The following is a 57,671-nucleotide window of genomic DNA, read 5'->3' on the forward strand; positions in this document are numbered from 1 at the left end:
TGGGCGCGGTAACGGCGCAGCTGAACAACCAGTCGGCCGTGGCCGGCGGGCTGGGTGCCGGCGGCGGCGAACTGGCGGCGCGCTACATCGCCGGGCAGCTGTTCCCGGGTAAAACCGCAGAGCAGCTGAGCGAAAGCGAGAAACAGCAGGTCAGCGCGCTGAGCCAGCTGGCCGCAGGACTTGCAGGCGGCCTGGCAACGGGCGATACTGGCGGTGCTGTGACGGCCGCCCAGGCGGGTAAGAATGCTGTTGAGAATAACTCGCTGGCCGGGGACAAAGCGCGGGAGTCAGTTAAACAAAGCGCAGAATGGTGGAAAACTCAGGTCAGGAATAAGCTTGGGGAGAATATTGCGTCCCAGCTCGTCAATGGCTTGATTAATGCCAGCAGTGAAACCAGTGACTTCGTGATGCTCGGTGGTGATACCGCATTCGATTTGACAGCAGCACTGGCGACCTGTGCAACCGGAGGCAGTTACTGCGGTCAGGCCCAAAGTGATTTAGCGAAAAAAGATGCAGGAGCGGCAGCCACACTGACTGCCATCATGAATGGCGATGCGTGGGAGGGGATTAAATCCACAACCATCAAAGCGGCCAATGGCGATCAGAAGGCACTGGAGAGTTTCGCGGGAGTATTATCAGGCGCTTTAGTTTCAGCGAAGGTTCTTCCTTCTGGAGGATCATCGGCAAACGTTGTTGGTAAGTCTGAATCAGCAGCAAATGCAGGTAAGGCGACCAGTGGCGCGGAAAATGCTGCGACTTATCCGAAGCTGAAAGATGATCTGGTTCAGCAAAATCTGAATAATATTGCGAAGCAGGATCCAAGACTGGCCGCAGTAGTTCAGGGTGACAATGGCAAACTGAATTATGGTGTGGGTTCCAGTACTAAAGCAGAAGCCGACCGATTAGGTAAAATCTGGGTAGGCGATGGTGCCAGGCTTACAAGTGATGCTAGTGGATTGATGAGTGCAGACAAAACTCGTGTGTACCGATTCCCAGCGTCAAAAGATAATAGTTCACATGCGACAACCGGTACCCAAGCTAATTTTGAAACATATAAAATAAATCCTGTAACAGGGGATAAAACGAAAATTGGTAACGGTCATCTGGATATAAATTAGGACATAAACATGAACGCTATTTTAAAAAATATTTCAAATGATGATTATGAGCTGAATAAATTTCACCCGGAAGATGAAAGCTCTTTCTCGATTCGGTTACTGCTGCGCATAGGAGCTGAAAATAGCCTTGGTGCCGATAACTTCGATCTTCATGTCTGCACCCCCGAATGGCTCTGTAAGCATCAGTGGTTGCCGGAATTGATGCGTCACACGCTTTTGGTACGTAAATATGATTTAGATGAGATCACCAAAACCATCACCGATTATATCGACCAGTGCGAAGGCAGTGACTGGATGGAGATAGCACAGAAGCTTTCCCGCGTTTTTGCTTGGGAATTTGAAGACTATCAGCCATAAACGACAAATCCCGCCCTCAATCGGCGGGATTTTTTAAACTCATAGCAGGGCACTTTAAATTTTTATTTTCTGATTTTATTAAAAAATAAAAAAGGAAACCCGACAGTTAATCTCTTAACCGTCTGAGTCTCCTGACTGTCAGCCTGCACCATCGCAGGCTTACGGAGGGCACTAGACAAAATTTAGATTATGTGTAGCTTGTTGTTCAAAACTGCGCATAATCCCCAAGAGTTATGTTGAATAACTGCAGGCTATCTATCCAGTGTGTTCTTCGCCGGGCGGTAGCATGTCTGGATGAAAAGGTGTACCGGGGCAAAAGTTGCCGGGCCTGAAGTACAGCAGGGAAAAACGGTTGTAACTTACGGAAGGCGCAGGGAAAAACCAGGTGCATCGCAGCAAGCTGCGTCGGAAAGAGTTGTTGTAGAGAATAATCATCTGAGCCCTGGTACGGGGATGAGCAGCTACGGTGCTGCGGTGCAATCGTGGGGTCAGTATGCGGTGAATAATAATCTGACACCTGAGCAGACTCAGGCCGGATTAAATAAGCTGGCGAAAGGAGATATGCCTGAAGGTGCAAACATCCCGAAAGCGATTATTGATGCTTATACCGATGGGGTACTGGCAGCGGGCGCGCTGTATCTCGGCCCGGCAGCGACAGCAGCGAAGGTGACCATGGGAGCATTAATAGCGGGGATAGCTAACGGGACTTATCAGTGGTTTGATCTGAGCCAGCCGGGAAATGAAAATAAAGCGTATGACTATCTGGGAACAGGAGCGGCAGCAGTGATGGGCGGTCTGGCACCGGGGCGTGGCGTGTGGCAGAACGTCGGGATAGCGTCAGGTGGCGCGATGTTTACGGATGGAGCGAATGCCGGGGCTGTTGGTGGCGCTGCTGTCGGTGGTGTAATAGGTGGTGGAATTGGTAAGTACGCACCAGATTTACTTGATCCTGTTTTCGGATCCTCTGCTGGTTTTTGGTCTGATATTGGTAGTTCTTACGTATCTGAAGCTACAAGCAGTGCCGTTAAAGATGCTATCAATAAAAGGGAGCCGAGTAAGTGAAGAAAAAACCAACAGTGGCACTTCTGCTATTAAGTATCTTATATGGCTCAGCTATGTTCTTTATTCTGGGAATAGTATTGAGGTTAATTATTAACTTTATTTATTTAAAGTATATTTCCCTAGAAGAGCAGGATATTTTTAAAATAGGATCGATGAGTTTGATTGCTGGCACTGCAGGTGGAATTGGTTCTTGGATTTTCGCCAAAATAGACGAGCGTAAAGCTCGCAAATCACCGCCATCCGGTCATGAGTAATCACCGAATCCCAGCCCTTACCGGCTGGGATTATTGTTGAGAATAACTATCTGAGTGAGAAAGAGTCACGCCAGCTGGATAAGGAACTCTCTGCCTGTAAATCCTCGGGGAGTGATTGCAAGCCGGTGATTGAGAAATATCTCGAAATCAGTAATAAAAACAGCAAAGAGCTGTCAGAAGCCTGTACCGGTGGCGGTGTTACCTGCGTGACCTGGGAAGAACTAGTCCAGGCGGATACCAACGTAGCGCTGGATGAAAATAAACATCAGATAAGGCTGAGTGATAAGTTGAAAGATCCGGACGCCGCTGCGTTAGTGAAATATCTTAACGGCTCGGATCTTAAATTCCTGAAGGATAATATCACCACCGGTGATCGGGTTATGGATGTGGTAATGACCCCAACTTCCTGGCCGGTAGCGATAATGGGGGGGAAGGCAATTATTACTAATGCCGTGAATAACACCAAAGAACAGCTTATTGCGGTGGGGGTTGGTGCTGGTATAGGAGCTGGTATTCAATATGGTACAACTGGAAAAGTAAGCCTTTCAGACCTGATAGGCTCTGGTGTGATTGGGGCGATTACCGCAGGTAAAGGATACAATCCAACGATGGCATGGAATGCTGCAGGTGGCTATTATCAGGCTGAAATTAGCGATGATAATCCGTTTACAGGGGCGTTACTGAGTAAGGCAGGGGCTTCAGCGGGTTATGCAGTAGGTAACGTTATCAAAGTGCCATTTGATAAAAAACTAAATCCAATATCAAAGCAGTACGAGTGGATTCCAACAGGCGTCTGGACAATAACTAAACCAGCACAACAACATCCATTACCATCAATAGTAGGTAATATCGGTGATTCTGCCGTATCTGGTATGGTTCAAGATAAGCTGAAAGATAGCGGAGGAAAATGATGAAAGATAGTACTAAATCATTACTTAACCTTTTGTATTTATGCTTTTCTTTAAGCATGGCTTTGTTTATTTTGACAATATCTGGACGATTATTAGGTGCTTGGTTATCTTGGGATATGAATAATAATTTTCCGTTCTCATTAAATGATTTTCTTGTCTGTCTAAAACTAACCTGGATGGGGCCACCTGCCGGTTTTATTTTTTGGTATTTTTATTATCGCTGAGTTTTTGATGAATCCCGCCCTCATCAGGCGGGATCTTCCCTATTTCAGCTCCCGTGCATGATACCCGCTGTTGCGCGTAAACTTCGGCACGTCACAGGTATTGTGTAACGCTCCCGGGAATTCCTTCAGCCACTGCGCCACCTTCCTGCGGTTAATCGGCACAACGCTTAAGCCCTCGATGCAGCCCCACAGCTCGCGGGTGTCCTGGGTGGTAATCACAATGCAGTCGGGCATCACCCGGATCTTAATCGGCATCCCCTGTATAAATCCCGCCTGTTCCAGCCACTCACCGCGTAAAAACAGCCCGTGATGCATAGCGCTGCTGTGAAACTCACAGCGGTGGGTCGGTTGCGGAACTTCAGTTGTGCGTGGTTCTGACTTACAATCTCGCTTAGCCATGATAACTACCTTGTATAGTTGCTGTGGTCAGCGGGCTGTCGGTGCTTGAACACCTTCAGTCCGCGCTTAGTGACTCTTTGTTGTTCTGTCTCTCTGCCTGCCCTGCTCTGTTAACTACTGTACAAATATACTCCTGAATTTCTGCAAGATCGCTGAAAATGCTGAAAATAACTGCGGCGCGCCTTCCATTTTTTGATGAAAATTTAATGTATTAAGCGTGATTCATTTTTGCAAAAAAGACCGCTTTCATACTGATGAATACGCAGTAAACTTCAAGCTGGATAACAGAAGCTACCCGCAGGACAGCGACCGCAATAATGCGAAACAGTAAATAGTTTGGAATAGACGTCGAAAAATCCACCTATAGCCAGGCACAGCGATTGCTCGCTGAGCACCAGTGGTACGGCGGATAATAATCTTCTGACCAACATGGCAGGCAGCATGCTATCTGAGGATATTTAACGTTGACACACCTCCCTGCCATGATTACTATGCGCCCCGTTCACACGATTCCTCTGTAGTTCAGTCGGTAGAACGGCGGACTGTTAATCCGTATGTCACTGGTTCGAGTCCAGTCAGAGGAGCCAAATTTGAAAAGCCCGCTCAGGATACCTGAGCGGGTTTTTTGTTTTCAGCAGGAGTTGTTTATAACGCAAAGCCAAAATGTTCGGGCGTTTCGAGGTAACAGACATTTGCTTGCATGACTTTGCGAGCATGAGCGCAAAGCGCTTAAAAATAAGCGTCGCCATCACCCTAACCCCCGCGCACCGTCCCTCTCCAGATAAAATCAGCATGATAGAGCCGCGTTTCGCCGGGCATCTCCAGCCCCGGGGGGGGAGGTAACTCCCCTTCCTTCTGCTCTTCGGCAATCAGCCACTGCACCGCGTCACGGGCGAACTGCTCGACCGGCTGTGCGAAGGTGGTGAGATGATAGGAGGACCAGGCAGCCTGCGGAATATCGTCGTAGCCCGCCACGCAGAGATCCTCGGGGATGCGCAGGGAAAAGCGGTGGCGCGCCTCATCCATAAAGCCGCAGGCCAGCAGATCGGTGACGCAGAACACCGCATCCGGGCGCTCGCGCCGGGTCAACAGGCGATGTGCGAGGATCTGCCCACTCTCATAGGAGGTGGTGCCGAAGCGCTCAACGCTGACGCTCAGCCCGGCCGCTTGCGCCGCCTGTAAATATCCGCGCTCGCGCGCCATCAGGCTGGGGGTGCCCGCCAGCGAGTTGGCAAAGGCCAGCTTGTTACAGCCCGCCCGGGCAAACGCCATCACCACCCGGCTGGCGGCCTCTTCATTATCCAGATTGATACTGAGCGATCCGGGCAGCGCGTCGTTGCGGTTGATCAGCACCAGCCGCTGGCCGTGCTTGTGGCACAGGCGGGCAATGGCGCTTTCCGGCATTCCGGAGAGGACAAAAGAAGCATCGGCGCGGTAATTAATCGCCTGCTGCAGCGCCTGGGAGACGCTGTCATCCGAACGATCGGTGTTGATCAGCATGGCGATTTTGCCCGCTTCCTGCAGGTGCTGCGTCACCAGCCGCACCAGGCTGGCGCGGTATGGCGTGGCCAGTTCGGAGACAATCAGGCAGACAATGCCGCTGCGGTTGCGCACCAGCCCGCGCGCCAGATGATTGACGTGATAACCCAGCGTTTCCGCCGCCGCCATCACCCGCTTGCGCGTTGCCGCCGACACGCTGGCCCCCGGCGTAAAGGTGCGCGACACCGCCGAACGGGATACCCCGGCCAGCTCCGCCACGTCCTGCGCACTGACTACCGACTTCTCAACCGCCATATCTTTTCCGCCTGATAACTGTACGCCAGAGAGTCTGTCGCACTTTGCAAGGCTGTGCAAATAAATTTGTTAGACAATTGTTTCATTTTTGTGACACAGCCATGGAGTTGCGTATCAGCGCGATTGACAGCGCAATTATTAATCATTATTCCTTTGCACACACGTGCAAAAACCGCGTGAATAAAAACCTGGCGACAACGTATCGCTACCCTACACAACCAAGGAGAACACCATGCATCGCGTCACTCTGATGGCCGCTATTGCTGCCGCTACCACGCTCTCTGCCCTGCCCGCCTGTGCCGCCGGAAAGCTGAATATGATCTGCTCCGCGGATGTCGTGGTTTGTGAGCAAATGACCAACCTGTTTGAAAAACAGCACCCGGATATCAAGGTCAGCATGGTGCGCCTCTCCGCTGGCGAAGCCTATGCCCGCATTCGCACTGAAGCCCGCAACCCGCGTACCGATATCTGGTGGGCAGGCACCGGCGACCCGCACATGCAGGCGGCGGATGAGGGCTTAACCCAGGTGTACAAATCTCCGCTGCTTGACCAGCAGCAGGACTGGGCACGCAAGCAGGCCGAAAGCGCCGGATATCGCACCATCGGCGTGTATGCCGGAGCGCTTGGCTGGGGCTACAACACGAAACTGGTCGCGGATAAGAAATTAAAAGCCCCGGCCTGCTGGGCCGATCTGCTCGACCCGTCGTACAAGGGCGAAATCCAGATGGCAAACCCGAACTCGTCCGGCACCGCCTATAACACCCTCGCCACCCTGGTGCAGATCATGGGCGAAGAGAAAGCCTTCGACTACCTGAAAAAGCTTAACGCCAATATCTCCCAGTACACCAAATCCGGCTCGGCCCCGGTGAAAGCCGCGGCGCGTGGCGAAACCACCATCGGCATCGTGTTTATGCATGACGCGGTGGCGATGCAGGTCGATGGCTTCCCGATCAAGGCCGTGGCACCGTGCGAAGGCACCGGCTATGAGATTGGCTCGATGTCGATTGTGAAAGGCGCCCGCAACCTCGCCAGTGCCAAAGTGTGGTACGACTGGGCGCTGAGCGCGGAAGCGCAGTCGCATATGAAAGATGCCAAATCCTTCCAGCTGCCATCGAATAAAAACGCCGCCATCTCCGAATATGCGCCGCGCTTTGAGAACATCAAGCTGATCGATTACGACTTCAAAACCTACGGCGACTCGGCAAAACGCAAAGCGCTGCTCAGCCGCTGGGATAAAGAGATCGGCGCCAGCGCCCAATAACTGTCGAGGTGAAGATGAATGCTCAAAACCGCCGCCTCGACGGGGCTTTACTGCTGGGCGCCCTGGCAATTCTGCTGCTGCCCTGGTACAGCCTCGAAGCCGGATTCTTCGACTTCGGCTGGCTGACCACGCTGTGGCAGGAGGGCGAAAGCGCGCCGGCGCTGTGGCAAATCGCGCTATTCGGCCGCCCGTGGCTGGCCGTGGCTGTGTTGATGCTGGTGCTGTGCGCGCTGGGCCGCCTGCTGCACATCGGTACGCTGCGCTCGGGCGTGCTGCTGGGGGCCAGCGCGGCCGGCGTGCTGTTCCTGCTGTTTGAGGGTCACGCCATCGGCTACAGCGGCTGGAACTGGCAGTGGAGCGAGCAGCTATTCGGCGCGCTGAGCGACGGCCAGCCGGCGTTTGGCGCCGGGGCGATCCTGCTGCTGACCACTTTCCTGCTGCTGTTCTCCTTTGCGCTGGCCGAGCGCGGCGTGCTGAAGGGCGATGCCTTTGTCGTTGCGGCCATTGTGCTGCTGGTGGCGCTGGTCACTACCTTCGTGCTCTACCCGGTGCTGAGCATGTTTGTCGCCTCGGTACAGGATACAGACGGCTCGTTTAAACCCGACGGCATGATCGCTAATATTCAGGATCCGGCGATCTGGAGTCTGGGCTGCTTGAGCGGCGGCAGCTGCGGCACCGCATGGCGCACGCTGTGGCTGGCGCTAATGACCGCCAGCGGATCCACGCTGCTGGGGCTGGCGTTTGCGCTGGCCGCGACGCGCACGCCGCTGCCGTTCAAAAAGGGGCTGCGCCTGCTGACCGTGCTGCCGATCATCACGCCGCCGTTTGTGATTGGCCTGGCGCTGATGCTGCTGTTTGGCCGCGCCGGAGTGGTTACCGAGCTGCTCTCCTCGCTGTTCGGCATTGAACCCGGCCGCTGGCTGTATGGCCTGACCGGGATCTGGATTGCGCAGGTGCTCTCGTTTACGCCTATCGCCTTCCTGGTGCTGATCGGCGTGGTCGAGGGCGTCAGCCCGTCGCTGGAGGAAGCGTCGCAGACCCTGCGCGCCAACCGCTGGCGCACCTTCCGCTCGGTGTCGCTACCGCTGATGGCACCGGGGCTGGCAAACGCATTTCTCATCAGCTTTATCGAGAGCATGGCGGACTTCGGCAACCCAATGGTGCTGGGCGGCAGTCACGGCGTGCTGTCGACGGAGATCTTCTTCTCGGTGGTCGGCGCGCAGAATGACCCGAGCCGCGCGGCGGTGCTGGCGATTATCCTGCTGTGCTTCACCCTCAGCGCCTTTATCCTGCAGCGCCTGTGGCTGGCGGGGAAAAACTTCGCCACCGTCACCGGCAAAGGCGATTCCGGCCAGCACTGCGGGCTGCCGCGCGCGCTGCGCTACGGGGTTTATGCGCTGGTGATCCCGTGGGGCCTGTTCACGCTGGCTATCTACGGCATGATTTTAATTGGCGGCTTTGTGCAGTCGTGGGGTCTGGACAGCAGCCTGACGCTGGCGCACTACGCCCGTGCCTTCGGCTTCCACTGGAATGAAGGGCAGATTGTCTGGACCGGCGTGGCGTGGAACTCGTTCTGGACCACGATGGAAATCTCGCTGATCGCCGCCCCGCTCACGGCAATAGTTGGCCTGCTGACCGCGTGGCTGATCGTGCGGCAGAAGTTTGCCGGGCGCCAGACCTTCGAGTTTATGCTGATGCTGAGCTTTGCCATTCCCGGCACGGTGATCGGGGTCAGCTACATCATGGCCTACAATCTGCCGCCGCTGGAGATCACCGGCACGGCACTGATCCTCGTCGCCTGCTTTGTGTTCCGCAATATGCCGGTTGGCGTGCGCGGCGGAATTGCCGCCATGAGCCAGCTGGACCGCAGCCTGGATGAAGCTTCACTGACGCTCGGTGCCAGCAGCTTCCGCACCCTGCGCAAGGTGATCCTGCCGCTGCTGAAGCCGGCGATCAGCGCCGCGCTGGTGTATGCCTTCGTGCGCGCTATCACCTCGATCAGCGCGGTGATCTTCCTCGTCAGCGCCCAGTACAACATGGCCACCTCCTATATTGTCGGGCTGGTGGAAAATGGGGAATACGGCGTGGCTATCGCTTACTCCTCGGTGCTTATCGTGGTGATGCTGGCGGTGATCCTCACCTTCCAGCTGCTGGTCGGTGAACGCCGCCTGCGCCGCACTAATCGCGTGGCCACGGCGCCTGTCGCCGTGGTTCCAGCCACTTTATCTCAGGAGAGTGCCGTATGACCGCCATCAAAACCGGTTCCGTGGTGTTTGAAAACGTCAGTAAACAGTTTGCCGGCTTTACCGCCCTGCCCGACCTGTCGCTCACCGTCGAGCCGGGCACGCTGGTGACGCTGCTCGGCCCCAGCGGCTGCGGCAAAACCACTACCCTGCGCCTGCTGGCCGGGCTGGAGCACCCGACGTCCGGGCGCATCCTGATCGGCGGCAAGGATGTCACCCATCTGCCCGCCAACGAGCGCGATGTGGCGATGGTATTTCAGTCCTATGCGCTGTTCCCGCATATGAACGCGCTGGATAACGTGATGTACGGCCTCAGCGCCAGCGGCTTGAGTCGTAAGGAGGCGCAGGACCGGGCGCGTGAGGGGCTAAAGCTGGTCGGGCTGGAGACCATGGGCCAGCGCCTGCCTGCCGAACTCTCGGGCGGGCAGCAGCAGCGTATTGCCGTGGCGCGCGCGCTGGTACTGGAACCGCAGGTGCTGCTGCTTGACGAGCCGTTATCTAACCTGGATGAACGCCTGCGCCGCCGCGTGCGCACTGAGATCCTCGATCTGCAGCAGCGCCTCGGCTTTACCGCCGTGTACGTCACGCACGATCAGGAGGAAGCGCTGGCGGTCTCCGATAAGATAATTGTCATGAAAGAGGGGCATATTGCCCAGCAGGGCGCACCGCAGGCGCTGTACCACTCCCCTGCCTCGGTGTTTATCGCCGATTTTATGGGCGAGGCAAATATCCTGCCCTGCGCCGTAGAGCGGGTGGAAGGCGGCGAAGCGCTGATCGTTCTCGGCAGTCGCACTTACCGCGTGCCCGGCATGCAGGCGCGACCAGGGGCAGCACAGCTGTCGGTGCGGCCAAAGTTTATTACGCTGCACGCCGACCAGCCCGGTGCGCTGAACGGGGAAGTGACCCACAGCACCTGGCTGGGCGATCACATCGAATATGAAGTGCAGACCGAGCTTGGCGCGCTGTTTGTTATCGATGTGCAGATGGAGCGCCAGCTGGCGCCCGCCACAGCGGTATCCGTAGATTTTAAACCTCAGGGGCTGGCGCTGATTGCGCAGTAATCCCGCTTTGATAAGGAATGACCATGAGTGACGAGATTTTGCAGCGCCTGGCGCTGGCCGAGCAGGTCGCGCGCCAGGCCGGGGTAAAAGCGCTGGACTATTTTAACCGCCGCGACAGCCTGGTGATAGAAACCAAGCGGGACGCGCAGGACGTGGTGTCAATAGCCGACCGCGAGGTGGAGCTGCTGATCCGCGAGCAGACCGCAGAGCAGTTCCCGCAGGACGGGTTTCTCGGCGAGGAGTATGGCCTGCTGCCCGGCAGCTCCGGCTACAGCTGGGTGGTTGACCCGATTGACGGCACCAGCCCTTTTGTTAACGGCATGCCGAACTGGTGCGTATCGGTGGCGGTGATCTATCAGGGTGAGCCGGTAATCGGCGTGATTATGGCCCCGTGCCAGCAGGAGTGCTTTGTCTCGGCACGCGGCCAGGGCGCGGCCCTGAACGGCAGGCCGCTGAAGGTCGACCCGGCGCGCACCATGCAGAATCACGTTACCGGCTTTGGCGCTAACAGCTACGTTACGCCGCAGCGCGTCGGCGAGATTGTCGCTGCCATTACCGCCGTCGGTGGCAACTTCTTCCGCAACGGTTCCGGCGCGATGATGCTGGCCTATGTCGCCGCCGGGCGCCTGGTGGGCTATTACGAACCTTATATGCATGCCTGGGACTGCCTGGCGGGCTACTGCCTGGTGAGCGAGGCAGGCGGCTGGGTACATCCGTTTAACACCGACGGTGAAAACCTGCTGTGCGGCGGCCCGGTGCTGGCGGTAGCCCCCGGCGCCAAAGAGGATTTACTGCGCATCGCCCAGCTGTAATCATCACGCGGGCGGGCCGAAAAGAGGGTCCGCCCCTGCATCAAACTCTCTGCGTAATGCACTTCGCGTAAAAGAAATGCCACCGTTCTCCACTATATTGATCTGCGTCCGTACACTAAGCAGCATTAAATAAAACAATTGTCTCACTCTGCTTCTTTTTCAACGTGAATGTTAATAAGGACGTGATCATGTCTGACGTATTAAGACGCACCAAAATTGTTGCCACCCTGGGGCCGGCAACCGACCGCGATAACAACTTAGAAAAAATCATCAAGGCCGGGGCGAATGTGGTCCGGCTCAACTTCTCCCACGGCGCCGCCGCCGACCATATTGCCCGGGCGCAGCGCGTGCGCGACGTGGCGCAGCGTCTTGGTCGCCAGGTGGCGATCCTCGGCGATTTGCAGGGGCCGAAAATCCGCGTATCGACTTTCAAAGAGGGCAAGGCGCTGCTGACGGCCGGCGAGCCGTTTATTCTGGATGCCTGGCTGGAAAAGGGGCTGGGTGACAATCAGCGCGTAGGCATTGATTACAAAGCGCTGCCGGAGGATGTGCTGCCGGGCGATATTCTGCTGCTCGACGATGGCCGCATCCAGCTGCGCGTAGTGAGCATTGCCGGGGCCGCCATCCACACCGTTGTCACTGTGGGCGGCGTGCTGTCAAATAATAAAGGCGTCAACAAGCTCGGCGGCGGACTGTCTGCGGAGGCGCTAACCGAAAAAGATAAGGCGGATATTGTGACCGCCGCTGCGATGAACGTCGACTATCTTGCTGTCTCCTTCCCGCGCAACGGTGAAGACCTGCGCTACGCGCGCAGGCTGGCGCAGGAAGCGGGCTGCCGCGCGCTGATTGTGGCAAAGGTTGAGCGCGCAGAAGTGGTAGCCACGCCGGAGAGCATGGACGACATGATCCTCGCCTCCGATGTGATCATGGTGGCGCGTGGCGATCTCGGCGTAGAGATTGGCGATGCTGCGCTGGTGGCGGTGCAAAAGCGCCTGATTGCCCGCTCGCGCCAGCTCAACCGCGTGGTGATCACCGCCACGCAGATGATGGAGTCGATGATCACCAATCCGCTGCCGACCCGCGCCGAAGTGATGGACGTGGCAAATGCGGTACTTGACGGCACCGATGCGGTGATGCTCTCTGCCGAAACCGCCGCCGGCAGCTTCCCGGCCGAAGCGGTCGCCGCCATGCACGGCGTCTGCCTGGGGGCGGAACGTGTGCCGAGCGTCACGGTGTCGAAGCATCGCCTTGAGGTGCAGTTCGATAACATTGAAGAGATGACGGCGATGTCGGCAATGTATGCCGCCAACCATCTGACCGGGGTAAAAGCGGTGATCGCCATGACCGAATCCGGGCGCACCGCGCGCATGATGTCGCGCATTACCTCACGCCTGCCGATTTTCGCCCTCTCCCGCCATCAGTCCACGCTTAACCTCACCACGCTGTACCGCGGGGTGACGCCGGTGCTGTTTAACGGCCATGCGGAGGGCGTGCAGTCGGCGCAGGATGCCATCGCGGTGCTGCGGGAAGCGGGTTATCTCAGTTCGGGGGATCTGGTGGTGCTGTCGCAGGGGGACAGCGTGGGGCTGATTGGCAGCGCGAATACCTGCCGGATTTGTATCGTCGATTAGCGCAAAATCAGGGTCGACCGGAAAAGCGGGTCTTCAATACGAATGGCGCAAATCCGCGGCACGGGTCGACCGGAAAAGAGGGTCTTCAATACGAATGCTGCGAATCCGCGGCACGGGTCGACCGGAAAAGAGGGTCGACCCCTACGGGTTTTTGGTAGTGGCTGACCCTCTTTTTCGGTCAGCCAGCCACATCCCGCTTATTTCAGACGGTACGCCACCACGGCATCACCCTCTTTGGTGCCCAGCGAACCGTGACCACCGGCCGCAATCACCACGTACTGCTTGTTGTCGCTGCCCATATAGGTAGAAGGCGTTGCCTGACCGCCCGCTGGCAGCTCGGTCTGCCACAGCAGTTCGCCGCTGTTGACGTCGTAAGCGCGGAAGAAGTTATCCGCCGTTGCGCCATGGAACACCACATCACCGGCCGTGGTTAACGGCCCACCGTGTGCCACCATCCCCATCGGGAAACCGATTGGGAAACGGCCCGGCAGGAACGAGGTTTTAAGATTTTTAGTGGTACCTACGCGGCGCATCCACTCGGTTTTACCGGTAGACAGGTCAACGCCCACCATACGGCCCCAAGGTGGCGCGATGCACGGGATCCCCAGGCTGGAGGAGAGCTGCTGAATATGAATGGCATAATCGCCGTCAAAGTTCTCATTCCAGTACGGCGTGCCGTCCTTGGTGAAAAGGCGCTGTTTAGCATTTTCCGCGTTACGTTTGATCAGGTTGTACTTATAGGCCAGGCGTACCGGCGAAGCGATCAGGATCTGGCGCTCAGGGTCAACCGCCACCGAGCCCCAGTTAAACACCCCGATATTGCCCGGGAAGACAATCGAACCGCCTTCGGTCGCTGGCGTCCACGGGTTGCCGTCGTAGCGCAGGGATTTAAAGTCGATGCGGCAGGCCATCTGGTCGAACGGCGTGATGCCCCACATTGATTTTTCGCTCAGCGGCTGCGGAATAAAGTTCAGCGCGGAGACCGGCTGCGTTGGCGAATACTTCTCGCCAGCAATACCTTTAGTAGAAACGTCTTTCTGATTGATCGGATACACCGCCTCACCGGTCAGACGATTAAGCACAAACAGGTTGCCGGTTTTGGTCGGCAGGATCACCACCGGCTGTTTCTTGCCCTGGTAATCAATATCCAGCAGCGACGGCTGTGATGGATTATCGCGGTCCCAAAGATCATGCTTCGACGACTGGAAGCGCCATTTAAAGGCACCGGTTTTCAGATCCAGCGCCACCAGCGTGTCGCGGAACTTCTCGGTGTTGCTGTCGGCATTACGCTCAATCCCCACTTCATCCGGGGAGGCATTACCAAATGGAACGTACACCAGGCCATTTTTCAGGTCAGCGCTCAGCGTGGCCCAGGCTACCGGCGTATCCTGCGGATAGGTGGCGTCAGCCGCAATCGGCTGAGTGTTTTCCGGGTTAGCCGGATCAAAGTTCCACACCAGGCGACCGGAAGTGGCATCGTAAGCGCGGATCACGCCAGACGGATTACCGCTGTTGAAGCCGTTATCCATCACCGATCCCCCGACAATCACCAGATTGCCGGCTACCAGCGGTGCCGCAGTCTGCATCAGCGCGTGCGGGCGCACGGTACCCATGTTGGCATGCAGATCGACCACGCCGTTGTTGCCGAAGTCGGCACACAGTTTACCGGTATCGGCATCCAGCGCGATCAGTTTGGCATCGTTGCTGGCGTTAAAGATACGCTTGCGGCAGATAGCTGGGCTGGCCGCGCCAGTGTCTGCCTGGGCCTGCTGGCCGCCGTCGTAATAGCTCACGCCGCGACAGGTCTGGTGCTGTTGCAGATAAGAAGCCTCTTTCTTCGGCTGATATTTCCATTTCAGCGCCCCGGTTTCCGGGTTCAGCGCGTGAATTTCATTGTGCGGCGTACAGAAATAGACGCTGTTGTTAACCTTCAGCGGGGTCGCTTCAAAGGTGTATTCGGAAGCATCATCGCTGGCGCGCAGATCGCCGGTATGATAGGTCCAGGCCACCTGCAGATTGCTGACGTTATCGCGGGTAATCTGCTTGAGGTCGGAGAAGCGCAGGCCATTGCTGGTGCCGCCGTAGGCTGACCAGTCACTGCCTGCCACCTCGTTACTGCTGCCCTGACGCTGGGTGGTGATGGTGCCCGCTTTCGGATACGGGTCATAGAACATCATCCCTACTACCAGCGCGATAATCAGCACCATGGTGGTACCGAGGAACGGATGGAAGCGGCGTTTTTCAGCTTTATACAGCGGGCGTACCACCCACGGCATCACCAGCCACAGGCCGATCACACCAATGATATTCCCCCGTGGGATCCACTGCCATTTGTCGAAGCCGACTTCATAAATTGACCACGCGACTACCAGCCACATCAGCACGGCATAGATGGAAAGCGAAATTTTTTTGTTCATAAACAGTGTGATAGCGGTAGCCAACAGGCCAACCCCGATAATCACATAGAATGGCGACCCTCCCAGCATCAGGAGTTGGGCGCCCATGTACAGCATAGCGATTGCAATGACCGCGATGACAATACCGGTGAGTTTGTTAAGCATTAGTATCCCTTAGTGTTAATCAACGTAATTATTTTCTGACAAATAATTACATGCACTATACATTAAATTAACTAAAAAAATCTGATAAAAACCCAAACGGATTTTAGATCGCAGGAATAACCACCGCCGTCAGAACAAAAAAAACCCCGCACTAAGCGGGGCGTGTTCAGCATTGAAGCCAGCGGTTAACGCACGATCAAGCCGAGCAGGATCCCGACCGCGCCGAAGTCGGAGTCGCTGAAGGTGGTGTTCGCCAGGCCAATGCTGCCCAGTACCGGCAGCAGGAACACCGGAATAAAGGTGATCAGCAGGCCGTTGGTGAACGCACCAAGGATGGCGCCGCGGCGCCCGCCCGTTGCATTACCGAATACTCCGGCGGCCGCGCCGACGAAGAAGTGCGGCACCACGCCTGGAATAATCACCGTCATGTTCAGCGCATACAGCAGGAACATGCCCAGCACCCCGGCCACAAAGCTGCTGAGGAAGCCAACCAGTACCGCGTTCGGCGCATACGGGAACACCACCGGGCAGTCGAGCGCCGGTTTGGCGTTCGGCACCAGCTTGTCGGAAATCCCTTTAAACGCCGGAACGATCTCCGCAATCACCATGCGTACGCCCTGCAGCACGATATAAACCCCGGCGGCAAAGGTGATCGACTGCATTAGCGAGAACATAAACCAGTTTTTGCCACCCGCGTTCATCTCTTTCACCGTTGACGGACCGGCCACCAGGCAGGTGAAGATAAAGATGAAGAACATGGTAAAGGCAATCGCCACCGGCGTGTCGCGCAGGAACAGCAGGCTTTTCGGCACTTCCATATCTTCGGTCGACTTCTCTTTATTGCCGAACTTGCTGCCGATCCAGGCAGAGAGCAGCTGAGAGATCGCCGAGAAGTGACCGAACGCCACATCATCCGAACCGGTTACCTTTTTCATGTACGGGTGGATGATGGCCGGGAAGAACACCATCGACACGCCGACCACCAGCGAACCGACGGCGATCAGGGTGGCCCCCTTCATGCCCGCCGTAGCCAGAATCACCGCCACCATCATCGACATAAACAACGTATGGTGGCCGGTGAGGAAGATGTATTTCCACGGCGTAAAGCGCGCAATCGCAATGTTAATTACCATGGCGAAGAACATAATCATCGCCATTTCCGTGCCGAAGCTCTTCTGCGCCACCGCCACGATCGCTTCGTTATTCGGCACCACGCCCGGGATCCCGAAGGCATGATGGAAGATAGCGGCGAAGTCGCCGAGCGAGGAGACAATCAGCCCGGCGCCCGCACCGAGGATCAGGAAGCCCATCACGGTTTTCACCGTGCCTTTGATCACTTCGGTCGCCGGCTTTTTCTGCGCCACCAGACCGATCAGTGCAATCAGCCCCACCAGGATGGAGGGCTCAGACAGCACGTCGCTCATTAAAAAACGGAAAAATTCCATTTCTGGCTCCCTGTTATAATGCGCCGAGTTCGGTCAGCGCCGCTGCGATACGCTCTTTCATCGCCACTTTGTCCACCATGTTTTTCAGGGAGACAATTTTGCCGCCAACCTGCTGAGCGATTAATTGCTCGGCAATATCGGAGGTGCCGACGAAGATATCGCTCTGGGTGCCTTTGGCCGAGCCAAGGTCGACATGGTCAACGTCAGCGTTGACACCCAGATCTTTCACAATGCTTTTGATGCTCATTTCCATCATCAGGCTGGTGCCCAGGCCGTTGCCACATACCACGGTGATTTTCATTTTGTGTCCTCTGGTGTTTATCAATAACGCGAAATAATGGATAAAATCTCTTCAACCGTCGTCGCAGCCATCAGTGACGCGGTATCTTCAGGGGTATCAAACAGCTGTGCCAGCGCGGTAATAATACCGATATGGCTGTTGCTGTCGGTCGCGGCCAGCACAATCAGCAGGTGCACCGGGTCGTTACCATCTGAGTCAAAGTTGACCCCCTGCTGCACCACGGTCAGGCTGACTCCCATTTTGTGGGCGCCGTCTTCCGGGCGTGCATGAGGCATAGCGATACCGGGGCCAACCACGTAATATGGGCCGATGGCTTCGTGCGAGCGGAAAATGGCGTCTACGTAGCGCGCTTCCACCGTGCCGTTATCAAGCAGCGGCTGGCAGGAAAGCGAGACGGCGTGACGCCAGTCGGTGCAGGCGGGAACAATCTGGACAACATCAGCGGTCAGTAATTCTTTCAGCATTTCAGGTCACCTCTCTCTCATCGCCCGAGCAGAGTAGTGCCAGTAACGCTGGAATAATGTGACGAATATCTAAAAAGATAACGCTAACTGTTATAACTATCACTAAATGTGATCGGCTTATCATCCGCCGAAGAATAATTTGTTGCCTGAAGGTTGGCGCGGCACACTGCAACTGTGCCGTAAATGAGGATCAGGCGGGCCGATCGGAAAAATGATCGGCCCCTACAGCGCTATTATTCGGCCTTTGTAGGGGCTGACCCTCTTTTCGGTCAGCCCGCCTGACCAGATGATGAAAGGAGAAACAAGGATGCGAAAGCGGCGAAGTAGCGGTCGCGTGACACTGCAGGATGTGGCCGACTATGTCGGCGTCGGCGCGATGACGGTGTCGCGCGTCATGCGCACACCGGAGCTGGTTTCTGAAAAGGTGCGCAGCAAAGTTGAGCAGGCCGCACGCGCGCTGGGTTATGAAGCCAACCCCGACGCCAGCGACATCGCCAGCAGCAGCGCCAGCCGCGTCACCTTGCAGGACGTGGCGCGCCACGCCGGTATCGGCCCGATGACGGTCTCCCGCGCCCTGCGTGACCCTTCGCTGGTCTCTGACGCCTCGCTCAAAAAAGTGCAGCAGGCGGTCACAGAGCTGGGCTACGTGCCGAACCTTGCCGCCGCCTCGCTGGCCTCCAGTACCCTGCATACCGTCGCCGTGCTCTACCCCTTTCAGCACGATCGCGCCAGTACGCGCTTTATTCAGGCGCTGCAACAGACGCTGAGCAAACAGCCTTTCCAGTTAATCATGGCCTGCCACGAGTATCATCAGTACGGCGAAACGCCGCTGGTGGAGAAGCTGCTGCAGCACCGCCCTTCCGCGCTGGTGCTGTTCGGCGCGCAGCTGGCGAGGAAAACCGCCGATCTGATTGAGTCCAGCGAACTGGTGACCGCCAACGTCTGCGGTGCCGAGCGCTTTAACGCCGATATCACGCTGGATATTGCGATAAGCGATGCCGCCGAACGCCTGACCCGCCACCTGCTGGATAAAGGCTATCGCCGCATCGCTTTTATCGGCGCGCAGACCGACAACCGCCTGCACAAGCAGCAGCTTAACGGCTGGCACAAGGCGATGCTGGCGCACTATCAGAACGCGGACCTGATGATCACCGTGCCGGACGCACCGAGCCTGCAGTTTGGCCGCTACGCCCTCGGCCAGCTGCTGCAGAATCAGCCGGACCTCGATGCGATTATCTGCAGCCATGAAGAGATTGCTTTTGGCGTGCTGGCCGAGTGCCAGCGCCGGTTGCTGAAGGTGCCGTACGACCTGGCGGTCGCCTGCCTGGACGGCTCCAGCAACTGTGACCACACATTCCCGGCGCTGACGTCGATGCGCCTCAATTATGAAAAACTTGGCCAGCAGGTCGGCGAGCGGCTAATGGCGATGCTGGATGACGCCCCGCAGCCGCTGGCCGAGCAGGCGAAGTTTACCCTCGAGCCTGGCGCCAGCAGCTGAAGGATTACTCCAGCTTTTCGTGGCTGATGACAAAAAGCCGGTGTGGATGATAATCGCGGTCTTCCCCCCAGCCATATTGCGCCCAGTGGTCGTAAAAATCGTCCCAGTTGGGGATAGCACGCAGGGGACGATCGTCGAAACTGCCGTCAGACAGGTAGACATGGTATTCAGGCTGCGCCAGAGCCCAGGCAATCATCCCTTCCCAGAAGCGGCGGCCATCGCCGGTATGCTCGCTGTCGGAAACCACGATGGAATAGCGCTGAAGAAAATAGCGGAAAAAGCGCCGGGCGAGACCATGAACCGCCTCTTCGTGCTGAGGCAACACGCTGCGCCACACCATAATCTGCGTACAGCTGCGCCGCGAAGGGACGATAGTGTCCAGCAGCAGTAGCTTGACGGCATAGACGGTTTCCGGCTCCGCGCCTGCTCTAATCAGGCGATACTGATCTTCACGCGATGATTGCAGCAGGCGATACCCCGGCGGCACCGCGTAGTCAGGCAGGTCAAAATCATGCGACCCGCCATCGATAAATGCCTGGGTATGCTGGGTATTCTTCCCTGTTGATGTCCGGCTGAGTTTCTCATCGAACTCCGCCGACGGAATAAGTAGTGGCATCCCTGTCTTCCTCGCTGATTTCTGCATCCTTTCCCCTCCTGTGGCATAAAAACCGTTGCGCAGGCGGGCCTCTATTTCCAACCTAAGCCCTGCTGCTACTTTTAGCAATTATGCTTTTTTTTTATACAGCGCGCCGCACAAATTTCCGGCCAGAAGAGAAAAAAGTTCACTGGTAATAGCCGTTTATCACCATCTTCAGTTAGTCTGTTTGCCATGGTGCAAACGATCCAAGGAGATATTATGACTCAACCCGTAGCGCGATCCCTGACGGTTAACGAGGCGCTGGACGCCCTGGATAGCCAGTACAACGCGGCGGTCGATGCCCTGCGTGATGCCATTACCGCATTTATCGCTAACGGCGCCCTGCCGGATGCGGCACGCCGTGCCGCCGGTCTGTTTGTCTACCCGCAGCTGCGCGTCAGCTGGAACGGCGTTGCCCCCTCGCAGCGCCTGACCCGCGCCTTTGGCCGCTTTACCCGAGCCGGCTGCTACAGCACCACCATTACCCGCCCGGCCCTGCTGCGCCACTATCTCAGTGAGCAGCTGTCGATGCTGACCAGCGAATATCAGGTCACCATTGAAGTGCTGCCATCGCAGCAGGAGATCCCCTTCCCGTATGTCATTGACGGTTCCGGGCTGGCGCTGGATCGCAGCATGAGCGCCGGGATCGCCCAGCACTTCCCGACCACCGAGCTATCACAGATTGGCGATGAGAATGCCGACGGCCTGCTGCCACCGGGGGAAACTTTCCCGCTGTCGCACTTCGATGCGCTGCGCACCGACTTTTCACTGGCCCGCCTGCGCCACTACACCGGCACCCCGGTGGAAGACTTCCAGCCCTACGTGCTGTTTACCAACTACACGCGCTACGTTGATGAGTTCGTGACGTGGGCCTGCGCGCAGATAGCCGACCCGGCCTCGCCGTACGTGGCCCTCTCCTGCGCGGGCGGCACCACGCTGACCCACGACACGCCGCACCCGGAGCAGACCATCTCCGATCTGGCATGGAAAAAACATCAGATGCCCGCCTGGCACCTGATTGCTGAAGACGGCCAGGGCATTACGCTGGTCAATATCGGCGTTGGCCCGTCAAATGCTAAAACCATTTGCGACCATCTGGCGGTGATGCGCCCGCATGCCTGGCTGATGATTGGCCACTGCGGCGGCCTGCGTGAGAGCCAGACCATTGGCGATTACGTGCTGGCGCACGCCTATCTGCGCGATGACCACGTGCTGGACGCGGTGCTGCCGCCGGATATCCCAATCCCGAGCATTGCCGAAGTGCAGCGCGCGCTGTACGACGCGACCAAGCAGGTTAGCAACATGCCGGGCGAAGAGGTGAAACAGCGCCTGCGTACCGGAACGGTAGTCACTACCGACGACCGCAACTGGGAGCTGCGCTACTCCGCTTCCGCGCTGCGCTTTAACCTCAGCCGCGCGGTGGCGGTAGATATGGAGAGCGCCACCATTGCCGCACAGGGTTACCGCTTCCGCGTTCCTTACGGCACGCTGCTGTGCGTCTCCGACAAACCTCTGCACGGCGAGATCAAGCTGCCGGGCCAGGCGAATCGCTTCTACGAAGGGGCGATTTCCGAGCATTTGCAGATTGGCATCCGCGCGATTGATCTGCTGCGCGCCGAGGGCGACCGCCTGCACTCGCGCAAGCTGCGCACCTTTAACGAGCCGCCGTTCCGTTGATGCTGGGTAGATAACGGCTGCAACATAAGCCGTTATCTACTTTTCGTTGAGATAAAATTGTCACAGTCACTATTGATGCTGTTATGACCTTGCTCAGGGTCAAGTATCAGGCTGCTGGCATCATCAGTCCGTTCATTAAAGCAAAAGCCGTCACTAGCCAAAATAATTCTCCGCCCCAAAGTTAGTTGATGATGATTTATCTCGGGTTTAATAAATCGCCTGGCATTCAAACAGCGAGTTAAAGTATGACGGTAAGCATCGCAATTCCGCTCGCCCATCTGTTCGAGTTGTATCGCGCAATTGTGGGGATTTATTATCCATTCTATTACTCCAACATCATTTAACAGGCCCGCCAAACAGTCCCCACAATGGAAAGTTGTAAATTCACCGCTAATCTTATTCAGGATCAACAGGACATAACTGGCCTTATGAAGAAGAAACTGATGACGTAAGAATCGATGATTATGAATGAGTAACTCTATAACAGCACTATCCTGCCGCTGATTAGGCGGGCGGCTCGTTACGTAATTGGCACTTTCTCTGACAATGCAATTTGCCCAGAAATTAGCGAACTCATTTCCCCCACGTTGCTTACCTTCAGCACCGTCGACAAGAGCGCTCACCAGAACCTGTTGGTTCTGAAAAATCACACCAGCATCGCTATTAACTTCACGCTGCGTTCCCTGACTACTTTCCCATAAATAATGCATTAGCGTGGCTCTTTATCGACGATACTTTCGATGCGGCGAAAGATGATCGTCTCACGCCCGGCATCGCCGGCGGACTGGCTCTGTACCGCATAGTCAAAATCACTGTTCGCCAGTAATTTCTTAAACTCTTCGGCAATGAAATTTGCCACGTCAGCAGGCGCTTCTGCTATTTCGCTTATCAGTTCTTCACGACCATCAACAACATGCAGAATATCTTCAACATCACGACTGCTCAGAGGGTCTCCATTACCTCGCCCCTGCCAGGCAACGAGCTTAGTTGCAATGAAATAAACAGGACTGACTACCTTAATTTCAAGGTCTGCATCCAGATGGTGTATCTGAGCACTCAACATGGCACTCTGATACCATTGATTAGTGAAACCTAAGACGGATTCATCATCTGGCATAAAATCGACTCTTAGTTCGCCTAATTTCATTGCGCAGATCGGTTCATCGTCTTCAGGTATTTCCACCCTGAAACCCTGGCTGATGAGACGCTGTTGCAGTTTGTTCCACTCGTTGTAACCCATGACGTTTACGATCAGGTCAACATCATCCGTATGCCTGACCTGTTCTCGAGTATATTCGTCTGTAATCAACAGGCTGGTGGTACATCCACCAACAAATGTCATGCCCTCACAAAGCTCTTTTCCCAGCGCTTGCGCTACCTGCTTGAGCATTTTGATATGAATCTGTGCATGTTCAGGCATCGGATATTTCCATCTGTTTTTTCAACAAGGAAGTAGCGAGTTCCCGCTCTCTGGCAAGACCTATTCTCAATGCATCGATTAACGCCAGAAGACGATACATCTCCGGATCATTTCGGATGGCAACAGCGAAGCTTTTAAATAAGGGATTTACTGCCAGACCTTTGGTATTTCCTGATGGTTCAGCCCATACGGGCACCATTTCACCGCCGCTCATCAGTTTTCCTTCAAGTACTGGCGCGGCAAAAGAGGTGGATATGCCTCGTGTTAACTCCCCTTTTTTTGCAGGAAAGACATAGCGTACACCCGCTATCAAAAACTCGAAAAGTGCCCGCTTATTCGTTCGTGGAACGTGAAGTTTACGGTCGTATTTGACCAGTCCAATATCAATCATTGCATTAAGAGACACGCTAACCTGACTTTTACTGATGCCAGTTTCCTTTGCCAGATTACGTACGCTGTATCGCTCGACGATCCACTGGTCGATTAACTCTGACTCAGGCAAGTCATTGCCCCATCCAGGCCCGCCCTCCCTGACACCCATCTCGATCTCCCAGGTTTTCTCCCAATCAGACGTCGCCGCTATACCGCGATGCTGCTGCACCCAGTCATCTTTTTTTTGCAAGCAGATGAGTTTTAGCATCAAACCTAAATCCTGACCTTTCATGTGTTCCTCTCTGCTGGGACGCTCAACCGTCCCAAGTCCTGGGACAAAGGACATCTTGTTAAATGATTTTAAAATAGTCAATGCCTTTGAGGGGGTTTATTATGTGACACCTGTCGCTGTTACAGGTGTCACATTTCCTTCTTGTGTCACTCCCTCTCCCCGCTGCAGAAACAGAAATAAACAAATAGAATCAGCAAATTACCAACAAAGCACTTTATGGCACGCTTTTCGCACTATGTCGCCCTGAGTTCCTGCACCGGCCGCTGACTGCGGCGATGGACAGGTTTTCTTGTTCCACTCTCAAGGGAAATATGATGAAAGCAGCACGTTGGTATAAAGCGCACGATATCCGCATTGACGACATCGAGGAGCCGCAGGTATCCGCAGGCAAAGTCAAAATCAAAGTGGCGTGGACTGGGATCTGCGGTAGCGATCTGCATGAGTACCTCGCCGGCCCCATTTTCGTCCCGGTCGATAAGCCGCACAAAATCAGCCATGACATCGCCCCGATTGTGATGGGCCACGAGTTCTCCGGCGAAGTGGTCGAGGTGGGCGCAGGCGTCAGCAAATTTAAAGCAGGTGACCGCGTGGTGGTGGAACCGATCCTCGCCTGCCGCGAGTGCGAGGCCTGCCGCGAAGGCAAATATAACCTGTGCGGCGACCTTGGCTTCCACGGTTTATCCGGCGGCGGCGGCGGTTTCTCCTCTTTTACGATGGTTGACGAGCATATGGTGCACCGCATGCCGGATGGCCTCTCTTACGAGCAGGGTGCGCTGGTCGAGCCTGCCGCCGTGGCGCTACATGCGGTGCGCATGAGCAAGCTGAAAGCCGGGGATAAAGCGGCGGTATTCGGCGCGGGCCCGATTGGCCTGCTGGTGATTGAAGCGCTGCGCGCGGCGGGTGCTTCTGAGATTTACGTGGTGGAGCTATCGCCGCAGCGCGCTGAGAAGGCGCTTGAGCTGGGCGCCAACGTGGTGATTGACCCGAGCAAGCAGGACGCAGTTGCCACCATCCGCGACCTGAGTAAAGGCGGCGTAGACGTGTCGTTCGAAGTGACCGGGGTGCCGGTAGTGCTGAAACAGTGCATCGACGCCACCCGCTACGAGGGCGAAACCATTATTGTCTCTATCTGGGAGGGCGAAGCCTCATTCCATCCGAACAGGGTGGTGCTGGCCGAACGCAACGTGAAGGGTATTATTGCCTACCGCCATATTTTCCCGGCGGTGATGGAGCTGATGACCCAGGGCTACTTCCAGGCCGATAAGCTGGTAACTAAGCGCATTGAACTGAACGATCTGGTGACCGAAGGTTTTGAGGCACTGGTTAAAGAGAAGAATCAGGTGAAAATCCTGGTGCGCCCGCCGCAGTAACCGCTGCTATAGGGTCGACCTCTGCGGTACCCCCCAGACATTAATCTGAATATTATCGCGGGATGACAGGTGCCCGGTTTCAGGAGGGGGGCTGCTTTCCGCACCGGCATGAATACATCCCTGTAGCGAGGCAGCACGGCCATCCCCGGCCGTGAGCCTGCTGCAATCAGCCCTCCCTCCTTGCACCCAAAGCCTGGAGATAACTCAGGCTCTACCTTTGTCGCCACTTCCATCGAGAACAGCCTGAACTTTTAAGTAACCAATTGATAACCCGCCGGGGCCTGCTGCATTTCTTTGCTACTTTCATTTAATCAGATTTTAAAAAGATGAAGAGGCCGCAGGATCATTATGAGTAAGAAAAATCATCGTACAGTGCCTGGGGTACATCCCTATGACGGGCCCGCAGGCGGCTGGGGAGCACTCAAGGCCACCGCCATTGCCGTTAAAAACCAGATGGATACCTTCAAAGCGCCGCCCACTTTAATGCGCACAAACCAGCCAGAAGGCTTTGACTGCCCCGGCTGTGCCTGGCCGGATAAGGACCATGGTTCAACCTTCCAGTTTTGTGAGAACGGCGCCAAGGCCGTCACCTGGGAAGCCACCACCAAACGCGTGACGCCGGCATTTCTTGCAGAAAATACCGTGACCTCCCTGCTGAAGCGAACAGACTTCGAGCTTGAGGGATATGGCCGGTTAACCACGCCACTGCGATACGATGCAGCAAGCGATACCTTTAAAGAAGTGAGCTGGGACGAAGCATTCAGCCACATCGCCAAAGGTCTGGCAGCGCTGCAGCCGGACGAAGTCGAGTTTTATACCTCTGGCCGGGCATCAAACGAAGCAGCCTACCTGTTTCAGCTGTTCGCCCGCGAGTATGGAACCAACAATTTTCCTGACTGTTCAAACATGTGTCACGAAGCGACAAGCGTAGGCTTGCCGCAGTCGATAGGTATCGGTAAAGGCACTGTCTCACTGGACGACTTTGATAGCGCAGAGCTCATTCTCTCTATGGGCCACAATCCGGGGACCAACCACCCGCGTATGATGGGGACGTTGCACGAGCTGGCGCGCCGCAAAGTCCCCATTATCGTCTTTAACCCAATGCGTGAACGCGCGCTTGAGCGTTTCGCCGATCCGCAGAATGTTATGGAGATGGCCACTTACGGCTCGACTGACATCGCCTCAACTTACTATCTGGTGCGCGCCGGAGGCGACTCGGCTGCGCTAAAGGGCATCGCTAAAGCGGTACTTGAAATTGAGGCCGAAACAGGCGCGGCGCTGGATCATGATTTTATCAACGAGCACACCGAAGGTTTCGAGCGCTTTGCAACGGACATTCATGCCACTTCGTGGCATTCAATTGAGCATGACTCCGGTCTGAAGCAAGCGGAACTTCGCAGCGTGGCAGAAGCCTATGTCAAATCGAAGGCCACCATCCTGACCTACGGCATGGGCATCACCCAGCACAACCGCGGAACGGACAACGTACGCCTGCTGGTTAATCTGTTGCTGATGCGCGGCAATATCGGTAAACCCGGTGCTGGCGTGTGTCCGCTGCGAGGCCACTCTAACGTCCAGGGCAACCGCACCGTAGGGATCACTGAAAAGCCCGGCTCTGATTTCCTCAGCAAGCTGCAGAACGTATTCGGATTTACTCCGCCCGCTCAGCACGGTCACGATGCGGTGCAGGCGATGCAAGCCATGGTAGAGAAAAGAGCTAAGGCACTGATTTGCCTTGGCGGTAACTTTGCGGTGGCGTTACCCGATCCTGATGTCTCCTTTGCGGCGATGCGTGAACTTGAGCTCAGCGTCCACATCGCCACCAAACTTAACCGGACACATCTTCTGACCGGGAAAGAGACGTTGCTGCTGCCTTGCCTCGGTCGCACTGAACTTGACGAGCAATCCGGTATCCGGCAGTCGGTCACCGTTGAAGACTCGATGTCGATGGTGCACGCCTCCTCCGGTAAGCTCAAGCCTGCATCACCACTGCTTCGCTCTGAACCTGCGATAGTCGCCGGGATGGCGAAAGCTTCCTTGCCGGATACACGGGTTAACTGGAGTGAACTGGTTGCCGATTATGACCTCATCCGGGAGCTGATCGAAAAAACCATACCCGGTTTTGACAACTATAACGCGCGTATTCGTCATCCCGGCGGTTTCCAGATGCCGCTTCCACCGAGAGAGCGCATCTGGCCCACTCAATCAGGAAAAGCGGTGTTTTCAGTTTATCAGGGCACTCATGAGGATTTATCCGTTGAGGGTGAGGACGTGCTACGGCTCATAACATTGCGCAGTCACGATCAGTACAACACCACAATCTACGCTTTAGACGACCGCTATCGCGGCGTATTTGGCCGCCGCGATGTGCTATTTATGTGCGACTATGACCTTGAGCGTCTGGGCCTGGAACACGGTGATGTCGTCGATCTTGAGTCAGCGGTACCGGGCTACCACATGCGCCTCGAATCCATGACGGTAGTGCGTTACGCTATTTCACCGGGGTCGATTGGCGCCTACTATCCTGAAGCTAACGTACTTATTCCGCTCGACTATATCGACAAGGAAAGCGGCACACCGTCCTATAAATCTGCGCCTGTTCGCATCACTCTCAGGTCGCACGAAATAGCTAAAACGCCAGTGGGTTGAATCGTCGGGATAATAGATGCGGCAGGCGAATTATCTGCCGCATCTTCAACTTCTGGCGTTGACCGCATTTCAATTTTAAAACGGGGCGTAAAATCGAATAAAAAAGACGGCTGAAGCGTTTACACGATACTCACTCTGAGGATTATCAATATGACTCGTTTCATGCTTGCCATCGCCCTGGGCTTTTTGTTCCATCCGCTTTGCTTATACGCCAGCCCGGTCAGCTACCGTATCGACACTCAAAACACGACAATTTCCCTCTCATGGCATGCATTTGGCAGTGTCTCTAAAGCCAGCATGGGAAAGGTGACGGGAGGAATTACCCTGGATGCAGGAGATGAAAGGGCGGACCGTATCGACGTGACCATTCCGGCCGCGACCCTTGAGGCTTCCAATAGCCTGTTAACTTATCAGATGAAAAGCCGTCCCTTTTTTGATGCAGAGCGCTATCCGAACATCGCTTTCACCAGCAGTCGCCTTGTGGCACTGGGAAACGGACATTTTCGCTTGTTTGGCACGCTGAAAATCAAGAACGTCACGCGCCCGGTGATCCTTGACGCCTCACTGGATGGGAAAAAGGCGGTCTCCTCCAGTACTGAGATCCTTGTTATGCATGCTTCAACAGCGATTTCGCGTTCAGCATTCAATATGGACAGCTTTGCCGCACTGGTGGATGACACGGTAACAATTAATATTGAAATTCAGGCCCGTCCGTATCAAAGCGCATAGTGACATAACTGCCCATACAAGATATTTGAACGGGCAGCGATGAGCGAGAAGCGCAGTTGCTTTTGTATGGGAAGATTATGTTTCCCGCAGTTTCATATGTAACAAAGGGTATGGCCTGCCCTGCCCGTCAAATTCCGAACGCCCCACCGTTTCAAACCCGTGCTTTTGATAAAAGGTAATCGCCTGAGGATTCTGTTCGTTTACGTCGAGTTCATTAGCACCCTGCTCATCAATAGCCTGTCGCAGGAGTAATTTCCCGACTCCTTTTCCGCGTTGTTCTGCATCGATAAAGAGCATTTCAATGCGGTTTTCGCTTACCCCTGTAAAGCCCACTATCGAACCGTCGCAGCAAAGACGAGCGACCGTAATAGTGAGGCCAGGAAAATACGTATTCAGTAACAGAGGGCGTAGCGCCTGAATATCCTGTTCCTGCAAGAAATCATGCGTAGCCCGTACGGAAGATTCCCAGACCTTCAGTAATATCGGATAATGAATTTTCGTACCGATTTCCATATTTATCATGATGTTATAATCCTTGAATTGATATTGTATCGCCATGATAGCAATAGGGTATTGTTTGTCACGATATGGAGTACACGTCCTCGTTTAGCTATACCAACAATACCTCAGCGCACCCATAGTATGGTCCGCATGCCCGGATCGCCTTATGCCCGCCGCCGCGAGCAGGAACAGGTCGGCCGCCGTCACAGGGGTCATCGCCCCCCCTTATTCGGTGACCGGATGCCGTAACGCTGCATGCGGCGATAGAGCGTCATGCGGCTGATGCCCAGCTGGCGGGCCACCGCACTGTGGTTCCAGCGGGCGGCGTGCAGCTGCTGCATCAGCAACTGCGCCTGCGGCGGCAGGTCCGTGGCTTCCTGCGGGTCAGGCTGCGCGCGGGGATCGTCAGCGTGGGCCTTCAGGGTTTCCGGCAGATCGTCAACCTCAATCCGCCCGCCGTCACACACTGCGGCGGCGTAGTCGAGGGCATTACGCAGCTCGCGCAGGTTGCCGGGCCAGGCGTGCTGATGCAGCCGTGTGCGCGCCTGCGGCGTCAGTTCAGCCCTGCCCGCCAGCAGTCGGGCGACCAGCCAGTCGAGATCGCTGCGTGCGCGCAGCGGCGGCAGCGAGATGCGTGCACCCTGCAGGCGATAAAACATGTCGGCGCGGAAACGCCCCTGCTCCACCAGCTTATCGAGCGCGTGATGCGAGGCGGAGATCACGCGGATATCGACGGGCAGCGGGCGGGTGGCGCCAACCGGCAGCACCTCCTGCTCGGCCAGAACGCGCAGCAGTCGCGTCTGCATCTCCAGCGGCATATCACCGATCTCGTCGAGGAACAGCGTACCCCCGTCAGACTCCTGCACCAGCCCGCGCTTTGCCTTGCTGCCCGCGCCGGAAAAGCTGCCCGGCAGGTGGCCGAACAGCTCGCTCTCAATCAGCGTCGGCGCGATGGCGGCGCAGTTAACCGCAATAAACGGCCGCGCCCGGCGCGCGCTGGCCTGATGAAACGCACGGGCAAAAACCTCTTTGCCGCAGCCGGTTTCGCCATGTACCACCAGGTGCAGCGGCGCATTCAGCAGCCGTGCCGCCCGCTGCAGCTGCTGCTGTAGCGCCGCATCACCACCGCTCAGCGCTGCCAGGGGTTGCGGGAGTGCCAGCGGTGCGGTCATCACTCGCCGCGGCGGGCGCCGCGCCGGTTGCACGGCGGTCACATAGAGCCGCTCGCCGCTGTTGATCCGCTCCAGCGTACCCTGCCGCCCGTTAGCGCTGGCCAGCCAGTCCGGCAGGCTGTCGATGGCGGTATTAAACAGCTGTTCAATCGGCATCCCGATCAGCGTGCTGCGGCTGTGCGGCGACGGCGCCGTAATCCCCAGCTCGTGCTCCAGCATGCGCTGCGCACGATGGTTATGCCCGACCAGGCGCCCGCTGGCGTCAAAGGCGATCAGGAAATCCGGGCTAACCTCAACAAACGACGACGATGGGCTGAGCTTCAGCACCCAGTCGCTGCGGTGGCGGTGCTCAAACCAGGCGTTTTCAATCTGATGGGCGGAGAGTCTGGCGATCTGTAGCGCCAGCTGCTGGCTGGATTTCGACTGCGGCGAGGTCAGCGCGGAGATATCGAGAATGGCATTCAGCTGCCCCTGCGGGTCAAACAGCGGTACCGCGCTGCAGGTTAGCGGAATATGGGTGGCGTCGAAATGGTCCGCCTGATGCACGGTCAGCGCCTTGCCGGTCGCCAGCGCGGTGCCCACCGCGCAGGTGCCCGCCCAGGCTTCCGACCACTGCGCCCCAAGGAATAGTCCGGCGCGGCGCAGGCTGATTTCAGACCCGGCATCGCCCAGATAGTCGACCGTCACGCCGCGGGCATCGTTGAGCAGCACCACATAACCGGCCTGAGCGATCTGCTGATACAGCACGCCCAGCCCGTGACGGGCAATGCGGCGGAACTCTTCAAGATTTTCGCGATGCTCACGCAGTTCGTTATACGGCAGAATGCGCGCTTCCTGCATGCGGCTCGGATCCAGACCGTGAAACTCGACGCAGCGCTGCCAGGAGTCGCGAATGGTCTGGTCATGCTGGCGCAGATGTCGCCTCTGCGCGCCCGGGCTCAGGCTCTCCATGACGGTGGCAATATGTTCGCGCTGGCTCTGATTCACAACTCACCCTCCTGTGGAAATGACGCCGCTCTGACGGCGACAACAGAATACGCCTGTCGGCGATAAGTTGCAGAATATTACTCAGATTAATCAGCGTCAGAACGGTTTATCAACAGCGCAAAGCCGGTAACGATCTGCCAGGTGGTGATGGGGTAAACCGAGGCGCGCTCAATAATGCCGATGGGGAACAGCGCCGAGGGGATAGCCAGCATGCTGAGCAGGCCAAACCCACCGAGCAGCAAACTGAAATAGCCGAGTCCGGCGGGAAGGGGCCGACCTCCTTTTCCGCCCGACGCGAGAAAAATAGCGTGCAGACCGACCGCGATCAAACAGAGATTACCGCCGCCAATCGCCATCACCGCGCCGGTTTGATGCAGGGTGATGCCGCTGCTGATGCCGCCGCTGTGAAACAGAGCAATCAGCACGCCGCCCGCGCCGTGGATGCCTGCCAGCAGCAGCGCCCAGCGGTTTTTAACTCGCGAGAAAAGCAGGATACAACCGCAGAAAAACAGCACTCCTTCGGCGGCGAATCCGCTGTTCATGACGTTATGCAGCGGGGAGCAGATCAGCGAGCCGCACTGGGGGACGCCAAGGTCGCTGATGTAGTTGAATTGATAGCGGTAAGGGGGGTGCTGCCACGCCAGCGCGCTGATGCGCTCCGCCAGCAGATAGATCAGCCCGCCCAGCGCCAGGCAGGCGGCGCCGATCCGGTTTCCTCGCGTGAGTTTTTGCATAGTGCTCCTTATCGATCGCCCTGGGGGGCAAGAGATAAAACGGGCCAGGCATGCCTGGCCCCTGCGGAATGATGCAACCTCACCCGTGCGCTTACCAGCGGTAATCGACGGAGGCAACAAAGGTGCGGCCACTGCCATAGAAACAAGCATAGGCGTTAGAGCAGGATGCGACATAGTGCTCGTCGGTCAGGTTCTGCACGTTGAACTGCAGGCTGGTTCCCTTAAGCGCCGGAACGGCCTGGCCGAGCTCATACTTCACCATCGCGTCATACAGGGTGTAGTGCGGTACATAGTATTCGCCCGTGTTATCACCGCCCGCTTTACCGACGTAGCGCACGCCGGTTCCCACAGTCAGGCCGTCCAGCGCGCCGTCGAGGAAGCTGTAGCTGCCCCAGGCAGATGCCGCGTGGCGCGGAATAGCTGCCGGGCTGTGCCCCACTTCTGCCGCCGTATCCGACTCTTTCGTGGTGGCATCCGTGTAGGTGTAGGCGGCAATCAGCTTGATTTCAGGGGTTGGCTGCGCGTGGATCTCAGTTTCGATCCCCTGCGAGTTCACCTTACCGATCTGATTGTAATAGCGGGTGCCATCAATCGAGCTCAGCACGTTCTTCTGGTTTATATCAAACCAGGAGACGGTCATCATGGTGTTGCTGCCTACCGGCTGGAACTTCACCCCAACCTCAGTCTGCGCGCCGGTCGTTGGCTTGAGCGGATCGGAGCCCGGTGCAGGCTGCGCCAGTACCGGTTCGAACGAGGTGCTGTAGCTGATATACGGCGAAACCCCGTTATCAAAGGCGTACAGCAGCCCCGCCCGGCCGGTGAAGGCGCTGTCGTTATAGGTCACATCGGTGTTTGCCAGGCGATCCTGGGTGCGCACCTGCGACCAGTCTTCGCGGCCGGACAGCACCAGGTTCCAGTTATTCCACGCCATCTGATCCTGCAGGTAAACGCCATACTGATTCAGCGTCTTCAGCGTGCTGGTAGCCAGCGCCAGATCGTTTTCATCAATGTCGATGCGCCCCGGATTGGTCCAGTCGAGGTTGTACTGCGTGCCGTAGGCGCGCGACAGCTTGAGGTCGATGTGGCTATAGCGATAGTCCAGGCCGCCCAGCACGGTGTGGCTGACATCGCCGGTTTCAAACAACCCTTTCAGCTGGTTATCAACGTTGAACTCATTGGTCTGTGTCTCTTCATGCTGCGGCATGCGCGTCATCACATGGTCGCTGTAGTCGTAGCCGTAAACCAGGTACTTATAGTCTTCGTTACGGTGGCTGTAGCGCAGGTTCTGGGTGAACGAGACCGCCTCATTAAAGCTGTGATCCAGGCTATAGCCGATGGAGGTTTGCTCGCGCTTCGATTTGGCGAAATCGGAGTCGCTGACGTTAAGGTCGTAAGGCACGGTGAAGCCTTCCGGCGTGGCGTACAGCGTGCCGGAACGCGGCAGGAAGTTACGCGATCCCGCTTTCGGGTCGTTCTGGTAGCTGGTCAGCAGGGTAAAACTGGTGTCTTCGTTAGGCAGCCAGGTGATTGCCGGGGCAATCGCCATCCGCTGCTGTTTGCTGTTTTTCACAAACTCGCTTTTAGTATTAGCGATGCCGTTGAGGCGGTAGAACAGCGTGTTGTCGTCATTTAGCTTGCCGCCGAAGTCGAACGCCGCTTCGCCGTAATGGCGGTTGCCGGTGCTGAGCTTCACTTCATGAATGCTTTCTGCCGTCGGGCGCTTGCTGGTCATCATCAGCAGGCCGCCGGGGCTGACCTGGCCGTACAGCACGCCGGCCGGGCCATGCACCATCTCTACGCGCTCTAATAACCACGGGTCTAACTGCCCCGCGCCGCCGTTCTCGGAGGAGAGCCCGTAGTGCAAACCGTCCAGCAGCTTGGGCGCGTAGCGGAAGCCGCGGCTGATCACTTCATCATTACGGTTTGAGTTACCGCGATAGTTGGTGACCACGCCGCTGCTGTAGCCCAGCGCATCCGCCACCGAGGCAGGTTGCTGATCGTTCATCTGCTCGCGCGTCACCACCGAGATGGTCTGCGGGGTTTTCCGCAGCGGGGTGGCGGTTTTGGTGCCTGAAGCACTCTCCTTCGCCACGATCCCTTTGGTCGGCGCGGTCACGCTCTCCTGGGTTTCTGCGGTCACGGTCAGGGTATCTTCTGCTGCCTGTACGGCTGGCACCATCAACAGCGTTGAAGCCAGTATTAAGCGCAGGGTGTGTTTATCCGTGTGTACTGCCGAGCCGGGTATTGCCTGTTTTTTAATCTTATTAAACATGTTCAGTTATCTCGTCTGGAACAGCCTTGTCTACGAAAAAAACCAGTAAAGCCTGCCAACCGATAAGAGCCGCTGGCTGGCGCAGGCTAAGATCAAGCATCACGTCGGCCACTGCTTTTGACGCGGCTTCTCTACCTTCTTAAAAAACCCTTAGCTTTGTGCCAGTTACAGGCATCTCAAGAAAGTTGCGTCGCATCTTATTGCAAATGTAAACTATTCTCAATACTATTCGCATTAGCGCCGCTAATTGTCAGTGAGATTCAAGTTCTTCCGTTTAAGTCATCAAAAGTAAATTAAGGAAAATTATCATGACATCCAGGCACCCATCGTGGCCTCTGCGTCAGCCCGCCGGATGCGCCGCTGAGCTGCTGGCTGCCGATAATGTCGGCAACACTGCCTGGTGGCAGCAGCTGGCACAGCTTGGCACGCCGTTGGTGGAGGAGTTTTCCGCCAGCAAAGTGAAAATGAGCTACTTCTGGCGCGACCCGGCCGGGGATGAAACCCGCTCTGAAGTTTGCCGGGTATATATCGATATCAACTGCGTGACCGACCATCACAGCCCGCAGCCGCAGAGCCTGCAGCGCCTGGCGGGCACCGACGTCTGGCACTGGTCTACTGAGATTGACCAGCGCTGGCGCGGCAGCTACAGCCTGATCCCCATTGATGCCCACCAGCTTCCTCCTGCTTTTAGCCGCGATGACGCCACGCGCAGCAAACAGCAGCGCGAGTGGTGGATCTCGCTGTTCCCCAGCGCCATCGCCGACCCGCTTAACCGGAGCTGCGCGCATTGCAACAGCCGCCGCCATCCGACGTCCGCGGCCCATATGCCCGCCGCCCCGGACCAGTCGGCCTGGCATGCGCTGGACGGCGGTCTGGCGCGGGTTGATGAGCAGCGCCTGCTGCAGTTCAGCTGGGAGAGCGCCCTGCTCGGCAATCAGCGCCGCATCTGGCTCTACACCACAGGCAGCACCGCCACCCCAGAAACCCGGCCATTAGGCATCCTGTTGGACGGCCAGAACTGGGCGCTGGGATTACCGATTTTTGCCGCGCTGGATGCGGAAACCGACAGCGGCCATCTGCCCGCCGCCTGCTGGCTATTTATTGATGCGATTAACGGCGAGTGGCGCGAGAAGGAGCTGCCGTGCAATGCGCAGTTCTGGCAGGCGGTGCAGGAAGAGCTGCTGCCGCAGGTGCGCGCGCGTATGGCCTTCAGCGAACGGGCCGACCACACCGTGGTGGCCGGTCAGAGCTACGGCGGGCTGGCCGCGATGTATGCCGGGCTTAACTGGCCTGCGCGCTTTGGCCGCATCCTCAGCCAGTCCGGCTCTTTCTGGTGGCCGGACTTCCGCCTGGTGACGCATTTTGCCGAGATTGAAGGCCATGAAATGGGCTGGCTGACCGCTGAAGTGCTGGCCGGTAGGCTGCCGCAGGGCAGGCTGAAGATCTTCCAGGAAGCTGGCGATCGCGAAGGCGATATGGCCTACGTCAACCAGCAGATGCGCCAGGCCCTGCTGCCGGCTGGGCATGACATTCACTTCCGTATTTTTTCCGGCGGGCACGACTCGCTGTGCTGGCGCGGCGGGCTGCTAGACGGCCTGCGCTGGCTGCTGGCCGATTTTATCACCCCTCCTTTCTCTGGCAATAACAGGTAACGACCATGACCGAACAACAAAACCCCTTCGACGATGAAAGCCTGGACTTCCTGGTGCTGCTGAACGCGCGTGGGCAGTACAGCCTGTGGCCTGCCTTTGCCGAGGTTCCCGCCGGCTGGCAGACCGTGTCCGGTCCCGCAGCCCGCGCCGGGTGCATCAGCTACATCGAAACGCACTGGCAGGATATGCGCCCGGCAGCGATAAAAACCGCAGGTTAATCAAGGAACGGGTCGACCGGAAAAGAGGGTCGCCCCCGACAACGGAATATTTACGCCATACAACACAGGGGCCGACCCTTTTTTCGGTCGGCGCTGAATGTTAATGATGGATTTTTCATTTATCGACAGGAATCGCTCCCGTGTCAGAAGCTCAAATTACGCCCGTCGTGCAGGCCAGCTATAGTGAATATCCGCTGGTAGCCGCGCAGCCCGGCATCTGGATCGCCGATCAGATCGCGACCAAAGGGAATACCTTTGCCGTCGCCCACTACAGCGAGCTGCATGGTGATATCGACCGCACCGCGCTGGACGCGGCTATCCGCCAGGCGATGGCGGAAGCCGACACCGTTCAGGCTAAGTTCGGCCTCGCCGCCGACGGCAGTGCCGTGCAGCGGCTGCCCAACGCCTGCTCAGCGCAGCAGGTGCAGCCCGTTGAATGGCTCGACTTCAGCCAGCGTGCTGACGGTGCGCAGGCTGCGCTCAGCCTGATGCAGTCCGACCTGGCCGCCGACCTGCCCGCCGACGGCGAGCGCCCGCTGTACCGTCAGCTGATGATCCGCGTCAGCGACGATCGCTGGTTCTGGTACCAGCGCTATCACCATCTGATGCTCGACGGCTTTAGCTTCGAAGCGCTGACCCGGCGCGTGGCGGCGGTGTACCAGGCGCTGCGTCAGCAGCAGACGCCAGCCCCCTCGCCGTTCATTTCCTTTGGTGAAGTGGTGGCCGAATATCAGGCCTGGCAGCACTCCCCCGCCTGCCAGCGGGCGGCGCTGTTCTGGCAGCAGCACACTCAGGCTTTCCCGGCGGCTATCTCGCTCTCCGCCGAACAGTTCACGCCTGAGGGCGATGGTGCGCCGCTCAAGCAGCAGGTCACGCTTCCCACCACCCTGTTCACCAAGCTGGCGCAGCAGCCCGGCCTGCAGCAGAGCGCCCCGGCGGAGATCGCCTGCGCCCTGCTCACCGCTTATCTGGCGCGCATCAGCGGCGAAAACCGCCTGAGCATTGGCTTCCCGTTTATGCGCCGGATGGGGTCGGCCGCGCTGGCCGCTACTGGCCCGGTGGTCAACGTACTGCCGCTGCAGCTGGCGCTCAACGATGCGATGACGCTGGCCGAGATCGGTCAGCGGGTGCAGGCGGAGATCGGGCAGGTGCGCCGCCACCAGCGCTATGAAGCGGAGCAGCTGCGGCGCGATCTCGGCCTGGTCGGCAGCAGCCAGCCGCTGTATGGTCCGGTGATCAACCTGAAGGTTTATCACGACCCGCTGGAATTTGACGGCATCCCGGCGGTAACGCACACGCTGGCGATGGGGCCGGTGGACGATCTGGAATTCGAGATCGGCTTCCAGCAGGGCCAGCTTCAGCTGACGCTGGTCGCCAATGCGGAAAAATATGACCGCCAACTGCTGGCGTGGCACGGCGAGCGCATTGCCTTTATGGCAGAGCAGCTGGCGCAGCAACCGCAGCTGCCGCTGGCGGCGCTGGCGCTGATGGGCCACGATGAGCAGCAGCATCTCGCCAGCTGGTCGCAGGGCATCAGCGTCACGCCTCAAGCGGGTGAGGTGTCGATTCTGGCGATGCTTCAGCGTCAGGTCGATCGGCAGCCGGACGCCATTGCGGTTGTCTGCGGTGAGATGCGCCTGACCTATGGCCAGCTTTCGGCGCGCGCGATGCAGCTGGCGCGGGAGCTGATCGCCCGCGGCCTTGGGGCGGAAGACGTGGTGGCGATTGGCATTCCGCGCTCGGTCGATTCGCTGGTGGCGATCTTCGGCGTGCTGGCGAGCGGCGCGGCCTATATGCCGCTCGACCTCGACTATCCGCGCGAACGCCTGGCGCTGATGTGCGACGACGCGCAGCCGCAGCTGCTGCTTACCCACAGCAGCACGCTGGCGCAAATGCCGCCTGGCGCTTACCTGTGCATCGATGATGCCGCCGTGCGCGCCGCGTGCGATGCGCACCCCGCCAGCCCGGTGTGCGATGACGAGCGCCGCGTCGCCCAGCGCGGTGATCATCTGGCTTATATGATCTACACCTCCGGCTCTACCGGGCGTCCGAAAGGGGTGATGAGCACCCACGCCGGGCTGCTGAACCTGTTTCTGTCGCACCAGAGCAACCTGTTCGGTCCGGCGATAGAGAAATTCACCGCCGCCAGTACGCGCCGCATGCGCAGCGGCCACACCGCCTCGTTCTCGTTCGACTCGTCATGGGAACCGCTGTTCTGCATGATGATGGGCTGCGAGCTGCATATCTTCGATGAAGAGCTGCGCCGCGATGCCTGGGCACTGCTGCAGAAGATGAAGCAGGTGCCGGTCGATCTGCTGGATATCACCCCGTCCTTCTTCTCGCAGATGATCGACGCCGGGCTGTTCGAGCCGGAAAATCATCGCCCGGCGTTTGTGATGATCGGCGGTGAAGCCGCCACGCCAACGCTGTGGAAGCTGATGCAGCAGCACCCGGAGCTGGAGATCGTTAACTATTACGGCCCGTCGGAATACACCATCGATACCCTCGGCGCCAGCGTGATGGTCTCCGATCAGCCGGTGATTGGCCGCCCGGTCGGCAATACCCGGGTGTGGCTGCTGGATAACCAGCTGCGCCCGGTGCCGGTCGGCTGCCCCGGCGAGCTCTATATTTCCGGCAGCGGTATCGCCCGTGGCTACCTGCGCCGCCCGGACCTGACCGCCGCGCGCTTTGTCGCTAACCCGTTCCTGGAGGGGGAAGTGATGTACCGTAGCGGAGACCTGATGCGCTGGCGCAGCGACGGCCAGCTGGCGTTTATCGGCCGCACTGACCATCAGATTAAAGTGCGCGGCTTCCGCATTGAGCTGGGGGAGGTTGAGAACGCGCTGGTAGCGCTGGAGGAGGTCAGCACCGCCGTGGTAATCGCTCAGCCGATTGGGGCGACCAACCGTCTGATCGGCTACTGCTCGGTCGGTGACGCCGCGCTGCGCGCCGATCCGCAGATTTCAACCAGGCTGCTGGGCAAACTGGCCATCACCCTGCCCGACTACATGGTGCCGGCGATCCTGATAGTGATGGAAGAGCTACCGCTTAACGTTAACGGTAAAATCGACCGCCAGGCGCTGCCCGCGCCGCAGCAGATGGCCTTTACCCCGGGGCGCGATGCGCAGACGCCGCAGGAAACGCTGATCTGCCAGGCCGTCGCCGACCTGTTAGGCATGGAGCGCGTCGGCGCCGACGATGACTTTTTCGCGCTCGGCGGCGACAGTATCTCCGCCATGGGCCTGGGCACCGCCGCCCGCCGGGCGGGCTGGCTGCTGCGCCCGCGCGATATTTTCGCCCAGCGTACTCCGGCGCGCATGGCCAGCAGCATGCAGCCGCTAAGCTCCGGCGTGGCGGTCAATCGCGTGGCGCAGCAGGGGCCGGTAACGGGTCTGCCAATCCTGCACTGGTTTAACCAGCACGGCGGCATTAACCAGCGCTTTGCCCACGGCGTGTTCCTGCGGGTGCCGGCTGAACTGCAGGCTGCCCAGCTGGAACAGGCGCTGCATGCGCTCAGCGTGGCGCACCCGGCGCTGGCTGCCTTTACCCGCGACGGTCAGCTGATTGTCGGTGAACCCTCCCCTGCTGCCGGTTTAGCACGCGTCAGCAGCCAGATCCTGCACCACGCGCCCGAAGCCTGCGCCGAGGAAGCCTTTGACGCCGCCGTTACCCGCCTTGACCCTGCCTGCGGCATGATGATGCAGGCGGTGCTGTTGCAGCATCATCAGCACGCCTTTGGCCTGGTGCTGGCGATCCATCACCTGGTGGTTGATGGCGTCTCGTGGCGCGTGCTGCTCGATGAGCTGCGCCAGGCGAGTGAGGCTGCACTCAGCGGAGCGCCGCTGGCACTGCCCGCCGAAGAGACCTCGCTGCACGACTGGTCCGCCAGCGTGCAACGCGGCGTGGCAAAGCGTGCCGCTGAACTGCCATTCTGGCAGAGCATGCTGCAGCAGCCGGTGCCCCGGCTCGGCCGGCGTGCGCTGCTGCCGCAGGATTGCCACCGCGCGATGAAAGAGAAGCGCACCCTGCTGAGCGCAGAGCAAACCGCCGCGCTGCTTAACCGCCTGCCGCAGCAGTATCGCGCCAGCGTGGAAGAGACCCTGCTGTGCGCCCTGTCGCTGGCGCTGCTCGCCCGCTTTAATGCCACGCAACTGCGCTACACTCTGGAATCCCACGGCCGTGCCGGGCTGGACGGTGAGCACGATCTGGCGCGTACCGTCGGCTGGCTGACCGCCGAATATCCGCTGCTGGTGACGCTGGATGAAGGGGAAACGGGCTGCCTGCGCGATGCGCTGCGCGCGGTGAAAAGCGTGCTGCGCGCCGTGCCGGATCGCGGAATTGGCTTCGGCCAGCTCTGCTATCTCGACGCGGTGCGTGCGCCGCAGCTGCAAGCCCTGGCGCAGCAGCACGCGCCGGAGGTGCTGTTTAACTACCTGGGCCGTTTCAGCGCCGGGGATGGACTTTGGACGCCGCAGCGTACGCGCAAACATTTCCGCGATGCCTTTGCCGTGCATCAGGATGCCGACATGCCGCAGCTGCACGCGCTCGAGGTCAACATCTTCGTTGATGAGACCGCCAACGAGCCGCGCCTGGCGATCAACTGGGGCTGGCTGCACGACGTCTTCAGCGAAGCGGATATTGATGCACTGCACAGCGCGATGGCCCAGGCCGCTGACGGGCTGAGCGATTTCGCCCGGCGCCATCCGCAGCAGGCGGCTGACACGCTGGTGGCGGCGGAGGTGGCGATTGACGGCGTCAGCCAGCAGGACCTGCTGGCCCTGTCGCAGCGTCACGGCCCGCTGGCTGCCGTGCTGCCGCTGCTGCCGCTACAGAAAGGATTGCTGTTCCACGCCCAGACCGCCGACAGCAGCGGCAGCTATAACTCGCTGACGCGCCTGAGCTTCAGCGGCCCGCTCGATGAGCAGCGGCTGCAGGCGGCGCTGGATGCGGTGGTGCGCCATCATCCGCAGCTGGCGGCGCGCTTTGATAGTGAACAGGCCCTGCTGCCGTTACAGCTGATCCCACTGATGCAGCCCAACCGGCAATACTGGGCGCTGGATCGCCATGCACTGCCTGAACTGACCGCCGCCGAAGAGGCTGAAGCGCTGCTGGCACTGGAGAAACGCGAGCTGGCGCGCGATCTGTTCGCCCAGCCGGTGATGTTACACGCGCTGCTGGTGCAGCACGGCGACGCTGCGCGCTTCACCCTGATGCTCAATGCGCATCATCTGGTGGTCGACGGCTGGTCAACGCCGGTGATCCTGCGCGATCTGTTCAGCGCGCTGAACCACGGCCCGCAGGCGCTGACGCCGCACCGTTTCAGCTACGCCACCATTGTGCGCCAGCTGGCAGCGCGCGATGCCGACGCCTCGCGCCAGCTGTGGCAGCAGGTATTGCAGGACGTGCGCCCGACCCTGCTGTTCGGCAATGAACCGCACGACGGCCCGGTGCACGACAGGGATCTGACGCTGGCCCCAGAGGTGGAACAGGGCCTGATGGCGCTATGCCGCGAGCGTGGTCTGACGCTAAACAGCGTGATGCAGGGCATCTGGGCACTGCTGCTGAGCATCGAAAGCGGTCATCAGGACGTGGTATTCGGCTCGCCGGTTTCCGGGCGCTTTGGTCAGATTGAGGGCCAGGAGCAGCACGTCGGCCTGTTTAGCAACACCCTGCCGGTGCGCCTGCGCTTCGACAGCCAGCGCCCGCTGCTGGCACAGCTCGCCGACCATCAGGCGCAGCAGATCCAGCTGATTGAGCATGACGATCTGGGGCTGGGGGAGATCCAGCAGCTGGCGGGCAGCGGCACGCTGTTTGATACCCTGCTGGTGGTCGAGAACTACCCGGATAACGCCGAACTGCTGCAGAGCCACGACGGCCTGCGCTGCGACGCTATCAGCAACCGTGGCTACACCCACTATCCGCTGACGCTGCTGGTGCTGCCGGGCGAGCGCCTGCATCTGCTGCTGGAGTACCGCGATGCGTTGCAGCAGCCAGAGCGCTTTGCTTCCCGCCTGCTGATGCTGTTATCCCAACTGGTCGCGCAGCCGGACCTGCCGCTGGCACGCTGGCAGCTGCAAACCCCGGACGAACGGGCGCTGATCGCGAATATCAATAACACCGCGTATCCGCTGGCGGCGGGCACCCTGCAGGGGGCCATTGCGCAGCAGGTTGCGCGCACGCCGGACGCGCTGGCACTGATGGATGCCGACCATCGTCTGAGCTATCGCCAGATGCAGCAGCAGGCGCGCCTGCTGGCGGATCGCCTGATTGACGCTGGCGTGCAGCCGGGTGATATCGTCGCCGTGGCCCTGCCGCGCTCGGTGCGCCTCAGCCTGGCGCTGACCGCCATCTTGCAGGCCGGTGCCGCCTGGCTGCCGCTGGATACCGGCTACCCGGATGAGCGCCTCGGCTACATGGTTGAGGATGCGCGCCCGCGCCTGATCATCACTGAAAGTGCTTTGCAGGACCGTTTCGCCCCGCTCGGCACGCTGCTGACCTTTGACCAGCTGGCCGACGAGCATCAGCAGCCACGGCATGCGCTGCCGCAGCCTGACAGCAGCCACCCGGCCTACGTGCTGTATACCTCCGGCTCTACCGGGCGCCCCAAAGGCGTGGTGGTCGGGCAGCAGGCGATCGTTAACCGCCTGTGGTGGATGCAGGATACCTATCCGATGAGTGCCGCTGACGTGGTATTGCAGAAAACGCCGTGCAGCTTCGACGTGTCGGTGTGGGAGTTCTTCTGGCCGCTGATGGTGGGTTCACAGCTGCTGATGGCCCCGCCGGAAGCGCATCGCGATCCGGAAGCGCTGGTGCAGCTGATTGAGGACTATGCGGTCACCACGATGCACTTTGTGCCGTCGATGCTGGCCGCCTGGGTCAGCGCGCTGGAGCAGCGTTCAGGTGCGGATAAGGGCTGCCACAGCCTGCAGCGCGTATTCTGCAGCGGTGAAGCGCTGTCGTGCGACCTTGCAGCCAGCTATCAGGCGCTGATCGCGGCACCGCTGCACAATCTGTACGGCCCGACCGAAGCGGCGGTAGATGTCACCTATCATCCGGCATCCGGCAGGGATCTCGCCGCATGTCAGGGTGCTGGCGTGCCGATCGGCTACCCGGTATGGAACACCGAGCTGCGCATTCTGGACGCGCTGCTGCGCCCGGTGCCGCTCGGTGTGGCGGGCGATCTCTACCTGTGCGGCGCGCAGCTGGCAGAAGGCTACCTGTACCGCGCCGATCTGACCTCGCAGCGCTTTGTCGCCGACCCGTTTGCCGCCGGTGAACGCATGTACCGCACCGGCGATATCGCGCGCTGGCTGGAGAGTGGCGCGGTTGAGTATCTGGGCCGCAGCGATGACCAGCTGAAAATTCGCGGTCAGCGCATTGAGCTGGGCGAAATCGAACAGGCGCTGCTGACCTTACCGGGGGTCGCGCAGAGCGTGGTGGCCGCCCGCGAGCTCGGCAATGTGGCCGCCGCTGGGGCCGATGCGCGCCAGCTGGTCGCCTGGCTCATCGCGCAGCCCGGCAGCGTGCTGGAGACGGCAGAAGTGCACCAGCAGCTCTCGCTGCGGCTGCCGGCGCATATGCTGCCGGTCAGCTATGTACTGACCGATAGCTTCCCGCTCAGCGCCAACGGCAAGCTGGACCGCAAAGCCCTGCCGTCACCGCAGGCCCCGCAGGCCGGTGGTCGTCAGCCTGATGGGCCGCACGAGACGCTGCTGGCGCAGCTGTTCGCCCGCCTGCTGGAGCTGGAAACGGTCTCTGCCGACGGCGACTTCTTCGCGCTCGGCGGGCATTCGCTGCTGGCGATGCGCCTGGCGGCCGAACTGCGCCGCACGCTGGCGCATCCACTCTCTATCGGCCAGATTATGGCAGCGCGCAGCGTTGAGAAGATGGCGCGTCTGCTGGATGATGCTGCCTCCGGCGATGGCACTGATAGCCGCGCCAACGGTGAAAGCCTGCCGTTGCGCAGCGGTCAGGGACCGGCGCTGTTCTGCATCCATCCAGCGTCCGGCTTTGCCTGGCAGTATTCCGGCATGATGCGCCACCTGGCGGGCGCATTCCCGATTATTGGCCTGCAGTCGCCGCGCCCGGATGGGGTGATTGCCGCCTGTGACAGCGTCGATGAGATGTGCGAGCGCCACCTGGCGACCATCCGCAGCGTGCAGCCGCAGGGGCCGTACCACCTGCTTGGCTACTCGCTCGGCGGCACCCTTGCCCACGGCATCGCCGCACGCCTGCAGCAGCAGGGGGAAGCGGTGAAATTCCTTGGCCTGCTGGATACTTATCCGCCGGAAGGCCAGGACTGGACCAGCCCGTCAGAAGAGGATGCGCGTGAGGAAGTGGCGCGGGAGGAGGCCGAGTTTATGGCAGCCACCGACGACGATGCGCTGCTGCTGGCGGAGAAAGCGGCGATGTTCAGCACCATTGTGGCCAACTACAAAGATGCCGTGCTGCGCCTGGCCTCCGCCAGCAGCCCGCGCTTTGACGGGGAAGCCACGCTGTTTGTCGCCAGCAAAACGCTGCCGCAGGGCATGGATGTGCGTGAAAGCTGGGCGCCGTATATCGCACAGCTGAAAGTCCATGAGCTGGCCTGCGAGCATATGGATATCCTGTCACCGGAAACGCTGGTGACGCTGGGGCCGCTGCTGGACAGGCTGATGAAGGCGTGCCAGCACCTGGCGTAGAATCACGGGCGAGGCGTGCCTCGCCCCTACGAAATAGACCACGGGCGATACTCCGGTATCGCCCGATTTTTCAATCTCTGTACGCCATTGACTGACAGGCTGCGTCAGGATAACATGGACTCAATTGTAAGCCAATGGCGTATGGATATGCTATTTATTGAAACTGATATTTTCACTGAGGACGTTAAAGAACTGCTCACCGATGATGACTACCGGGAGTTTCAACAATTTCTGGCCAGTAACCCAGGGTGGGGTGATGTGATTCCGCATACTGGCGGCTTACGAAAAATCAGATGGTCTGCCTGTGGCAAAGGAAAACGTGGCGGTGTCCGGGTTATTTATTTTTACAAAGTGTCTGCATCTCAGATCAGACTGCTACTTATATACAAAAAAGGTGTCCAGGATGATTTAAGCATGGACGAAAAGCAGCAGCTAAGAGCACTTAATGAGGGGTGGTAATGGATAAGAAATTATTTGGTCGTCTGAAAGAAAGTATGGCCCAGATGAATGAAATTGCTGAAGGTTCACGCCAGCCTGCGCGCGAGACGAATGTGATTGCACTTCAGGTAAAAGCGATCAGAACCGCTTCCGGCCTGTCGCAAAGTGGCTTTGCCAGGCTAATCTCAGTCAGTGTCGATACCTTAAAGAACTGGGAGCAGGGCCGTAGAGAACCTACCGGTCCGGCCAAAGCCTTGCTGCGTGCTATTGAACGCGATCCGCAGCACGTTATTCCGGCGCTTTCGGTGACGAATGAGTTAACCACTTAGATTATGAGCGAGGCGTGCCTCGCCCCTTTTTTATTTATCCAGGCTGATGATAGCGCCCGCACGGGACGATCATCGGGGTATGTGACACCGGATCGTTGATAATCACGCTGCTCATGCCAAACACCTGCTGCACCAGCGGCGCGCTGATAATCTCAGCGGGCTTACCCTGGGCAATAATCGCCCCCTCTTTCATCACGATCAGATGGTCGGCATAGCGGCAGGCCTGGTTCAGGTCGTGCAGCACCGCCACCAGCGTATGCCCGTGCTCCTGATTCAGCTGGCGGAACAGATCCAGCAGCTCAATCTGGTGGGCAATATCCAGCCAGGTGGTCGGCTCATCCAGCAGCAGCAGCGGGGTTTGCTGCGCCAGCACCATTGCCACCCACACGCGCTGGCGCTGGCCGCCGGACAGGGCATCCACGCTGCGCGCGGCCAGCTCACTGACGTTAGTCGCCTGCATGGCGGCATCCACCGCCTGGCGGTCGGCCTCGCTCCACTGCTTTAACAGACTCTGGTGCGGATAGCGCCCGCGCGCCACCAGGTCAGCAACGCTGATCCCCTCCGGCACGATGGCGTGCTGCGGCAGCAGGCCGAGCTGGCGCGCCAGCGCTTTGGTGCCCATCCGGTGGATATCCTGACCGTCGAGCAGCACCTGGCCGTTACGCGGCTTCAGCAGGCGGCACAAAGCGCGCAGCAGCGTCGACTTGCCGCAGGCGTTGGGGCCGATGATCACCGTGAACTGGCGGTCGGGGATCCCGACGCTGAGATCGCGCGCAATGGTCTTTTGATCGTAGGCCAGCGTCAGTGCTGAAGCCTGTAAACGCGAGGTGGAAGGTTCCATGATTAACGTCGTGACTCCCTGATAAGCAACCCGATGAGATACAGCCCACCGATGCTGACGGTGACGGCGCCGACCGGCAGCTGTATCCCGCTGAAGGCGTGCTGGGCGATGATATCCGCCGCCAGCAATAACAGTGCGCCGCTGGTGGCGGCAGAGAATAGCGGAACGGCGCTGGCCACGATCAGGCGACGGGCGATCTGCGGCGCGGCCAGCGCAATAAATGCAATTGGTCCGGCGCTGGCGGTGGCAATCGCGGTAAGGATAATCCCGCACAGCATCAGCCACAGGCGGCTTGATTCCGCGTTGACGCCCAGCGCACGCGCGCTGTCATCACCCATCTCCATCAGCTGCAGGCGGCGGCCGAGCAGCAGCGCGGCGCAAACCGTTAACGGCACCAGCAGCAGCGCGGGCTGGCCTTTGGCCCAGGTGATCCCGTTGAGCGAGCCCGCCCCCCACAGCGCGGCGCTCATCGCACTCTCCAGCGAGGCGCTGATAATCAGCCAGCTGTTTAACGCCGACAGCACGGCGCCAATGCCAATGCCGACAATAATCAGGCGGAAGCCGCTAATGCCCTGACGCCACGCCAGCAGGTAGACCAGAGCGGCAGAGGCGACGCCGCCGACCAGCGCCCCGGCGGCAACCTGATAGTAGCCGCCGCCGAGCAGGATAATCGTCACCAGCGCGCCGGTGTAGGCTCCGGTGTTAAAACCGACCACGTCCGGGCTGCCGAGCGGGTTGCGGATCGCCGACTGAAATATCGCCCCGCTGACGCCCAACCCCGCGCCGAGCACCAGCGCCAGCACCACGCGCGGCGCGCGCCACTGGCCGACCACCGTCATCAATCCCTGCGGCCCTTCGCCCTGCAGCGCCTGCCACACCTGCAGCGGAGCGATGCGCAGCGTGCCGTAGCACAGGGCAAACAGCGCCAGCAGCAGGCAGAGCAGGATTACGCTCAGATTGACCCACAGCGTGCGCGCGGATAGCTTGAGGTTCAGCCAGCCCTCTGCGCGGCCAATCAGTAAAGTACGGCTCTGCATCCTGTTCTCCTTAATACCTGCGCTGGCGAACCAGCCAGATCAGCACCGGCGCGCCGATCAGCGCCGTAACGATTGACACGCGCAGCTCCCCCGCCGCCATAAAGCGCCCGAGGATATCGGCCGACAGCAGCAGGATAGGCGCCATCAGCGAGGAGTAAATCAGCACCCAGCGCTGATCGGCCCCCACCCACCAGCGCGCCACGTGCGGCACCATCAGGCCGACAAAGCCAATCGGCCCGACCAGCGCGGTGGAGGATCCACACAGCAGCATCACCGCCAGCAGCGCCACCACGCGCACCAGCACAACCCGCGTGCCGAGCGCCGCCGCCATCTCTTCCCCCATGCTAAGACTGTTGAGCGAGCGTGCCGCCACCAGCGCCAGCACCCCACCCACCAGGATGGCCGGGGTGACCAGCAGCAGATTATGCAGCGATCGGATATCCAGCGTACCGGCCTGCCAGAAGCGCAGCTGGTCGAGCGTCTGCGGGTTGAGCAGCGACAGCGAAGAGGTCAGCCCGCTGAGCACCGCGCTGAGCGCCACCCCGGCCAGCGTCAGGCGGATCGGGTTGACGCGCCCGCCGCTCAGCGAACCTATCGTCCACACCACCACGCTGGCCGCCAGCGCGCCAGCCCAGGCGAAGCCGAGCCAGCCCGCCATACCGTTGACCCCGAACAGGGTTATGCCGACGGCCAGCGCAAAGCTGGCCCCGGCGTTTACGCCGAGGATACCCGGGTCCGCCAGCGGATTACGCGTCAGCGCCTGGATCACCGCCCCCGCCGCGCCCAGCGCCATTCCGACCAGAATACCGGCGAGCGTGCGCGGCAGGCGGGCGTTGAGCACGATCGTGCTGTCAGCATCATTGAGCTGCCCGCTCAGGCTGTGCCAGACCCCCTGCGCGGGGATCGATTTCGCGCCCAACATCAGGCTGATGGCGGCTATCGCCATCAGTAAAATCAGGCAGAGCAGCACACCGCCGCTGCGCGTTATGCCACGCGGTAGCGCGACGCCCGTGGCCGGCCGAGCCCGAGCCTGTTGCAACGACATCCCCAAACCCCCTGCTCATATGCAAATGAATATGAGTATTATTATCATTAACGTTATTAATCAAATATGTTACCATGCGCCCGCCAGAAAAACATCGGCAACCTTCGCCTCAAAACTTCAGTCAACCAAAATGGAAAATTATGGCTAAGCCCTCCATCCTGCTTGATTTCAGCCTGCTGAAAAATAACGCGCATTTTCGCGCCATCTTCTGCGCCCGTATGCTGTCGGTGTTTGCCCTCGGCATGCTGGCCGTCGGCGTCCCGATCCAGATCCAGGCGATGACCGGCTCAACGCTACAGGTTGGCGTGGCGGTGACGCTGGACGGCGTAGGGATGTTTATCGGCCTGATGCTGGGCGGCATTCTCGCTGACCGCCTGGATCGCCGTAAGCTGATCCTGTTTGCGCGCGGCACCTGCGGTATTGGCTTTGTGTTCCTCAGCCTTAACGCCTTTAGCGCCTCCCCTTCCCTGTGGGCGCTCTACCTGCTGGCCTTCTGGGATGGCTTCTTCGGCGCGCTGGGGATGACCGCGCTGATGGCGGTGATCCCGCTGCTGGTCGGGCGCGAAAACCTCGGCGCTGCCGGCGCGCTGAGCATGGTAACCGTGCGTCTCGGGGCCATTCTTTCCCCGGCGATTGGCGGCGTGATTATCGTGGCGGGCGGTGTGGGCTGGGCATTTGCCGTGGCGGCTGTGGGCACGCTGGCGACCCTGATCCCGCTGGTGCGCCTGCCGTCGATGAAGCCGGAAACGCAGGAGCCGGAACATCCGCTGCGTGCGATGGTCAGCGGCGTGCAGTTTGTCTGCCGTCAGAAGGTGGTCGGTTCGGTGGTGCTGCTGGGGATGCTGATCAGTATTGTCGGTGCGGTGCGTATTCTGTTCCCGGCGCTGGCAATCAGCTATCACGCGGATGCGTCGGCGATTGGCCTGATGTACTCAGCCGTGCCGCTGGGGGCGATGATTGGAGCCTTTACCAGCGGCTGGGTGCCGCGCCATCGCCGCCCGGGCATCCTGGTGCTGGTCAGCGCCACCTGTGCATTCCTCGCCATCGCCTCGCTTGGTCTTTACAGCCATTTCCTGCCCGCGCTGCTGGCGCTGGTGGTTTACGGCTACTGCAACGCCATCGCATCCTTACTGCAATATATGCTGATCCAGCACCATACGCCGGACCCTCTGCTGGGCCGCGTCAATAGTCTGGGCAGCGCGCAGGACGTCACCGGGGATTCTGTCGGGGCATTGGGATTAGGGGTGCTGGGCAAACTGTTTACGCCATTGGTGGGAGTGCTGTCGTTTGGCGCGGCGGCGGCTGGGGTGGCGCTGGTGCTGGCGGCCTGTGTCGGCACGCTGCGCCGCAGTACGCTGGCTACGCAAGAACCGGAAATCGCAGAGCCGGTTGCCAACCCGTAGCAACGTGAGAGGGAAAATCCGCGCAAGGCATGCCTTGCGCCTGCGGGTAAGGGCCGACCGAAAAAGATAATCGGCCCCTGCAAAACCCTCGTAGGGGTCGACCCGCACAGTATTAATGCGTGGTGAACTGGCGCTCAATGCTGTTAAGCATATTGCTGGCGCTGTAGTAATCCAGGCGGAAAGTATCCGGCCCCATCGCATACACGCGCTGCGCGCTGACCGGCTCCAGATGTTCCAGGAACGGATTGGCGCGCACGCGCGTCACCGTGTCAGTATCCGCCGCGAACAGCAGCAGCGTTTTCCCGGTCAGCCCCGCCGCCATATTCTCCCCCGACAGCTGGATAATGTCGTTACGCTTACCCATGCTGGTGCCGCCGTGAACCTCTTCAGGCGGCATGGCCAGCGCGAAGCCCAGCTCGCCCAGCAGTTTGCCCTGAGCGGAAGCCGGGGTCCACAGATTCACCCCTCGTCCGTCTTCGTAGTAGACCAGCGCGGAAACCGGCTGCGGCGGCAACGTTATTGCCTGCTTCACCGCCTGCACCCGCTGCTCAAACTGGCCGATCGCTGCAGCGGCGTCCTGCTCATGGCCGGTGATTTGCCCTAGCTGCTGTGCCAGCTGCTGCCAGCTCTTATCGCCGTAATCAATCACCAGCGTCGGCGCAATGGCGGCAAGCTGGTCGTACAGCTTCAGTGCCGAATCCCCACCGGTGGCGGCAATCACAATCAGATCGGGCGCCGCAGCGGCAATCGCTTCAGCATTGGGTTCGCTGATATACAAGGGTTTGAGATCGACCTTTTTTGCCGCCGCGCTCCACTGCTTAAAAAAACCCTGATCGTCAGAGACGGTGCTGTTGCGGCTGGTGCCGCCGGAGCCGACCAGCGGCGCGTTAATCGCCAGCAGCGTGCCGGTAATCGTGACGCTGGTTGAGACAATGCGCTTGGGCGCCTGTTGCAGGGTCAGTGGCCCTTTTGGCGTCTGCAGCGTGCGCGGCCAGCCCTGAGCTGCTGTGGTCGTTGCCTGGTTTGCGGTGCTAACCGGGGGGGGTTCTTTATGCTGCGTAGAGCAGCTGCGCACTGCGACCACCATCACCAGGGCAGCAATAATCAACGCTGCGCACAGCAGCGGGAAGGAGAAGGATTTTTTCATCTTGGCCATTTCATCGTAAATGAGTCTTATTATCATACAATTAATGGCGGGCGAATTAAACGCTTAAGGCTGCGGGGATAGTGATGCGGGATAAATCAGGCCGGGCACACCGGCCATTCACTTACACTTTCATCCAGCGCCCTTCGGCAGCGGAGATGGCGATAGCTTCCAGCACTTTTGATACCTGCAACCCTTCGGCAAAGTCCGGCCACATGCGATCGTTAGCGGCGATGCCGTTGATCAGGTCACGTACTTCAACGGTTTTCTGGTCGTTAAAGCCGATGCCGTGCCCGGCAGAGATGCAGAATGCCGCATAGTCCGGGTGCGCCGGGCCGGTAAGGATAGTCTTGAAGCCCTGGCGCCCTGCCGGTTCGTCGTGAATATACAGCTCCAGCTCCGCCATGCGCTCCTGGGTGTAGCGAATGCTTCCTTTGGTGCCGGTGACCACATAGGTCAGGCCCATTTTGCTGCCGCAGGCGATGCGTGAGGTTTCAATCACGCCGTGCGCACCGTTGGCAAAACGCAGCAGCGCGCTGGCCTGGTCTTCGTTTTCCACCTCGCGCTGCTGGGACGGATTTTTCGCGTCCGGGCGCTGTTTGATTACCGTCATCATATCGCCGCTGACTTCATCGATATTGCCGACGAGGAAGTGCGCCATATTGACGATATGCGCCGCCAGATCGCCCAGCGCGCCCAGCCCCGCCAGCGCTTTCTGGCAGTGCCAGTCGAGCGGCGTATTCGGGTTTGCCAGATAATCTTCGTTATGGGTGCCGTAAAAATGCACTACCTCGCCAATTTCGCCGCGCTCAATAATTTCACGCGCCAGCTGGCTGGTCGGATTTTTCATATAGTTAAAGCCAACCAGGGTTTTCACTCCGGCTTTTTCCGCGGCGCGCACCATCTCTTCGGCGTCCGCCACATTCAGCGCCAGCGGCTTTTCGGAATAAACATGCTTACCGTGACGGATCGCTTCCAGCGCCATCTCTTTATGCAGGAAGTTCGGGGCACAGATATCCACCACGTCGATATTTTCATCCGCCACCAGCTCGCGCCAGTCACCGGTTGAGCGGCTGAAACCCAGCGTTGCGGCCTGGGCGGCGGCCAGCTCTGGATTGACCTCTGCCAGCATCTCGCGCACCAGTTCACCCTTGAGGTTAAATACCGTCGGCGCCTGCGAATAGGCAATGGCATGGCAGCGCCCGATATAGCCGGTACCGATCAATCCAATTCTGACTTTTTGCATGGTGGGTCCTTGTGCAGGGTGGAAATGGAACAAACGTACAATGTGATTGGAATGTATATTCCATTAACGGGCTTCACAATATGAAAATGAAACAAACGTGATCGCGCTGACGAAAAAGAGTGCAACGCTACTGCAACACCAGCCGGAAGTTGCAGCGGGCAGCGCAAATGCCGGATATTTGCCGAAAAAAGCGGCCGCCCCCACACAACATGCTGTTTTATTCAGCAGTCGAACCAAAAGCGTGAAATCAGCCTTTGACATCACCCGCCCTGCTGGATATGATGCGCCCCGTTCCAACAATTCCTCTGTAGTTCAGTCGGTAGAACGGCGGACTGTTAATCCGTATGTCACTGGTTCGAGTCCAGTCAGAGGAGCCATATTTGAGAAGCCCGCTCAGGAAACCTGAGCGGGCTTTTTGCTATCACAGTTTGAATCGCGACCTGGGCAGCGTCTCTGCACTATCCAAATTAAATTTAAACAGTTCAGTCAGGGACATACCTTCTTTAAAAATGGCTTATAGTCAATTTCAGTACACTTGGCACTGCTGGCTCCATTGATCGCCGTTCTGTGCCAATTCAGGTAACAGCAACGCCAGCTCTTTCTTATGGAGATTATCAGGCCCCCGGATCCAGACTTGATAGCAGCGCAGTGGCAATAGCCGCCAAGCCGGATGGAAAAAGTAGCACTTCCGCGCTGTGATCCAAGACACGCAAGGTTTCTTTCAAGGCTGCGGTGGTAGGGTTGCCCATGCGGCCGTAAATAAACGGTTGCCGATAATTCAGCAGGTCATCCACCGTCGGCGCCAATACAGTCGACCCACGGTGTATCGCCGGATTGACGAAACCGTGCTGCTCTGCTGGATGGCGACCGGCATGAACGCTGGCAGTATCCATAGTCGCAATGGATTTTATCATTCCTCTTCCTCCACACTGCGTACAGCTCCACGTGAGGCACTGGTGGTCAGTGCTGCATAGGCGCGTAATGCTGCCGAAACGTGACGTTTACGCAGTACGGGTTTCCATGCGGCTTTGCCACCATCCAGCATTGTCCGCCGACGCTGTTCAAGCTCGTGCTCAGCTAACTTAAGATGGATAACGCGACGCGGGATATCAATTTCAATCAGGTCGCCATCTTCAATCAGGGCGATATTGCCGCCCTCGGCAGCTTCAGGCGAAACATGCCCAATAGATAAACCCGATGAGCCGCCGGAAAAACGACCATCTGTGATCAGCGCGCAGACTTTATTAAGACCTTTTGACTTCAGATAGCTGGTTGGGTAGAGCATCTCCTGCATGCCCGGTCCGCCGCGCGGGCCTTCATAGCGAATCACCACAACGTCTCCCGCCTGCACTTTGCCGGAGAGAATCCCTTCCACTGCCTCATCCTGTCCCTCAAATACCCGCGCCGTGCCGGTAAAACTTAACATTCCGGCATATACACTAGCGGTTTTAACGATGCATCCCTCCGCAGCAATATTGCCGAACAACACAGCAAGACCGCCATCGTGTGCAAAGGCGTGGTCAACATGGCGGATACATCCATCCTGGCGATTGGTATCAAGAGCGGGATAGTAATTATTCTGGCTAAAAGCGACGGTAGTGCGCACACCACCAGGTGCAGCACGATAGAATTGCCTGATGCTTTCAGAAAGGGTGGTTTTGATATCCCATTCCATCAGAGTCTGTTTAAGGGTAGCCGTGTGAACAGTTGGGATATCGGTATGTATCAGCCCCGCCCGGTTTAGTTCCGCCATAAGCGCCATCACGCCACCTGCACGATGCACATCTTCCATATGCACATTCTCAACTGCAGGAGCGACCTTACACAGCACCGGTACGTTGCGTGATAGCCTGTCTATATCTGCCATAGTAAAATTCACACCGCCCTCCCAGGCGGCAGCCAGCAGATGCAGCACGGTATTCGTGGATCCCCCCATTGCGATATCTAGCGTCATTGCATTTTCAAACGCTTTAATACTGGCAATAGAACGCGGTAGTATGCTGGTATCATGCTGTTCATAGTACCGATGGCACATTTCAACAATTTTCTTACCTGAATCAATAAACAGCGATTTACGCAGGACATGCGTTGCCAGCATGGAACCATTGCCAGGCAAGGCAAGTCCCATAGCTTCAGTCAGGCAATTCATTGAGTTGGCGGTAAACATTCCCGAACAAGATCCGCAGGTTGGGCAGGCAACATTTTCAACTGCGTTAACTTCCTCATCCGTCATACTATCGTCACCGGCTACCACCATCGCATCGATTAAGTCAAAAGCCCGTTTTTCACCGCGTAGGGTCAACTTTCCTGACTCCATCGGCCCCCCTGAAACGAAAATCACTGGGATATTAATTCTGAGCGCCGCCATCAACATACCAGGGTGATTTTGTCGCAGTTTGAAATGCATACCATGGCATCGGCACAGTGAGCATTCACCATATACTCCACGCTATCCGCTATCAGGTCGCGAGAGGGCAGGCTGTAGAGCATACCGCCATGCCCCATTGCGATACCGTCATCAACCGCAATGGTGTTGAACTCTTTGGCTACCCCACCTGCTGTTTCAATCTCTCTCGCCACAAGTTGCCCAAGATCTTTTAGATGAACGTGTCCGGGAACAAACTGGGTAAAAGAGTTCACTACCGCAATGATGGGCTTGTTGAAATCATTGTCGGTCATACCTGTTGCACGCCAGAGGGCTCTGGCACCTGCCATATTACGACCGTGAGTAGATGTACGTGAACGATACATTTCAAGATACTCTGAAGAATTAAGTTCCTTTATATTAAATTCGACAAACAGTAAGGTGAAATATATTATGCGATAGTCATTAAGTCGCCAGGGATATTAGACATGGACATCAGAAGGTTGAAACATTTTGTTACCCTAGCCGAAACACTTCACTTTGGTAAGGCCGCTGAAAAACTGAATATGACGCAGCCCCCCTTGAGTCAGTCGATAATGGTGCTGGAAAAAGAGTTGGGGGGTGCCCTTTTCATCAGAACCAAAAGAAACGTCAGCCTAACATCCTTTGGTGAACAGTGGCTGATTCATGTGAAGGATGCATTGTCCGGTGTAAATTCATTATCTGAAATTGCCGACAGGTTACGAAATGGCGAGTCAGGCCGGTTAAACCTCTCTTTTATTAGCCCCGTTGACTATAGTATTTTACCTGGTTTGGTAAGAAATTTCCGACAGAGTTATCCGGAAGTTGAACTCAGATTGACGGAAGCCACTAGCGACATTCAATTAATGGCGATTTTAGATGAAAAAATGGATGCCGGAATTATCATCGCCCCTCTGAATGGTACACTCCCTGCAGCACTAAATTATCGAAAAATCCTGTCAGAACCCTTAATCGCGGCTGTTCCTCTCTCATGGTTAAATGACAAACACCTACGAATCATAAATAATAAAATTTGCCCAAGCTCAGTGATTCACTCACCATTAATCATATTCCCGCAGCATCTGGCACCTGGTTTTCATGCTTTAGTGACCAGCTATTATGCTTTCCATGGTGCCAAACCAGATATTATTCAACATGCAATCCAGATGCAGACAATTATTAGTCTGGTTGCCTCAGGAATGGGAATGGCCTTAGTCCCGTTATCGTTACGTCATTTAGCCCGAACAGGGGTAGTTTATCTTGAGCTTCTCTCATCGCCGCCGGTGCTGGAAGTCGGTATTGTATGGCACAAAAAAACCAGCTCTCCAATGATTATCAATCTGATAGAAATGGTTTTAGCTTCTCATGAAAAAAGATAACAATTGCCGGCTTCAGCACAATGCTGGCCTGGCATACGCGCGGCAATAGGAACCCCGCTTAGCGCTGGCTGCGCTCCCTGCTGCCGCCGATATGCCAGTACAGCGCCGAAGATGGCCTGGCTAATTAGTGGCACAAGGTTCACAACCTGACGCTGGCACTCGGCGGTGCCGGACTGCCGGTCGCCTCTTCGTGGGGTGTGGAAACGGCAGAAGTGGCAGAAGTGGCAGAGCGCGTGATTGCCGAACAGCAGATGAACCTGGTGATGATTGGCCGTGTGCATCTGGCTAACCCTTACTATACGTATGCGCTGGCGAAAAAACTCAACATTAAGCCCCCTTCCTGGGTGCTGCCAGCGCCGTATGCTCACTGGCTGAAACGTTATCGTTTAGCGCATTCACTCGCCGGGAAACGGGCTGAGCGAAAAAGCGGGTCGGCCCCGACAAATTTCGCAGGGGGCGACTGTTTTTTCCGGTCGCCGCGAACTTAACTGCGCTCAATCTTCTTTGCGGCGTCATCCAGCGCATCAATAATCGCGTACAGCGCATCCTGAGAAATCCCCTCCTGCGACAGGCGCACATTAAGCGCGGTCTTCATATTATGAATCGCACGCTCCACGTCCGGCAGGCTGCGGTTATTCACCAGTACCGCCATCGAAGAGAGCCGCTGCACGATGATCTCCAGCGCTGCCTGCTCCTGTTGTAACAGTTCAAACCCTTTGTCGATCAGCCGGTACGCTTTACGCGTGGCCTGCGCATCCAGCACCGCGATGCACTCCATCTCCTCCAGCAGGGTGAGATTGGGGTAGATAATGCCGGGGCTGGGCGTGTATTCGCCCTTCGACAGCTCCTCTATCGCCTTAATCAGCTCGTAGCCGTGCGCCGGATTGAGGCTGAGAAAATGCAGCACCAGCAGGCGAATATCGGTGGCATCGAGCATCTTCTCACGGCGTTTGCGGCGGCCCTGCCCGGGCTCCGCAGCGGGAAACGGCACGCGCATGCTATTTCTGATGCCAGTAGGCCACGGCGCGCACAAAGGTGGCATCGCAGCCGCGCTGGTTAATGAAATAGTCACTGAGCGACTTCACGAAGTCGGCTTCCCCGGTCAGCCAGATAAAGTACTCCTCCGGCGGCAGCACCAGTTGGTCAAGCTGCGCCACCAGCGCGTCAAGATGCGCTTTATCCATGCAGCCGTGCCCGAACCAGCTGGCATCGATACCATTCAGGGGATCCAGATATACCCTGCCCTGTGCTTCATCCGCATAGGCAAACAGCTTCAGGCGCTTCGCCCTGACGCTGGCCTGGCGGCGCTTAAAGGCGGGCAGGCCGCTTTCGTCGCAGACATAGAGCTGGAAAGCATAATCATCTGGCACCACCAGCGACCCGCGTGGGCCACCGATCGCCAGCGGATCGCCGATTTTAGCCTGTTCAGCCCAGTCACTGGCCACGCCGCCGTCGTGGATAAAGAAGTCGATGGTCAGGGTATTTTTCTCCCCGTCGAAGCACAGCGGCGTGTAGTCACGCGATACCGGGCGCACCCCCTCTTTCCACACCACGCCGTCCTCGGTCACCTCAGGGAGGCTCAGCACGCCGCTGGCATCGGGGAAAAACACTTTGATATGGTCGTCGAAGCCAGGCGAGGTAAAGCCGCTCAGGTCGGCGCCGCT

At 58.2% G+C, this 57,671-nt stretch carries 44 protein-coding genes, 2 tRNA genes and 3 pseudogenes (1 of these 49 running past the window's edge); 25 read left to right on the forward strand and 24 right to left on the reverse strand.

Annotated features, from left to right (window positions below; genetic code table 11):
* The 5 genes from QLG07_RS18500 to QLG07_RS18520 form a co-directional block, all read left to right on the forward strand.
* On the forward strand, positions 1–1,118 hold a 1,118-nt coding region (locus QLG07_RS18500; RefSeq protein ID WP_282469854.1), incomplete at its 5' end, for a VENN motif pre-toxin domain-containing protein.
* A 9-nt stretch (positions 1,119–1,127) separates the two neighbouring features.
* On the forward strand, positions 1,128–1,475 hold the full coding sequence (locus QLG07_RS18505) for an immunity 8 family protein (RefSeq protein WP_282469855.1): 348 nt from the start codon (positions 1,128–1,130) through the stop codon (positions 1,473–1,475).
* A 453-nt stretch (positions 1,476–1,928) separates the two neighbouring features.
* A complete protein-coding gene (locus QLG07_RS18510) occupies positions 1,929–2,537 on the forward strand; it encodes an adhesin (protein WP_282469856.1) in 609 nt (202 codons plus the stop codon).
* Positions 2,534–2,791: a hypothetical protein gene (locus QLG07_RS18515; RefSeq protein WP_282469857.1), complete on the forward strand. Its 258-nt coding sequence runs from the start codon at positions 2,534–2,536 to the stop codon at positions 2,789–2,791. The genes QLG07_RS18510 and QLG07_RS18515 overlap by 4 nt, the downstream gene beginning before the upstream one ends.
* A gap of 125 nt (positions 2,792–2,916) precedes the next feature.
* Positions 2,917–3,702: a hypothetical protein gene (locus QLG07_RS18520; protein WP_282469858.1), complete on the forward strand. Its 786-nt coding sequence runs from the start codon at positions 2,917–2,919 to the stop codon at positions 3,700–3,702.
* 263 nt (positions 3,703–3,965) lie between these two features.
* Here QLG07_RS18520 and QLG07_RS18525 read toward each other — a convergent pair.
* Positions 3,966–4,229, reverse strand: a pseudogene (locus QLG07_RS18525) (SymE family type I addiction module toxin); the annotation flags it as partial.
* A gap of 607 nt (positions 4,230–4,836) precedes the next feature.
* On the opposite strand from QLG07_RS18525, the gene QLG07_RS18530 reads away from it, so the two are divergent.
* Positions 4,837–4,912, forward strand: a tRNA-Asn gene (locus tag QLG07_RS18530).
* A 166-nt stretch (positions 4,913–5,078) separates the two neighbouring features.
* Here the strand turns inward: QLG07_RS18530 and QLG07_RS18535 are convergent.
* Positions 5,079–6,119, reverse strand: coding sequence for a LacI family DNA-binding transcriptional regulator (locus QLG07_RS18535; RefSeq protein ID WP_191149649.1), 1,041 nt, complete (start codon positions 6,117–6,119; stop codon positions 5,079–5,081).
* A 232-nt stretch (positions 6,120–6,351) separates the two neighbouring features.
* On the opposite strand from QLG07_RS18535, the gene QLG07_RS18540 reads away from it, so the two are divergent.
* The 5 genes from QLG07_RS18540 (at position 6,352) to pyk (ending at position 13,127) form a co-directional block, all read left to right on the forward strand.
* Positions 6,352–7,380, forward strand: a complete 1,029-nt coding sequence (locus QLG07_RS18540) for an ABC transporter substrate-binding protein (RefSeq protein WP_048918276.1) — start codon at positions 6,352–6,354, stop codon at positions 7,378–7,380.
* 14 nt (positions 7,381–7,394) lie between these two features.
* The gene (locus QLG07_RS18545; RefSeq protein WP_282469859.1) at positions 7,395–9,626 is read left to right on the forward strand and encodes an iron ABC transporter permease; all 2,232 of its coding nucleotides are present in this window, start codon (positions 7,395–7,397) and stop codon (positions 9,624–9,626) included.
* Entirely contained in the window at positions 9,623–10,684 is a 1,062-nt protein-coding gene (locus tag QLG07_RS18550) for an ABC transporter ATP-binding protein (protein WP_282469860.1), read from the forward strand. The genes QLG07_RS18545 and QLG07_RS18550 overlap by 4 nt, the downstream gene beginning before the upstream one ends.
* 23 nt (positions 10,685–10,707) lie before the next feature.
* Positions 10,708–11,496, forward strand: coding sequence for an inositol monophosphatase family protein (locus QLG07_RS18555; protein WP_282469861.1), 789 nt, complete (start codon positions 10,708–10,710; stop codon positions 11,494–11,496).
* A 188-nt stretch (positions 11,497–11,684) separates the two neighbouring features.
* Positions 11,685–13,127: a pyruvate kinase gene (pyk, locus tag QLG07_RS18560; protein WP_282469862.1), complete on the forward strand. Its 1,443-nt coding sequence runs from the start codon at positions 11,685–11,687 to the stop codon at positions 13,125–13,127.
* A gap of 197 nt (positions 13,128–13,324) precedes the next feature.
* Here pyk and QLG07_RS18565 read toward each other — a convergent pair whose 3' ends face one another.
* The 4 genes from QLG07_RS18565 to QLG07_RS18580 all read right to left on the reverse strand — a co-directional run bounded on the left by QLG07_RS18565 (position 13,325) and on the right by QLG07_RS18580 (position 17,898).
* Positions 13,325–15,688, reverse strand: coding sequence for a membrane-bound PQQ-dependent dehydrogenase, glucose/quinate/shikimate family (locus QLG07_RS18565; protein WP_282469863.1), 2,364 nt, complete (start codon positions 15,686–15,688; stop codon positions 13,325–13,327).
* 185 nt (positions 15,689–15,873) lie between these two features.
* Positions 15,874–17,133 (reverse strand): PTS ascorbate transporter subunit IIC, encoded by a 1,260-nt coding sequence (locus tag QLG07_RS18570; RefSeq protein WP_048915635.1) that lies wholly within the window; start codon positions 17,131–17,133, stop codon positions 15,874–15,876.
* A 13-nt stretch (positions 17,134–17,146) separates the two neighbouring features.
* Positions 17,147–17,434: a PTS sugar transporter subunit IIB gene (locus QLG07_RS18575; RefSeq protein WP_282469864.1), complete on the reverse strand. Its 288-nt coding sequence runs from the start codon at positions 17,432–17,434 to the stop codon at positions 17,147–17,149.
* Positions 17,435–17,454: 20 nt separating this feature from the next.
* A complete protein-coding gene (locus tag QLG07_RS18580) occupies positions 17,455–17,898 on the reverse strand; it encodes a PTS sugar transporter subunit IIA (protein WP_099753299.1) in 444 nt (147 codons plus the stop codon).
* A gap of 307 nt (positions 17,899–18,205) precedes the next feature.
* Between QLG07_RS18580 and QLG07_RS18585 the strand changes: the two genes are divergently transcribed.
* Entirely contained in the window at positions 18,206–19,396 is a 1,191-nt protein-coding gene (locus tag QLG07_RS18585) for a LacI family DNA-binding transcriptional regulator (protein ID WP_282469865.1), read from the forward strand.
* A 4-nt stretch (positions 19,397–19,400) separates the two neighbouring features.
* Here the strand turns inward: QLG07_RS18585 and QLG07_RS18590 are convergent, their stop codons facing one another.
* Positions 19,401–20,012 carry a hypothetical protein gene (locus tag QLG07_RS18590; protein WP_282469866.1) on the reverse strand — a complete coding sequence of 204 codons (612 nt, stop codon included), beginning with the start codon at positions 20,010–20,012 and terminating at the stop codon, positions 19,401–19,403.
* Positions 20,013–20,252: 240 nt separating this feature from the next.
* Between QLG07_RS18590 and QLG07_RS18595 the strand changes: the two genes are divergently transcribed.
* Positions 20,253–21,710 carry an AMP nucleosidase gene (locus QLG07_RS18595; RefSeq protein ID WP_048915630.1) on the forward strand — a complete coding sequence of 486 codons (1,458 nt, stop codon included), beginning with the start codon at positions 20,253–20,255 and terminating at the stop codon, positions 21,708–21,710.
* Positions 21,711–21,742: 32 nt separating this feature from the next.
* Here the strand turns inward: QLG07_RS18595 and QLG07_RS18600 are convergent, their stop codons facing one another.
* From QLG07_RS18600 to QLG07_RS18610, 3 genes are read right to left on the reverse strand one after another with little or no spacing between them, the layout of a single operon-like run.
* Positions 21,743–22,420, reverse strand: coding sequence for a hypothetical protein (locus QLG07_RS18600; RefSeq protein ID WP_282469867.1), 678 nt, complete (start codon positions 22,418–22,420; stop codon positions 21,743–21,745).
* Positions 22,420–23,130: a hypothetical protein gene (locus QLG07_RS18605; RefSeq protein ID WP_282469868.1), complete on the reverse strand. Its 711-nt coding sequence runs from the start codon at positions 23,128–23,130 to the stop codon at positions 22,420–22,422. Before QLG07_RS18605 ends, QLG07_RS18600 begins: the two co-directional genes overlap by 1 nt.
* Entirely contained in the window at positions 23,123–23,794 is a 672-nt protein-coding gene (locus QLG07_RS18610; RefSeq protein WP_230049712.1) for an ArsR family transcriptional regulator, read from the reverse strand. Before QLG07_RS18610 ends, QLG07_RS18605 begins: the two co-directional genes overlap by 8 nt.
* Positions 23,795–24,108: 314 nt before the next feature.
* On the opposite strand from QLG07_RS18610, the gene QLG07_RS18615 reads away from it, so the two are divergent.
* The 3 genes from QLG07_RS18615 (at position 24,109) to QLG07_RS18625 (ending at position 28,542) form a co-directional block, all read left to right on the forward strand.
* Positions 24,109–25,164, forward strand: a complete 1,056-nt coding sequence (locus QLG07_RS18615; RefSeq protein WP_133625042.1) for a 2,3-butanediol dehydrogenase — start codon at positions 24,109–24,111, stop codon at positions 25,162–25,164.
* Between the two features lie 348 nt (positions 25,165–25,512).
* On the forward strand, positions 25,513–27,813 hold the full coding sequence (locus QLG07_RS18620) for an FdhF/YdeP family oxidoreductase (protein WP_282469869.1): 2,301 nt from the start codon (positions 25,513–25,515) through the stop codon (positions 27,811–27,813).
* Between the two features lie 150 nt (positions 27,814–27,963).
* Positions 27,964–28,542 (forward strand): YceI family protein, encoded by a 579-nt coding sequence (locus QLG07_RS18625; RefSeq protein ID WP_282469870.1) that lies wholly within the window; start codon positions 27,964–27,966, stop codon positions 28,540–28,542.
* Positions 28,543–28,617: 75 nt separating this feature from the next.
* Here QLG07_RS18625 and QLG07_RS18630 read toward each other — a convergent pair whose 3' ends face one another.
* The 4 genes from QLG07_RS18630 to QLG07_RS18645 all read right to left on the reverse strand — a co-directional run bounded on the left by QLG07_RS18630 (position 28,618) and on the right by QLG07_RS18645 (position 34,115).
* A complete protein-coding gene (locus QLG07_RS18630; protein WP_282469871.1) occupies positions 28,618–29,064 on the reverse strand; it encodes a GNAT family N-acetyltransferase in 447 nt (148 codons plus the stop codon).
* Positions 29,065–29,255: 191 nt separating this feature from the next.
* Positions 29,256–31,202, reverse strand: coding sequence for a sigma-54-dependent Fis family transcriptional regulator (locus tag QLG07_RS18635; protein WP_282469872.1), 1,947 nt, complete (start codon positions 31,200–31,202; stop codon positions 29,256–29,258).
* Between the two features lie 86 nt (positions 31,203–31,288).
* Positions 31,289–31,936, reverse strand: coding sequence for a DUF998 domain-containing protein (locus QLG07_RS18640; protein WP_282469873.1), 648 nt, complete (start codon positions 31,934–31,936; stop codon positions 31,289–31,291).
* 91 nt (positions 31,937–32,027) lie between these two features.
* Positions 32,028–34,115 carry a TonB-dependent siderophore receptor gene (locus tag QLG07_RS18645; RefSeq protein ID WP_230049850.1) on the reverse strand — a complete coding sequence of 696 codons (2,088 nt, stop codon included), beginning with the start codon at positions 34,113–34,115 and terminating at the stop codon, positions 32,028–32,030.
* 401 nt (positions 34,116–34,516) lie between these two features.
* Between QLG07_RS18645 and fes the strand changes: the two genes are divergently transcribed.
* The 5 genes from fes (at position 34,517) to nadS (ending at position 45,526) form a co-directional block, all read left to right on the forward strand.
* Positions 34,517–35,860 carry an enterochelin esterase gene (fes, locus tag QLG07_RS18650; protein WP_282469874.1) on the forward strand — a complete coding sequence of 448 codons (1,344 nt, stop codon included), beginning with the start codon at positions 34,517–34,519 and terminating at the stop codon, positions 35,858–35,860.
* Between the two features lie 5 nt (positions 35,861–35,865).
* Complete coding sequence (locus QLG07_RS18655) at positions 35,866–36,078, forward strand: MbtH family protein (protein ID WP_282469875.1); 213 nt, start codon at positions 35,866–35,868, stop codon at positions 36,076–36,078.
* Positions 36,079–36,218: 140 nt separating this feature from the next.
* Positions 36,219–44,759 carry a non-ribosomal peptide synthetase gene (locus QLG07_RS18660; protein ID WP_282469876.1) on the forward strand — a complete coding sequence of 2,847 codons (8,541 nt, stop codon included), beginning with the start codon at positions 36,219–36,221 and terminating at the stop codon, positions 44,757–44,759.
* Between the two features lie 147 nt (positions 44,760–44,906).
* On the forward strand, positions 44,907–45,218 hold the full coding sequence (locus QLG07_RS18665) for a type II toxin-antitoxin system RelE/ParE family toxin (RefSeq protein WP_187499069.1): 312 nt from the start codon (positions 44,907–44,909) through the stop codon (positions 45,216–45,218).
* Positions 45,218–45,526 (forward strand): NadS family protein, encoded by a 309-nt coding sequence (gene nadS, locus QLG07_RS18670; protein WP_187499067.1) that lies wholly within the window; start codon positions 45,218–45,220, stop codon positions 45,524–45,526. The genes QLG07_RS18665 and nadS overlap by 1 nt, the downstream gene beginning before the upstream one ends.
* A 34-nt stretch (positions 45,527–45,560) precedes the next feature.
* Here the strand turns inward: nadS and QLG07_RS18675 are convergent, their stop codons facing one another.
* From QLG07_RS18675 to fepD, 3 genes are read right to left on the reverse strand one after another with little or no spacing between them, the layout of a single operon-like run.
* Positions 45,561–46,367 carry an ABC transporter ATP-binding protein gene (locus QLG07_RS18675; protein WP_187499201.1) on the reverse strand — a complete coding sequence of 269 codons (807 nt, stop codon included), beginning with the start codon at positions 46,365–46,367 and terminating at the stop codon, positions 45,561–45,563.
* Between the two features lie 2 nt (positions 46,368–46,369).
* Positions 46,370–47,404: an iron-enterobactin ABC transporter permease gene (gene fepG, locus QLG07_RS18680; protein ID WP_282469877.1), complete on the reverse strand. Its 1,035-nt coding sequence runs from the start codon at positions 47,402–47,404 to the stop codon at positions 46,370–46,372.
* 10 nt (positions 47,405–47,414) lie between these two features.
* Positions 47,415–48,449 carry a Fe(3+)-siderophore ABC transporter permease gene (gene fepD, locus QLG07_RS18685; protein ID WP_282469878.1) on the reverse strand — a complete coding sequence of 345 codons (1,035 nt, stop codon included), beginning with the start codon at positions 48,447–48,449 and terminating at the stop codon, positions 47,415–47,417.
* Positions 48,450–48,589: 140 nt separating this feature from the next.
* Between fepD and entS the strand changes: the two genes are divergently transcribed.
* Positions 48,590–49,852: an enterobactin transporter EntS gene (gene entS, locus QLG07_RS18690; protein ID WP_048915690.1), complete on the forward strand. Its 1,263-nt coding sequence runs from the start codon at positions 48,590–48,592 to the stop codon at positions 49,850–49,852.
* Between the two features lie 112 nt (positions 49,853–49,964).
* On the opposite strand, the gene fepB is transcribed toward entS, so the two are convergent.
* From fepB to QLG07_RS18705, 3 genes are all read right to left on the reverse strand, one after another.
* On the reverse strand, positions 49,965–51,008 hold the full coding sequence (gene fepB / locus QLG07_RS18695) for a Fe2+-enterobactin ABC transporter substrate-binding protein (protein ID WP_282469879.1): 1,044 nt from the start codon (positions 51,006–51,008) through the stop codon (positions 49,965–49,967).
* A 112-nt stretch (positions 51,009–51,120) separates the two neighbouring features.
* Positions 51,121–52,242 (reverse strand): Gfo/Idh/MocA family oxidoreductase, encoded by a 1,122-nt coding sequence (locus QLG07_RS18700; RefSeq protein WP_282469880.1) that lies wholly within the window; start codon positions 52,240–52,242, stop codon positions 51,121–51,123.
* Positions 52,243–52,305: 63 nt separating this feature from the next.
* Positions 52,306–52,503 carry a hypothetical protein gene (locus QLG07_RS18705; protein ID WP_282469881.1) on the reverse strand — a complete coding sequence of 66 codons (198 nt, stop codon included), beginning with the start codon at positions 52,501–52,503 and terminating at the stop codon, positions 52,306–52,308.
* 40 nt (positions 52,504–52,543) lie between these two features.
* On the opposite strand from QLG07_RS18705, the gene QLG07_RS18710 reads away from it, so the two are divergent.
* Positions 52,544–52,619: transfer RNA gene (locus QLG07_RS18710), tRNA-Asn, on the forward strand.
* Positions 52,620–52,856: 237 nt separating this feature from the next.
* On the opposite strand, the gene QLG07_RS18715 is transcribed toward QLG07_RS18710, so the two are convergent.
* Positions 52,857–53,156 (reverse strand): PLP-dependent transferase, encoded by a 300-nt coding sequence (locus QLG07_RS18715; protein ID WP_187497901.1) that lies wholly within the window; start codon positions 53,154–53,156, stop codon positions 52,857–52,859.
* Positions 53,153–54,993: pseudogene (gene ilvD, locus QLG07_RS18720) on the reverse strand (dihydroxy-acid dehydratase). Before ilvD ends, QLG07_RS18715 begins: the two are co-directional and overlap by 4 nt.
* 102 nt (positions 54,994–55,095) lie before the next feature.
* Between ilvD and QLG07_RS18725 the strand changes: the two are divergent.
* On the forward strand, positions 55,096–56,007 hold the full coding sequence (locus QLG07_RS18725) for a LysR family transcriptional regulator (protein WP_282469882.1): 912 nt from the start codon (positions 55,096–55,098) through the stop codon (positions 56,005–56,007).
* Positions 56,008–56,177: 170 nt separating this feature from the next.
* Positions 56,178–56,396: pseudogene (locus tag QLG07_RS24230) on the forward strand (NADH:flavin oxidoreductase/NADH oxidase); the annotation flags it as partial.
* 95 nt (positions 56,397–56,491) lie between these two features.
* On the opposite strand, the gene QLG07_RS18735 reads toward QLG07_RS24230, so the two are convergent.
* Complete coding sequence (locus QLG07_RS18735; protein ID WP_282469884.1) at positions 56,492–57,004, reverse strand: PadR family transcriptional regulator; 513 nt, start codon at positions 57,002–57,004, stop codon at positions 56,492–56,494.
* A gap of 1 nt (position 57,005) precedes the next feature.
* Positions 57,006–57,671 carry the 3' portion of a siderophore-interacting protein gene (locus QLG07_RS18740; RefSeq protein ID WP_282469885.1) on the reverse strand. Its footprint extends 120 nt past the window's final position, so only the last 666 of its 786 coding nucleotides appear in the window; its start codon lies beyond the right edge, outside the window; the stop codon is at positions 57,006–57,008.

It is taken from the genome of Erwinia sp. V90_4 (assembly GCF_029967685.1).
In the GTDB taxonomy this organism is placed as follows: Bacteria; Pseudomonadota; Gammaproteobacteria; order Enterobacterales; family Enterobacteriaceae; genus Erwinia; species Erwinia aphidicola.

Excerpts from the sequence above, each read along its gene's own strand:
- QLG07_RS18600 (WP_282469867.1), bottom strand. The coding sequence starts at position 22,420 with ATGCATTATTTATGGGAAAGTAGTCAGGGAACGCAGCGTGAAGTTAAT.
- QLG07_RS18615 (WP_133625042.1), top strand. The coding sequence starts at position 24,109 with ATGAAAGCAGCACGTTGGTATAAAGCGCACGATATCCGCATTGACGAC.
- QLG07_RS18630 (WP_282469871.1), bottom strand. The coding sequence starts at position 29,064 with ATGATAAATATGGAAATCGGTACGAAAATTCATTATCCGATATTACTG.
- QLG07_RS18510 (WP_282469856.1), top strand. The coding sequence starts at position 1,929 with ATGAGCAGCTACGGTGCTGCGGTGCAATCGTGGGGTCAGTATGCGGTG.
- pyk (WP_282469862.1), top strand. The coding sequence starts at position 11,685 with ATGTCTGACGTATTAAGACGCACCAAAATTGTTGCCACCCTGGGGCCG.
- QLG07_RS18555 (WP_282469861.1), top strand. The coding sequence starts at position 10,708 with ATGAGTGACGAGATTTTGCAGCGCCTGGCGCTGGCCGAGCAGGTCGCG.
- QLG07_RS18575 (WP_282469864.1), bottom strand. The coding sequence starts at position 17,434 with ATGAAAATCACCGTGGTATGTGGCAACGGCCTGGGCACCAGCCTGATG.
- QLG07_RS18715 (WP_187497901.1), bottom strand. The coding sequence starts at position 53,156 with ATGATAAAATCCATTGCGACTATGGATACTGCCAGCGTTCATGCCGGT.
- QLG07_RS18550 (WP_282469860.1), top strand. The coding sequence starts at position 9,623 with ATGACCGCCATCAAAACCGGTTCCGTGGTGTTTGAAAACGTCAGTAAA.
- entS (WP_048915690.1), top strand. The coding sequence starts at position 48,590 with ATGGCTAAGCCCTCCATCCTGCTTGATTTCAGCCTGCTGAAAAATAAC.
- QLG07_RS18605 (WP_282469868.1), bottom strand. The coding sequence starts at position 23,130 with ATGCCTGAACATGCACAGATTCATATCAAAATGCTCAAGCAGGTAGCG.
- QLG07_RS18725 (WP_282469882.1), top strand. The coding sequence starts at position 55,096 with ATGGACATCAGAAGGTTGAAACATTTTGTTACCCTAGCCGAAACACTT.
- fepB (WP_282469879.1), bottom strand. The coding sequence starts at position 51,008 with ATGGCCAAGATGAAAAAATCCTTCTCCTTCCCGCTGCTGTGCGCAGCG.
- QLG07_RS18700 (WP_282469880.1), bottom strand. The coding sequence starts at position 52,242 with ATGCAAAAAGTCAGAATTGGATTGATCGGTACCGGCTATATCGGGCGC.
- QLG07_RS18610 (WP_230049712.1), bottom strand. The coding sequence starts at position 23,794 with ATGAAAGGTCAGGATTTAGGTTTGATGCTAAAACTCATCTGCTTGCAA.
- QLG07_RS18580 (WP_099753299.1), bottom strand. The coding sequence starts at position 17,898 with ATGCTGAAAGAATTACTGACCGCTGATGTTGTCCAGATTGTTCCCGCC.
- fes (WP_282469874.1), top strand. The coding sequence starts at position 34,517 with ATGACATCCAGGCACCCATCGTGGCCTCTGCGTCAGCCCGCCGGATGC.
- QLG07_RS18645 (WP_230049850.1), bottom strand. The coding sequence starts at position 34,115 with ATGGTGCCAGCCGTACAGGCAGCAGAAGATACCCTGACCGTGACCGCA.
- fepG (WP_282469877.1), bottom strand. The coding sequence starts at position 47,404 with ATGCAGAGCCGTACTTTACTGATTGGCCGCGCAGAGGGCTGGCTGAAC.
- QLG07_RS18535 (WP_191149649.1), bottom strand. The coding sequence starts at position 6,119 with ATGGCGGTTGAGAAGTCGGTAGTCAGTGCGCAGGACGTGGCGGAGCTG.
- QLG07_RS18545 (WP_282469859.1), top strand. The coding sequence starts at position 7,395 with ATGAATGCTCAAAACCGCCGCCTCGACGGGGCTTTACTGCTGGGCGCC.
- QLG07_RS18705 (WP_282469881.1), bottom strand. The coding sequence starts at position 52,503 with ATGTCAAAGGCTGATTTCACGCTTTTGGTTCGACTGCTGAATAAAACA.
- fepD (WP_282469878.1), bottom strand. The coding sequence starts at position 48,449 with ATGTCGTTGCAACAGGCTCGGGCTCGGCCGGCCACGGGCGTCGCGCTA.
- QLG07_RS18675 (WP_187499201.1), bottom strand. The coding sequence starts at position 46,367 with ATGGAACCTTCCACCTCGCGTTTACAGGCTTCAGCACTGACGCTGGCC.
- QLG07_RS18565 (WP_282469863.1), bottom strand. The coding sequence starts at position 15,688 with ATGCTTAACAAACTCACCGGTATTGTCATCGCGGTCATTGCAATCGCT.
- QLG07_RS18505 (WP_282469855.1), top strand. The coding sequence starts at position 1,128 with ATGAACGCTATTTTAAAAAATATTTCAAATGATGATTATGAGCTGAAT.
- QLG07_RS18620 (WP_282469869.1), top strand. The coding sequence starts at position 25,513 with ATGAGTAAGAAAAATCATCGTACAGTGCCTGGGGTACATCCCTATGAC.
- QLG07_RS18540 (WP_048918276.1), top strand. The coding sequence starts at position 6,352 with ATGCATCGCGTCACTCTGATGGCCGCTATTGCTGCCGCTACCACGCTC.
- QLG07_RS18595 (WP_048915630.1), top strand. The coding sequence starts at position 20,253 with ATGACTCAACCCGTAGCGCGATCCCTGACGGTTAACGAGGCGCTGGAC.
- QLG07_RS18570 (WP_048915635.1), bottom strand. The coding sequence starts at position 17,133 with ATGGAATTTTTCCGTTTTTTAATGAGCGACGTGCTGTCTGAGCCCTCC.
- QLG07_RS18655 (WP_282469875.1), top strand. The coding sequence starts at position 35,866 with ATGACCGAACAACAAAACCCCTTCGACGATGAAAGCCTGGACTTCCTG.
- QLG07_RS18590 (WP_282469866.1), bottom strand. The coding sequence starts at position 20,012 with ATGCCACTACTTATTCCGTCGGCGGAGTTCGATGAGAAACTCAGCCGG.
- QLG07_RS18735 (WP_282469884.1), bottom strand. The coding sequence starts at position 57,004 with ATGCGCGTGCCGTTTCCCGCTGCGGAGCCCGGGCAGGGCCGCCGCAAA.
- QLG07_RS18640 (WP_282469873.1), bottom strand. The coding sequence starts at position 31,936 with ATGCAAAAACTCACGCGAGGAAACCGGATCGGCGCCGCCTGCCTGGCG.
- QLG07_RS18625 (WP_282469870.1), top strand. The coding sequence starts at position 27,964 with ATGACTCGTTTCATGCTTGCCATCGCCCTGGGCTTTTTGTTCCATCCG.
- QLG07_RS18585 (WP_282469865.1), top strand. The coding sequence starts at position 18,206 with ATGCGAAAGCGGCGAAGTAGCGGTCGCGTGACACTGCAGGATGTGGCC.
- QLG07_RS18665 (WP_187499069.1), top strand. The coding sequence starts at position 44,907 with ATGCTATTTATTGAAACTGATATTTTCACTGAGGACGTTAAAGAACTG.
- nadS (WP_187499067.1), top strand. The coding sequence starts at position 45,218 with ATGGATAAGAAATTATTTGGTCGTCTGAAAGAAAGTATGGCCCAGATG.